This is a genomic window from Methylobacillus draconifructus (assembly GCF_045984385.1).
Lineage (GTDB): Bacteria > Pseudomonadota > Gammaproteobacteria > Burkholderiales > Methylophilaceae > Methylobacillus > Methylobacillus flagellatus_A.
This window is the reverse complement of record NZ_JBJQIJ010000001.1, coordinates 519045-576715: the sequence shown is the minus strand read 5'-3', so window position 1 is coordinate 576715 and position 57671 is coordinate 519045. Positions and strand designations below refer to the sequence as shown.

Sequence of the window (57671 nt, the reverse complement as noted above, 5' to 3'; positions counted from 1 at the left end):
CGGGAATGGCAGGCTGCTCGCTGCTCAACGCTGCGTCATTGGCATGCGACAACATGGAAAACAGGCCGGCCACCGCAGCCATGGCCGGCTTGTTCATTACATCAGGTTTCATCGATCCGTCATTTCTGGAAACATTGGCGGGTATTATAAGAAAATAATGCTCCCTTAACATTTCCGCCTCGCCCCGGATCACTTTCCTCACAATGATTTACAGCCATGAAAGGGCATAAAATCATATTATTATCCTCCCAGTTTCAGTTAAAATGGGCAGGTTTAATCATTATCAGGTCGTATAACCATGCTGCAAGGCAGTCTCGTTGCCATCGTCACCCCCATGCTCGACGATGGCAGCCTGGATATCCAGGCGTTACGCTCACTCATCGATTACCATATCGAGCAGAAATCCGATGGCATCGTGGTGGTGGGCACAACAGGCGAATCCCCCACTGTCGACTTTGATGAACACGCCCTGCTGATCAAGACCACGGTCGAGCATAGTGCTGGCCGTATCCCGGTCATTGCCGGTACAGGAGCGAACTCCACCAGCGAGGCCATCGCCCTCACCCGCAAGGCGAAAGAGCTAGGCGCAGATGCATGCCTGCTGGTCACCCCCTATTACAACAAGCCGACGCAGGAAGGCCTGTATCAGCACTTCCAGGCGATTGCCGCGGCAGTGGACATCCCGCAGATTTTGTATAACGTCCCCGGCCGCACAGGCTGCGACCTGCAAAACGACACCGTGCTTCGCCTTGCCGCGATCAATAATATTGTCGGCATCAAGGACGCCACGGGCAATATCGAGCGCGGCACCGACCTGATCCTGCGCGCACCGGCAGGATTTGCGATCTACAGCGGCGATGACGCCAGCAGCCTGGCGCTGTTGTTACTCGGCGGGCACGGCGTCATCTCGGTGACGGCGAATGCGGCCCCCAGGCTGATGCACGACATGTGCGCGGCGGCCCTGGCAGGCGACACCAAGGCCGCCCGCAGCGCCAACGCCAAGCTGTTCGCATTGCATCAGAAACTGTTCGTCGAGGCCAACCCGATCCCGGTGAAATGGGTGTTGCAGCAGATGGGCCTGATCCAGGGTGGCATTCGCCTGCCGCTCGTGCCACTATCATCCCAATTCCATGACACATTGCGCAGCGCCATGAAGCAAGCTGCCATTTGATGCCACCGTTATTCAGTCAAGAGAAACCATGAATCGATTCACAATCAAACCTGTTTTACTGGCTACATTGCTTACCGTCAGCGGTTGCTCCATTCCGTTCATTGATACCAGCTCGGACTATAAGGCGGCAGGCCGCTCACGCCCCCTGGAAGTTCCGCCCGACCTCACCAATATCTCGGCCAGCGACGCTTACGCCATTCCCGGCGCCGCGACCAATTACTCCGATTACAGCCAATCGTTGAATGAAAGCGGCCAGGTAGAAAACGAGCAGGATAAAGTGTTGCCGAATGCGGACGGCGTCCGCATGGAGCGTGCGGGAGCGCAGCGTTGGCTGGTGGTGAATGCCGCGCCGGAAAAAGTCTGGCCCGTCATCCGTGAATTCTGGACCGACCTTGGGTTTGCCGTCCAGGTGGAAAACCCGCAAACCGGCGTCATGGAAACGGAATGGGTCGACCCCAGTTCGCTGGATACTGGCGACAAGACCTACCTGGAGAAATTCCAGGGCTGGCTGGACAAGCTGAACAGCCTGCAAAACCGCCAGAAATTCCGCACCCGCATCGACCATGGCGCAGAGCAAGGCACGACTGAAATCTACATGAGCCATCGCGCCGTCAGCAACGTGCCCGACGACGGCAAGGTCAAGGTGCGCACCATCGCCGGCGAGGTGGAAATGGGCTACGCTCCCACCAAGACCAAGCGCACTGGCGCCGAAGAGTCCCGCGCCATCGCGGAAGACATCGATGCGGAACTGTTACGCAGGCTCATGGTACGCCTGGGCGTCGAGGAGAAGAAATCCCGCACCATCATCGCCAATGCCTCTCCTGAATTACGCGCCAACATCAACAAGGAAGGCGACGGCACGCTCAGCCTCAGCACCAATGACGCGTTCGACCGCGCATGGCGCCGCGTAGGGCTGGCGCTGGACCGCATTGGCTTCGTCGTCGAGGATCGCGACCGCTCCAGCGGCATTTTCTATGTCCGCTACACGGACAACGATATTGACGAACTGCCGAAGGAAAAGAAAGGCTTGCTCGAGACCCTGAAATTCTGGGGCAACGACAAGACCGACAAGGACGGCAACAAAAAGCGCAAGTCCGGCGACACCCAGTACCAAGTCAGGGTGGAAAGCTCGGGGGATAGCAACTCCCTGATCACCATCACGGACAAGGACGGCCAGCGCGAACGCACCAGCACGGCAAACCGCATCATCAACCTTCTGTTCGAGCAACTCAAATAACCCATTCAGGACGGTTGTCGAATTGTTTGCATTAAAACGGCAACCGCCCTTGACCAGCACTTGCTGATATGCGATTCGCTTCACTCGGCAGCGGCAGCGCAGGCAACGGCCTGATCATCGAGCAAGGCGCCACCCGCCTATTGCTGGATTGCGGCTTCGGCTTGCGCGATGCGATCCGACGCATCGCCAAGCTGGGCCTGCAACCCGATGAGATTGACGGCATTCTCGTCACCCATGAGCACGACGACCACACCAGCGGCGTGTTCAAGCTCGCCAACCGCTATCGCATCCCGGTGTGGCTCACCCACGGCACATACGTCACGAGCCAGAGACTTATGCCAAAGGAACGCGGGTTCGACCTGCATATCATAGACAGCCACCAGTCGTTCGGCATCGGCGATTTGCAGGTCCAGCCCTACCCGGTGCCGCACGATGCACGCGAGCCAGTGCAATACACTTTTGAAGACGGCAAACACAAGCTCGGCGTGCTCACCGATGCAGGCATATCGACCCCGCATATCGAAGTCACGCTCAACGCCTGCGACGCATTGGTGCTCGAATGCAATCATGACCTGGACATGCTGCATAATGGCCCTTACGTGCGCTCCCTGAAACAACGCGTGGGAGGACGCCTGGGGCACCTGGACAACGAAAGCGCAGCGAACCTGCTGGGCAAACTGGATAACAGCAAGCTGCAGCACATCGTGGCTGCACACCTGAGTGAAAAAAATAACCAGCCAGCCTTGGTCAATAATGCATTAAGCCGCACTCTCAACTGTGAAGAACACTGGATCGGGATTGCCAGCCAGCAAGAAGGGTTCGACTGGCGTCAAATCAAATGAAGCAAGTATCTTAGAAGAACTTAAGGAAAGCTGAGCAGTAAAAAAACAAAAAGCCGGCATTGCCGGCTTTTCGATCCAGATAATTGAAGCTGGCATGAAGCCAGCATGTCAATTACTTAGCTTCTTCAGCAGGTGCTTCTTCTGCAGGAGCTTCAGCTGGAGCTTCTTCAACAGCAGGAGCAGCTTCTTCTGCAGGAGCTTCGGCTGGCGCCTCTTCAACAGCAGGAGCAGCTTCTTCAACAGCAGGAGCTTCGGCAGGTGCTTCTTCCTTTTGACCACAAGCAGTCAAAGCAAGTGCGAGCAGAGCGGCAAGCAGAGCGGAACGTGTCATTTTTTATCCCTTAAAGATGTGTGTAGACAATAAATTTTAAAACCAGTTACGGTAAGCCTTTAAACCAACCGAGTGCCAAAAATTCTACCATTTCCGATAAAAAATACCACTGTTTTTTGGCTACCAGCCTTATTTAGCACAATATTCTGCCACTTTTCGAATAAAAAAACAGGCGGCAAATCCCTCAATCAACCTTGATTTGCAAGCGGCTGTTTTTTCCTTCTGCAAACTGGCTTTGCGAGAGAATGGCGCGGCTGACCTCATCCCGCCCCTGCATGACGCCGCCGATATCCAGCCACTGTCCCCGCGAGGCGCGGACAGTGGTCGACAACTGTTCGAAATCAATGAAACCCATCGCATTGAGGCGCGCGATACGCGGCGTGATTTCCACCTCGACCTCATTGCCGATATAACGGGGCCTGACAGCAAAACCAGTCGTGATGTCATGGAATTCTGTTGTCTGCTGTACATTGGCATATTGCGCGGTCAGCAATACCCACTGCTGAGTAAAGGGCACGGATTGCCCGACCCGGATGAAAGCGCGCTCGCCATCCAGCACCGTCAGGAACTGCTCCCCGCTGCGACGGCTTGCGGTCTGGCTGTCATCCATGTTGAAGCGCAAGCCATCGCGCCCGGAAGCATCATCATTGATGCCGATCTCGACATCCCCGTGCCGCAGGCTTCCGTCAACACCCATTGAGCGATTATCCTGGGCGGCATAATCGTCATGGCGGATCGTGATCCGCACATTGCGTTGCACGGTATCCAACCTTTCGACCAAGGCCTCGACCGCATCCATTTTGTCGGCTGTGGCGCGCACGACCAAGTGATGGTCTATCGCGGTGACCGAACCTTCGGGGCCGACTAGCTGTTGTACCGCAGGCAGGATATCCTGCGGAAAACGATGCTGCAGCGTAATCATCTTAAAATCCAACCCTGCCGCCTGGACAGGAAAGCAAACCAGACACATGGTCATCAACAAGGCACGCATGATTTCATCCCTGGCCAATGCATACTCCTAATTTACGGCTGGCAGTGACGCCACTTCCGGTAGAGAGATATCACTCCACCTTGCATATTGCTTTTGCGTAAGCTACGCGATCACTCCATGAAATGCAAATAACCCGCCAGATACCAGCCATATAGCTGCTGCATCAATGCAGCATCCTGCAGGATAGCGGAATCAAAGCAAGCAGCCTCAAGCCGGCGACCATCCGCCAATGCCGTCAGAACCGGCTGATGCTGCACCGCTGCCGCCAGCTGCTCGCCATTCATGAAGAACTGGTTTCCATGGAACAACATCTGACTCTTGCCAGACAATGCAATGCCGTGCTTTGGGAGTTGTTGCACAAACTGCTTCAATCCCAGCGCCTCATTTTCATCAAACACGATATGCGGCTTGGGCTCTGAAAGGTAACGTCCGAGAAAATCGGACACATCATTGGGCTGCCAGCGGATCTGCTCCAGCATCGCGCTGACCTTGTCCAGCATCCGCGTGCCAATCTCCGCCGGATGCGACTGCAGCTGCAATTCCGGGTCTGCATACATCCCAGGCACGTGCAATTTGTCCTGCAGGTAATTGAGGAATTCGCTGGCGAGCTCCTGCGCCGAAGGCGCCCGGAAGCCGATGGAGTACGTCATGGCATTGCCCGCTGCAATGCCCCAGTGCGCGACGTGGGGCGGCAAATACAGCATATCCCCTGGCTCTAACACCCATTCCTGCTCGGTATTGAAATTTTGCAGGATACGCAGCGGCGCGCCCTGCACCAAGGTCAAGTCCTGCTGCTCACTGATCCGCCACAAACGCCCGCCTTCTCCCTGCAACAGGAACACGTCGTACGAATCGAAGTGCGGCCCCACGCCCCCCTGGTCGGGCGCAAAGCTCACCATGAGGTCGTCCAGCCTGGCGTAAGGCACGAAAGCGAACTGCTGCAACAATTCCGCCGCTTCTGGCAAATGATGGTTGACGCCTTGCACCAGCAGGGTCCAGTCGCGCTCGGGCAGCTTGGCAAAGCGGTTTTCGTCGAACGGTCCACTCTCCACGCTCCAGCGCCCGCGCTTGAATGAAATCAGGCGAGACTGCACATCCTCCTCGCAAGCCAATCCTGCCAACTCATCCGGGCTCAGCAATCCATGGAAGCCAGGAATGGCCTGGCGGATCAACAGAGGTTTTTTCTGCCAGTATTCGGCGAGGAATTGTTCTGCGCTCAAACCGCCAAGCAAGGTCAGCGGGATCTCTTGTGAAATTTGTTCTTTTTTCATGTTCGCATGATAGCGTATTGCTTACGCTGCCAAGAAATTAGGTTAGAATCTTTCCCGTCATCCCCAACTGCAAAGCAAGCCATGCTGCAGCCCAATACGCCAGCCCCTGACTTTTCCCTGCTAGATGCAGATATCGAGACTATCAGCCTTTCCGCATTGCGCGGACACAATGTGGTGCTCTATTTCTATCCCAAGGACAACACCCCCAGTTGCACATTGCAAGCCATTGAATTCAGCGACCTGGAGGACGAATTCAAGCGCCATGACACTTTCGTGATCGGCATCAGCCGGGATGATTGCATGAGCCACGCCAACTTCCGCGACAAGCATGGCCTGGCAGTACAACTGCTGTCCGATGAGGATGGCGAGGTATGCAGCCAATATGGCGTATGGCAGGAAAAGGAGAAGGACGGCATCAAAAAAATGGGCATCGTCCGCTCCACATTTGTCATCGACCGGACTGGAGTGGTACGCTTGGCACAATATGGGGTGGTGGCCAAAGGCCATGCCGCAGAAATACTCAACTTTATCAAATCACTTTAAAAGAAGGATCTTTCATGCAGATCGCCATGAACACTGTTGTCACCATCACTTATGAACTACGCGATAGCGATGGGAATATTCTGGAGGCCAGCAAGGATCCCGTCAGCTACCTGCACGGCGGATATGACAATATTTTCCCGCGAGTAGAAGAAGAACTGCATGGCAAATCCGTTGGCGACTCCATCGAACTGACCTTGGAACCGGCCGACGCATTCGGCGACTATGACGAGGAGCTGGTGCAAATAGAGCCTGTTTCCGCTTTTCCTACGGAAGAATTGAAGGTCGGCATGCAATTTGAAGGCGAAGACGAAACCGGCGATGTGGTGCTGTATACCGTGACCAATATCGAAGACGGCAAGGTCATCGTCGACGGCAACCATCCCTGGGCTGGCGAACGCGTGTTGTTCAAGGCGTCCGTCACCGCCGTGCGCGAAGCGGGCAAGGAAGAAGTAGAGCACGGCCACGTGCATGGCGCAGGTGGGCACCATCACTAGGCTTAGTTGGCGTCAATGAGCTGAACCTGGGCTGTACGCCCAATAGAAAAGGCAGCCATCAGGCTGCCTTTTTCATATCCAGTGCGGCTTAAAGAAAAGCCGCTTGACTTGCATCATGCGCAAGACACGCTGCGTACCGCCTTCTTGGCACGCGCCTGCTTGCGTCTGGCCAAACGCGCATTGATACGCGACTGCCTCATGGACAATGACCAGCTGTAACTAGTCCAGCCAATCGACAGGGCAAGGGAAGCTCCACCGGCAACCATCGCACCCTGCTTTTCACCGGCAAACCAGCCGATCATGGCAACAAATGATGCAAACACCACCGGAATCACTATCTTGATGAAATACTCGACAACCATATTTTCCTTTTGGGATATCTAAATTGACAAAACCGCAGTCCCGGTAAGGACTACGGTTCACATTGTGGCAGGGAGTTGTTTCAAAACTATGTCGAATTATTGCTGATATTTATATTAATTTTTTCAATTTGTACAAAACATCCAGCGCCTGCCTTGGCGTCAAGCCATCGGGATCAATGCTTTCAAGCTCGGAAACCGCCGGGTGCATGGCGGGTTCCGGCGCACTATCCACCGCGACAAACATATCTCCTTGCCCGGAAGAGGATTGCTGCATCACCTGGCTTTGTTCAAGCTGCACCAGCTTCCGCTTCGCGGCATTCACCACCGAGCGCGGGATGCCCGCCAACTGCGCCACCTGCAGCCCGTAGCTCTGGCTTGCGGGCCCCTCTTCCACGTTATGCAGGAACACGATGCCGTTGCCGTGCTCGACCGCATCCAAGTGCACATTGGCCGCATGCTTGAATTCTTCGCTAATCCTGGTCAGCTCGAAATAGTGCGTGGCGAACAAGGTATAGCTGCGGTTCTTCTCCAGCAATTGCCTGGCCACCGCCCATGCCAGGGACAAGCCGTCAAAGGTCGAGGTGCCGCGCCCGATTTCATCCAGCAATACCAGGCTCTGTTCCGTCGCATTGTGCAGGATATTGGCGGTCTCGGTCATTTCCACCATGAAGGTGGAGCGTCCTCCCGCCAAATCGTCCGAAGCGCCGATGCGGGTAAAAATCCGGTCTATCGGGCCTATCTTCGCCGATTTCGCCGGAACGAAACAGCCACAGTGCGCGAGCAGCACGATCAGCGCGGTTTGGCGCATGTAAGTCGACTTACCGCCCATGTTGGGGCCAGTGATCAACAATAACTGGCGGTAAGGCGACAAGGAAACGCTATTGGCGATGAACGGCTGCGCCAACTGCTCCACTACCGGATGGCGGCCGTCTACGATATCCAGGCCGGCCTCATTGCTGAATTGGGGCGCGACATATTTCAACACATCCGCACGCTCGGCAAATGTTGCCAACACATCCAATTGCGCCACGGCTTCCGCGTTGCGCTGCAACGCGGTCAGCGCAGGCTGCAAGTTTTCAAGCAACGCATCGAACAGCACTTTTTCACGCGCCAGGGCGCGCTCATTGGCGGACAATACCTTGTCTTCGAACGTCTTCAGTTCGGGCGTAATATAGCGCTCGACGTTCTTCAGGGTCTGGCGGCGGCGGTATTCGGCGGGCACCTTCTCGGATTGCGCACGGCTGATCTCGATGTAAAAGCCATGTACGCTGTTGTATTCCACCTTGAGGTTGCCGATGCCGCTGCGTTCGCGCTCCTGCGCTTCGAACTTGAGCAGGAACTCGCCGCAATTGCTCTGGATGCCGCGCAACTCATCCAGCTCGGCATCAAAACCATCGGCAATCACGCCGCCTTCGCGCAATACGGCGGCAGGCTCGTCCTTGACGGCCGCCAGCAACATCGCCAACGCGACTTGCGGGACATCCAACTGTTGCTGCAAGGCTTGCAGCAACAACGAACTTTCAGGACGCAATACACGCTGCAACAACGGCAGTTGTTGCAAACTGTCGCGCAAGCCGGACAAATCGCGAGGACGCGCCGTTTTCAGGGCAACGCGCGCCGTCATGCGCTCGATATCCCCGACATTGCGCAATAATGGACGCAAGCCATCATATTGCGCCTGCAAGCCCGTCACCGCCTGCAGGCGCGCCTGGATTTCAGGCTGGTGCTGCAGGGGATGATGCAGCCAGCTGCGCAGCAAGCGCGCGCCCATGGCCGTCACGGTGGTATTCAGCAAGGAATACAATGTCGGCGACGGCTCCCCGCGCAAGGTCTGGTCGATTTCCAGGTTGCGGCGCGTCGCGGCATCCAGCTGGATGAACTGGCCTCCCTGCTCTACCGTCAGCCCCTGGATATGCGGTAGGCTGGTGCGCTGCGTATGCTTGACGTAATCCAGCAAGGCGCCAGCCGCCATGATGGCCGCCTGCATATCGGCGCAGCCGAAGCCATCCAGGTCGTAGGTGCTGAACTGCTTGGTCAGGGTCTGGACCGATGAATCCAGGTCGAACTGCCAAGGTGCCAACCTTTTCTTGGAGCATTTCACCTGCTCCAGCGCGACATGGGAAAAATCATCGGGATACAGAATTTCAGCCGGGCTGATGCGCTCCAGCTCCTGCGCCAACAGCCCCGGTGCTATCTCGCTCAGGACAAAACGGCCAGAGGCAAGGTTGATGCGGGCAATCCCCAATACGCCCTCGCCACGCGCAATGGCAAGCAGCAGATTGTCGCGCGTGTCGTCCAGCAAGGCCGCGTCGGTCAGCGTGCCCGGCGTCAGGATGCGCGTGACCTGCCGCTCCACCGGCCCCTTGCTCTTGGCAGGGTCGCCCACCTGTTCGCAAATGGCGACGGCCTCCCCCAGCTTGGCAAGTTTTGCCAGGTATTGCTCCGCCGCATGATAAGGCACGCCCGCCATGCGGATAGGCTCGCCATTGGAACTCCCGCGCTTGGTGAGCGTAATGCCGAGCAGGCGCGATGCCTTCTCCGCATCGTCATGGAATAATTCGTAGAAATCCCCCATGCGGTAGAACACCAGCATATCGGGGTATTGCGCCTTGATGCCGAGATACTGGCGCATCATCGGCGTATGCTGTTCCAAGGTATTGTCTAAGGTAGTCAACTTGATTGCCTATTCATGCATGCTCGCCAACGCCAGCACATCACTACAAACCTTGATTATAACGCCGCCGCCGTCATGCCTACCATGCAAAAAAAACGCCCCGATAACGGGGCGTCAGTACAACTACTCCAGCAAAAAAGCCGGAGGAAGGATGCGGTTAAGGATTAGAAATCGTAACGGACACCGCCGAATACCTGGCGGGAACGCCCTGCGACCATCCCATCGACACGGCTGATCAAGTACTCTTTATCGGCCAGGTTATGCCCGCTCACGAAGAATGTTGCCTTACTTCCCACAGGACGATAAGTGACGGAAGCGTTCAGCAACGTATAGGAAGGAATCAACCCCTCTTCCCCGCTCAAGCTCTGGACACGGGAGTTCTCCGCATCCACATATTGCTGGCTCACATAATCCACGCCGATACGCGCATCAATGCCGATGGGATGGGAATAGCCGAAATTCACTGTAGCGATATCCCTTGGAGCATATGGCAGACGATTGCCGCTCGTGGTCTGATCCGTATCTTTCTTGAACTTCGCCGTAAATACATTGGTATAGGAACCCATCACATAGAAGTTATGTGGAGTGTCATATACGGTTCCAAAATCGATGCGGCCAGCCAGCTCGATACCTGTATGCTGCGACTTGCCCCCATTGATGAAGCGACCTGCGCTTTCCTGGATGACGATTTCGTCGAAGTCGATATTGAACAATGTAGCCTCGAAGGTCGACCCTTTGAAGTAGGAGGACCGAATACCGATTTCAGTATTGGTGCTCTTCTCGGCCTTGGTACGGCTGATCGCAGCTTGGCCTGCCAAATCCTCGAAGTTGATATCTCGATCCGGACGTGGCGGCGCAAATCCCCGGTGAATACCTGCGAAGACAGTGGTATTCGCTATGCCATTCCATGACGTGCCAATGCCGGGCAGCCAAACGGTTTCACTGTTTCTATCCTTGAAACCCTGAGGACCCCCTTCAGAACGCACCACATTGATATTTTTCTCATAATCTTCCACTCTGAGGCCAGGAGTCAGTGTCCAGTTGCCTAGATAGAATGTATTTTGCGCGTAGTATGCAAGAGATTTGACATCAATCCGCAAATCTTCGTGATGAATACCATTCGCCATTGCATGGCCAAGATTCTGTCCTCGAGGATCATTGATGCGATATTGATCGCGTGCGCTATCCTCTCTGTGATAACGGAAGCCAATGACTGCATCACTCTCCACACCGAACAAGCTATGGCTTATATCAAGCCGCGGCTCGACTCCCCAGTACTCAAATTCCCTTGGGCGCCATCTGCCACCACATAGATCAGCATTAGCAAGATTGGCGCTAGCTACTCCACTTGGGCAATTACTCAAAGTAGAACGTCCAGTTGTATTACTTGTTGAATTAATTTGCCGGAAAGAAGCCCGATCATTATCTACATAGTAAAACTGCGTGCTTAACTTCGCGCGGTTGTTGATCTGGAAGATATGCTGCAACTGCAAAGACTTGCGCTCGTAGTGAAAAGAGTCGTTTTTTCCAGTAGGCGCCTGATATTTATCTTCCGCATATTCCACCGCCCCCAGGCCGGTTTCAGACACACTGGAATTTTCTTCATACCAGCCCACCTTGGCGATCAACGTATTACGATCGTCGAGATTCAACTGGCCTTTCAAGGTCAGCTCATTGATCTCGAAGTCATGATTCTTGCGGATACCGTCACCTTTCCGATTAACTGCATCCAACATGATGCCGCCCCAGTCGCCGCCCGTGCCGATATTGACGTGGCCGCCGCTGAAGTTATTGTTGCCGATGATGGCCATCACGCTGGCCTGGAACTCTTTCGGCACAGGCTTGGTCACGAAATTGATCATGCCGCCTACGGTCTGCGGGCCGTATAAGGTCTGGCCCGATCCTTTAACAACCTCGATACGGCTTACCCGGTCCAATGGCGTCGTGTAATGCGCCGCGGGATCAGCATAAGGCGATAAAAACAACGGCACCCCATCTTCCATCAGCAGGGTGCGGGATGTACGGCGTGGATCCAGGCCGCGCATACCAATATTGATTCCCAGACCAAATGCATTTTCGCCAACGATATGAACGCCGGGCACCGTATTCAGGGCTTCAGTCACTGAAAATGGCCGCCGCGACTCCAGTTCCTTTTCATCCACCACATTGAAAGAGCCAGGCACCGCCTCCAAGCGATCTGGCAGAATGCTGGTCACCTTGACCTTGTCTGCAACAACGTTCTCCTCATTCGCCTCAGAAGCAGCGATTTGTTGACTTGCCTGTTCTGCCGCGAACGCTGGCATGGTCAGGATCAAAGCCGCCATCCCCATCATTGGTTTTTTAATCACGTTTGAATTCCCTCTCAGTATTATTTGAACGCTGGAATAGCATTGTTTTTCCAGCACTTCTCCATAAATATCACCGGTTTTCTTTAATTGTAAAAATTTGTAACCAGTGACAGCTGAGAGTTTCCAAGGATTGGTTCAATTCAAGAAGGGGAATTAATCACAAATAATATTGGGAATAAATCCCAAATATGTTTTGAAAATATTTCAATGCAAATAAAAATTAATCACACATAAAAACGGGAGAAACTCACAAACCCGCGTCCAGCAAGCGATTTCAGGAAAAAATCACTTCCATGGAATGAATGATCTCTATCAGAATGTCGCGATAATGAGCACCACTCAAAACTCCATTCCTATGATCACATTCTGGACACGCATTTCTCAGTCTGCCCGTGATTTTGTCATCTCCCTGATTGTCATCATGAGCGTCTTCCTGCTCTCGGCAAAGCTGGACCTCTCGGAAAAATTCATTGCATGGGCGCTGGCTCATGAATCGCTGCAGCTGGACGAGTTTCCATTGGTGCTTTTCGCCGCAGCTTTTGTCGCCATCTGGTTTTCACGCCGCCGAATGCGCGAAATGATCTCTGAAGCCAACCGCAGGGCAGAAGCCGAACATGCATCGCAAGAAAGTCAGCGCATGTTCAAAACGCTGTTCGATCAAGGCTTGTGCGGCAATTTCATTGCTGACATGAAAGGCAATATCTTGCTGTGCAACCAGGCATTCAGCACCATGTCTGGCAACAGCGCCTCCACGCTCAACCTGAAGAAGGCAATTGGCAAGCATTGGGATGAGCTTTGCCAAAAGCTGCAAACGGCAGAAAAGGTCGATATTCCGGAACTCACGGTTGCGCGTCCCGATAATGCGCCATGGATCGTGACGGCCCGGCTGACACGCGCCCTGGACAATCCGCACACCTCCGAAAAAAATATCTACGGTTTTTTTGCCGATATCACGGAGCAACACTTGGCTGAGCGTGAACTGGCTGTCCTACTCAAGGAGAACCAGGCGCTTGCACGCCATGCCATGCAGGTTCAAGAGGAAGAGCGCCGCAATATTGCGCGTGAAGTCCATGACGAAATGGGACAGTACCTCACTGCAATCCGCCTGGAATTAGCCAGCCTGCCCAAGGACAAGCAACATCCGCTGGCAGAGTTTGCCGCGCGCATCAACTCGCATGTCGAGCATATCCAACAAGCGGTGCGGGGACTAATCCACCGCCTGCGGCCTACGGCATTGGACGCCCATGGGCTTGTGGAGGCGATTGAACAATTGGTCAGCGAGTGGAAAAAGCAGCATCCAGCGATCGAGTGTCAATTGGCGCTGGACAAGAGTTGCCTGAGCCTGCCGGAAAAAACCAGCATCGTAGCCTACCGCATCGTGCAGGAATCGCTCACCAACATCGCGCGCCATGCGCATGCAAGCCATATCTCGATCAAGCTCATCCGCACGCGCGGCATCCTTTCCGACACGTTGACGATAGAAGTTCATGATGACGGCGTTGGCTTCAACCCCCACCTGCCCAGAGCCGGTTTCGGCCTATCCGGCATGCGCGAGCGCGTTGAAGCGGAAGGCGGCGTGTTTAACGTACGCAGCAGGGAGAAAGGGGTCGTCATTTCGGCCACGCTACCCTTCAGTACAGCATCCAAGGCGATTCAGGAAAGTTAATTAACATGGCTCAGAAAATACTGTTGGCAGACGACCACGCAGTAGTGCGTAGCGGTTTACGCACCTTATTGGAAAACGCGGGCTACCAAGTGACCGCCGAGGCGGAAAACGGCGAGCGCGCTTGCACGCTTTGGCAGGAACACCACCCCGACCTGGGGATTCTCGATTTGGACATGCCCGGGATCGGTGGATTGGAAACCCTGCACCGCATCATTGCGCGCGATGGCAATGCCCGCCTCATCATCTTCAGCATGCACAACGACAATATCTATGCAGCGCGCGCCATGCAGGCTGGCGCCAAGGGTTATGTCGTCAAGACCGACGCGCCGGAAGTATTGCTGGAGGCCGTGAAGCAAGTGTTGCGCGGCGGACGCTACATCGGCCACGAACTGGCACAGCACCTCGCCATGGACCGCTTCACGCCTACCGAGAATCCATTGGAAAAACTCTCCCCGCGGGAGTTCGAAGTGTTCCGCCGGATTGCCGAAGGCGTTTCCTTGACCGGCATCGCGGAACAATTGCACATCGGCTACAAGACCGCCGCCAACATCCAGACACAGGTAAGGCAGAAGCTCAACGTGCAAACCACGGGGCAACTGGTGCATATGGCGATACGCTTCGGCATCACCCAGCAGCGGGATTGATTCAAGGCAAAAAAAAACCAGGTGTCAGCCTGGTTTTGATACATCCTTAGTGGTATGGAGTTGAACAACAGGCTTGATGGGGAAACGTCTTGCTGAAAAATCCAAGCTGTTAGGTAGCATCCTATGCCTAAGCGGTTGAATCAGCCATCGCATTAATTCCCCAAAAACACCAGGAATTATTCCCGACAATGACAAAATCTTGCGCTTTTCGGGAAGGTGTTTCGAAAAACCCAGGAATCATGCTTCAACCTTCAATTACGCCATGCTTGATAGCGAGTCGGACCAGCTCGATTGGGCTGGTGATGCCTAATTTCTGCTTCAGCAGCGTCTGGTAATTCGCTACGGTTTTCTGGCTGATCTTCAGGATAGTGGAAATCTCCTCTATCCCCTTGCCCGCGGCCAGCAAGCGGAATACTTCAAACTCGCGCGCGGACAATAAGCGCGTAGGATCGTCACTACCTGAAAGCGTTTGCAACGCAATCTGCTGGGCAATGCCCGGGCTCAAGTATCCCTTGCCCTGTGCCACTTCGCGCACCGCCTGGACCAGATCGTCCGCCGCGCCGGACTTGGCAACATAAGCCCTGGCGCCCGCCCCTAAAGCCTGTGATGCAAACGCCGCATTCTCATGCATGGAGAAAATAATCACACGGGCCTGGGGATAACGCGCAATGATGCGCCGCAAGGCCTCCAGCCCGCCCATACCCGGCATGGACATATCCATCACGACGACGTCGGGCACATGCTCGCCATAGAACTGGTACGCCTGCTCCCCGCTGTCCGCCTCGGCAATGACCTCCACGCCGTCATTTTGCTCAAGCAAGCGCCGCAGACCGGAGCGGACGACCTCATGGTCGTCCACCAACATGACGCGAATATTCACACTCATTGTTTATCCCCTACTGATTCTTGTAATGGCAATTCGACGTTGACGCGCGCGCCGGCAGCCAAAGCGCTTTCCAATGAGAAACGCCCTCCCAGGCCTTCCACGCGCTCCCGCATGCCCGCCAGCCCAAAACCGGATGGCAACTGGGCAGTATTGAATCCTCGCCCGTTATCCTCAACCGTAATCCTGAGCATAGCGCCCTCGATACTGATCCGTATATCCACCTGGCTGGCATGGGCATGCCGGGTCACATTGGTCAGGCACTCCTGCACGATGCGATAGACCGCGATAGCCGTCGTCTCATCCTGGACGTCGTCGAGACGCTCGGGAATGTCAAAACGCACTTCAACCTGCTGGTTACGCTGCTTCCAGGTATTCACCAGGTCTGTCACGGCAGTGCTGAGCCCGAACGCATCCAGGCCCGATGGACGCAACCTCTGCAACATGTCATGCACGATATCCATCATCTGCCGCGCCACTGCGCTGATGGCTTTGGCGCTTTCCTTGGCCCCTTCGATATTCTTGGCATTGAGGATGGCGGAAGCATCCACATGCACGGCCGTGAGGTATTGCCCGATTTCATCATGCAGGTCGCGCGCTAGGTTCTTGCGCTCGTCCTCCTGCAGGCGGATCATCTGCTGCGTGAGCTTATGATTGTTGTGAATGCTCGTTTCAAGCGTCTCGGCCATGGCATTGAACTTCCGGCTGATGCCAGCCAGCTCCGGCAGCTCAAACTCCGGCAGCCGAGCTTTGAGGTTGCCACGCTCCAGCTCATTCAACGCCGTCATCACGCTGTCGACAGGCCGCATCGCGCGTCCCACCGCCCAATACACCAACGCATTGACGGCTACAAAGAAGATCGCGACCAGCAGCAGCAGCCCCATGATATCGCCCAACACTTCCTGGATTTCATAACTAGGATCGGGGGTGACGACCAACTCGCCGATCATGCGGCCGCTGACAAAAATCTTGCGGCGGATTTCAGGCATGGCCGGGGAAATGAATCCCATGGTCCGTACCAGCCAGGAGGTTGGCTCCTGCTTGTCGCCTTCGATATTGCTGTCCCGCAGGCGCCCGTTCGCATCAAAAAACTCAATGCGCAGGTGCCGGACGTTTCCAAGGCTGTGCAACCGGAACATGGAATTGGAGTTTTGGCCATCAGTCTCGCGCAGCCAGGCGAAGTCGGAGGTGTAATGCAGTATTTCCGCATCCAGCAGGTGCATGGCCAGCGTAGCGGTGGATTGCACTTCCGCACGCACGTCATCCCGCGCGTTATGGACCATCATGATTGCAGCAAGCAACAACACCGATGCCAACAGCAGGGTAATGATCAGGTTGAGACGTAATTTTAGGTTCATCGACGAACTTGATTGAGCAGGAGGTTGCGGGTGATTGCGCAATTTAAATCAGTTCTCCGAAAACAGAAACGGGAAAAAGTCCCGACACCTATCCATTCAGCACGAAATTTGAATGAACATTTCCCCCTGCCCAAGTGACACATTCCTACAGCCACCGGCCTGCTCACTCTCTAGAATCACTCCCAGAAGTTAAGAGTTCACTCCATGTTCTTTGCAACTTCTCCATAGTGTAATGCCAGCGTGAAAACTCACGCTGGCTTTTTTCTTTTATGGATATGTAGATTTGAAATGGGCAACATCCGCTGCCCTGGACATTACTTTTTCTTGGTCTTCAACTCTTCGGTCAAATGCGGCGCCAGGACCTGCAGCATCTGGGCGAACACCTTGGGGTTGGCGGCCACGATATTGCCGCTTTCCAGGAAACCCTCGTTCCCCTCGAAATCCCCGACCAAGCCGCCTGCTTCGTGTACCAGCAAAGCGCCAGCCGCAATATCCCAGGTAGAGAGGCCGATTTCCCAGAAGCCGTCGAACCATCCGGCCGCGACATAAGCCAGGTCAAGTGCGGCAGAGCCAGGGCGGCGCAAGCCGGCGGTTTTCTTCACCATATCCTTGAACATGCCGAGGTAAGTCTCGAAATGGGTGAAGTCGCGGAACGGGAAACCCGTGCCGATCAGGGAATCCTGCAACTTGGGACGGTTGGTGACGCGGATACGCTTGTTGTTCAGGAAAGCGCCGCCGCCGCGAATGGCCGTGAACAGATCGTTCCGGCTGGGATCGTAGATGACCGCACGCGTGATCTGACCCTTTTGCCTCAAGGCGATCGAAACGGAATATTGCTGGAAACCATGCAGGAAATTGGTCGTACCGTCCAACGGATCAATGATCCAGACGTTTTCCGCATCCTCGTCCTGCTTGCCGCTTTCCTCGCCAAAAAAACCATGGTCAGGATAGGCGTTCTTCAGCACATCAATAATGGCCGCCTCGGCAGCATGGTCGATTTCACTGACGAAATCGTTGTAATCCTTGCTGCGCACCGTCAGGGCGCCCACATCCAAGGAGCCACGATTGATAATATCGCCTGCACGGCGGGCGGCCTTGACCGCATTGTTCAACAAATGCATAGATTCTTTCCGTTATCGATGTCCCGGCAGGCCGAGCTGGTTTTAAAGAACAAGTGGCAAATGTGCTTTTTCGAGCACAGGGCCTAAACTGTTAAAATGATATTTTAAGCTTTATTGCCATGACCTCCAAACCCAACCTGCTGCAACAAATCCGTATCGTGCTCTGCCAGACAAGCCACCCCGGCAACATAGGAGCCGCTGCGCGCGCCATGAAGACCATGGGGCTGTCACGGCTCGTGCTGGTCAACCCAAAATCGTTCCCCCATGCCGAGGCGACCGCCATGGCATCGGGCGCGACGGACGTCCTCGATAACGCCCAGGTATGCGCAACCTTGGCGGAGGCATTGCACGGCACGACGCTTGCCATCGGCATGAGCGCACGCAGACGCGAACTTTCACATGAGCTGGTCTCAGCACATGCTGGCGTGCAACGCGCGATTGACGCAGCCCACGGCGCCCCTGTCGCCATTGTGTTCGGTACGGAAATGAGCGGGCTCTCCAATGCGGAACTCGACCATTGCCAATTACTCGCCATGATTCCCGCCAACCCGGAATACTCCTCGCTCAACCTTGCGGCTGCCGTGCAGGTCATCAGCTATGAACTGCGCATGGCGGCCCTGGACAATCCGCAGCCAGCCAGCACCGAATCCGCCCCATTGGCCACCAGCGACGAGGTCGAGCGTTTCTACGCGCACCTGGAGCAGGTATTGGTCGAGATCGGCTTTCTGAACCCTGCACAACCCAAGCGCCTGATGCAGCGCCTGCGCCGCATGTATGGCCGCGCAGGTCTGGAAAAGGAGGAAGTCAACATCTTGCGGGGCATACTCAGCGCCACGCAAAAGCCCTATCCGCCACGAACGCCATCCCCTTGAGACATCACGCTTGCATCCAATTTCAGAGTAAAATAGTAGGATGTTCAGCAAAATCAAAGAAGACATCAGCGTCGTATTCGAGCGGGACCCTGCTGCCCGCACGCGCTGGGAAATCCTCACCACCTATCCGGGCGTACATGCCCTGCTCATACACCGGGTCTCGCACCGGCTCTGGCGGCTGCGCCTTTACTGGCTGGCCAGGTTCAGCTCGTATATCGCACGCTGGTTCACCGGCATTGAAATCCATCCCGGCGCCGTCATCGGCCGGCGCGTCTTCATCGACCACGGCATGGGGGTGGTCATCGGCGAGACTGCCGTGATCGGGGACGACTGTACCCTGTACCACGGCGTCACCCTGGGCGGCACCTCATGGAACAAAGGCAAGCGCCATCCCACGCTGCTGAACGGCGTCGTGATCGGCGCGGGCGCGAAAGTGCTCGGCCCAATCACGATCGGCGCCAAAGCCAAGATCGGCTCCAATGCCGTTGTCGTCAAGGACATTCCGGACAATGCCACCGCGGTCGGCATTCCCGCGCGCATCGTCGACCAGGAGCAGCCACGCCAGCAGGACAACATGGCGGAAAAGATCGGCTTTGCCGCCTATGCCGTCAGCGAAAACATGAACGACCCATTGAACAAGGCCATTCATGCCCTCATCGAACATATCGCCTACCAGGACAATCAACTGCAGGAGGTCAAGCAGCAGCTGGCAAAACTCGGTGCAGACATCGAAACGGATGCCGAAGTCGGGCACGCTTTCGATGTGAACTACATCAACAAAATAGTTGACTAAAGTGTTCAGGTATTCTAGAATTCCAGTCTAGAAATCCGTCGTGAAAAAGCCGCGCCAATCCAGTAATGGCGCGCCATCCGAACAATTTTAGGAACCGAACATGCGATTAACCACAAAAGGCCGTTTTGCAGTGACTGCGATGCTGGATCTGGCCCTCAACGAAGAGGAAAAGCCGGTCACTCTTGCTGGCATCAGCGAGCGCCAAGGCATTTCCCTTTCCTACCTAGAACAGCTTTTCAGCCGCCTCCGCCGCAATGGGCTGGTGAAGAGCGTGCGCGGCCCAGGCGGCGGTTACCGCTTGGCCAAAAACCACCATGACATTTCCGTATCGGACATCATCACTGCCGTGGATGAGCTGATCGACGCCACCCAGTGCGGCGGCAAGGAAAACTGCCACGAAGGCAAGCCGTGCATGACGCACGACCTTTGGTCCAGCTTGAACGCCAAGATACTGGAATACCTCTCTGGCGTTGCGCTTGCCGACTTGGTGGCTTCGCAGCGTGAAGGCAAGGAAATCCGCTTCACGGTGCGCCGCGAAACCTCGCGCTCGCAGGTACAGGTCGCGGCCTAGGCCAAGGATTGCAACATGCGCCCGGTCTATTTTGACAACAATGGCACCACAGCCCTCCACCCCTCGGTGTTGCAGGCCATGTTGCCATATTTGTCTGAACAGCAAGGCAATGCCACCAGCCGCCACATTTATGGCCGCTCGGCCCGCAATGCCATCGACCAGGCACGCGAGCGGGTGGCGGATGCAGTTGGCGCGCATCCTTCGCAAGTGATCTTCACCAGCGGCGGCACCGAGGCCGACAACCTCGCCATCACAGGCGTAGCCAATGCGCTGGGTCAAGGCAGGATCGCCGTCAGCAGCCTGGAGCACCCTGCGGTTTCCCGGCCGGCCGAAGCGCTCAGGTGGCAAGGCTGGGAGCTTGACCGGATTGCCAGCAACCAGCATGGGCAGGTTGAAAAAACCTCGCTGGAATCCATATTGCAAAATAAGCCCGACATGGTATCGGTCATGCTGGCGAATAACGAAACCGGCGTGGTACAGGATGTCGCCGGCCTGGGCGAGCTTGCCCGTGAGCACAAGGCTTACATGCATACCGATGCAGTGCAGGCGTTGGGCAAGATGGACGTGGACTTCGCCAGCCTCAATGTGCATGCCATGAGCCTGTCGTCCCACAAGATCAATGGCCCGCAAGGCGCCGGCGCATTGATCCTGGACAAGCGGATCGATATCCAGCCGCTACTCTATGGCGGCGGGCAGGAAAGAGGCATGAGGAGCGGCAGCGAGAATATCGCCGCGATCGTGGGTTTTGGCGCCGCTTGCGAGTTGGCATCCGCTGAAGCGCGGCAACGCCGCAGCGAATTAGCCTTCCTGCGCGAGCATTTGGAGCAAGGCATCCGCAAACTGGATGCGGTTATTTTCGGCGCAGGAGCCGAGCGTTTACCCAATACCAGCTTTTTTGCCTTTAGCGGCATCGAAGGCGAAACCCTGGTCATGGCCTTGGACAAGCAAGGATTTGCCGTTGCCAGCGGCTCGGCCTGCTCCAGCGACAATACCGAGCCCAGCCATGTTTTGCTGGCCATGGGCATCCAGCCGGATGTCGCCCGCGGTGCGATCAGGGTCAGCCTGGGCACGAATAACGACATAGATGAGGTCAACGCCTTCCTGCAAGCGCTGGAACGCGAACTCGCAAGATTGAGAAAGTTAACTGCTATCGCAGTTTAGGAAACCGGAAAATGACAGTACGCACGCCAATTTATCTGGATTATTCAGCCACCACCCCGATCGATCCACGGGTGGCGGAAAAGATGATCCCCTACCTTACCGAACACTTCGGCAATCCGGCATCGCGCAGCCATGCCTTCGGCTGGACAGCGGAAAAGGCCGTGGAGAACGCACGCGAGGAAGTAGCCAAGCTGGTGAATGCGGACCCGCGCGAAATTGTGTGGACTTCAGGCGCGACCGAGTCCAACAACCTGGCGATCAAGGGCGCAGCCAATTTCTACAGCCCCTCGAAGGGCAAACATATCATCACGGTGCAAACCGAGCACAAGGCGGTGATCGATACGGTGCGTGAGCTTGAGCGACTTGGCTATGAAGCGACTTATCTGATCCCAGAGCCCAACGGCCTCGTGGATCTGGAAAAATTCAAGGCGGCCTTGCGCCCGGACACCGTGCTGGCGTCGGTCATGCTGGTCAACAACGAAATCGGCGTGATCCAGGATGTCGAAGCGATCGGCAATATCTGCCGCGAGCAAGGCGTGATTTTCCACGTGGATGCCGCGCAGGCGACCGGGAAAGTGCATATCGACCTGCAAAAGCTGCCTGTGGACCTGATGAGCTTCTCTGCCCACAAGACTTACGGCCCCAAGGGTATCGGCGCCCTGTACGTGCGCCGCAAGCCGCGCGTGCGCATCGAGGCGCAGATGCATGGCGGCGGCCATGAGCGCGGCATGCGTTCAGGCACGCTGGCAACGCACCAGATCGTCGGCATGGGCGAGGCTTTCCGTATCGCCCGTGAGGAAATGGATAGCGAGAACGTACGCATTCGCCAGTTGCGCGACAGGTTGCTCAAGGGCTTGCAGGAAATTGACGAGGTTTATGTCAACGGCGATCTCGAACACCGCGTCGCCCACAACCTGAACATCAGCTTCAACTTTGTCGAGGGCGAATCGTTGATCATGGCAGTGAAAGATATTGCCGTTTCCAGCGGTTCCGCGTGTACCTCGGCCAGCCTGGAGCCCTCTTATGTCCTGCGGGCGCTAGGTCGCTCCGACGAGTTGGCGCATAGCTCCATCCGCTTCTCGATCGGGCGCTTCACGACGGAAGAGGATATCGATTACACCGTGCAACTGATGAAAGGCAAGATCGGCAAGCTCCGCGAATTGTCCCCGCTTTGGGAAATGCATCTGGAAGGTGTGGACCTGAACACAGTGGCGTGGGCAGCGCATTAGGGAATACCCAAGGCAACAAGCTGGTTGGCCACACAGGTGGCAAGATTGATAAATGCACCTGCCAATGTGCAGCGCTAGTGACTCAATAACAGCGGCATATTGGCAACATTGAGGAGTAGAAAAATGGCTTATTCAGACAAAGTACTCGACCACTACGAGAACCCACGTAACGTAGGTTCCCTGGACAAGAACGATCCCTCTGTCGGCACCGGCATGGTAGGCGCTCCCGCTTGCGGCGACGTGATGAAACTGCAAATCAAGGTCAATGACAACGGCATCATCGAGGACGCCAAGTTCAAGACTTATGGCTGCGGCTCCGCGATTGCATCCAGCTCGCTCGTGACCGAACTCATCAAGGGCAAGTCCCTCGACCAGGCGATGGAAATCAAGAATTCCGACATCGCACAAGAGCTGGCGCTGCCTCCAGTCAAGATCCATTGCTCCGTGCTGGCAGAAGACGCCATCCGTGCAGCAGTGGCGGACCTCAAGGCCAAGCGGGGCGTCAAGGACGAGCAGGCAGCCTAAAGGAGGTCATGCATGGCAATTTCGCTGACAGAAACTGCAGCCAAGCGGGTGCAGAAGTTCCTCGCCAACCGCGGCAAAGGCGTCGGCCTGCGCCTGGGCGTCAAGACGACGGGCTGTTCCGGTATGGCTTACACCTTGGAATTCGTTGACGACATCCATCCGGAAGACCTGGTGTTTGAAAGCCATGACGTTAAGGTGATCGTCGATCCGAAAAGCCTGGTCTACATCGATGGCACGGAACTGGATTTTGCCAAGGAAGGCCTCAATGAAGGTTTCAAGTTCAACAACCCGAACGTGAAGGACGAATGCGGCTGCGGTGAAAGCTTTACGGTATAGCCAGCTTTCCCCTGCCGCTGGCGGCCAGCAGTAGCCTGGCTGCCCTCTCCTGTTCAATCTCCACCCTTTATGTTCAATATACAGCAGAACCACTTTGAGTTATTTGGCTTGCCAGCCCGGTTTGCCGTGGATATGGCGTTGCTGGACCAGCACTACCGAAAACTGCAGGCAGAAGTGCATCCCGACCGTTTCGTGGCGGCCTCGCCCAACGAGCGCATGCAATCCATGCAGTGGGCAACCCAGGTCAACGAGGCCTACCGTACCCTCAAGCATCCAACGTCGCGCGCTCGGTACCTGCTGCAATTGCAAGGGGTGGACACTGAGGAGGAAAGCAACACGGCCATGCCCGCCGACTTCCTCATGCTGCAAATGGAGTGGCGTGAAGCAGTGGAAGAAGCGTTTGACGAGGGCGACGTCACGGCCCTGGACGCCCTGCTCAAGGACATGCGCGAACAGGCCAAGATTCTGGAACAGGCGCTGGCCGACACGCTGGACCGGCAACATGCATGGCATGAATCCGCTGACATTGTGCGCAAATTGAGTTTCGTCGACAAGATACGCAGCGATGTCGAACTTAAGATAAGCAAACTGGAAGACGAGTAACGGCAAGCTATGGCTTTACTACAGATATCAGAACCCGGCATGAGCACTGCGCCGCACCAGCATCGCCTGGCGGTGGGCATAGACCTGGGCACGACCAATTCCCTTGTCGCGACGGTGCGCAGCGGACTGAGCACGGTCTTGCTGGACGAAGCCGGGCATGCATTGCTCCCTTCCGTCGTGCACTACACCGCCGACGGCCAGATTGAGGTAGGCCACCCTGCCCAGCTACAGCAAAGTCAGGACCCGCAGAACACTATCGTATCGGTCAAGCGCTTCCTCGGGCGCGGCCTGGGTGATATCGGGGATACCAACCATCTGCCGTACCGCTTTGTTGAAATGCCGGGCATGGTGCAAATTGAAACCCGCGCCGGGATCAAGAGCCCGGTCGAGGTTTCCGCCGAAATCCTGAAAACGCTCAAAACGCGTGCCGAGCAGGTCCTTGGTGGAGAACTGACCGGCGCCGTCATTACAGTGCCGGCCTACTTCGACGATGCCCAGCGCCAAGCCACCAAGGATGCCGCCCGCCTTGCCGGGTTGAACGTGCTGCGCCTGTTGAACGAACCGACGGCGGCCGCCATCGCCTATGGCCTGGATAATTCCTCGGAAGGCATTTACGTCATCTACGACCTTGGCGGCGGCACTTTTGACGTTTCCATCCTGCGCCTGACCAAGGGCGTTTTCGAGGTACTGTCGACCAACGGCGACTCCGCGCTTGGCGGGGACGACTTCGACCGCCGCATATTCTGCTGGATATTGGAACAAGCGCGCCTGCAGCCCCTCAATCCTGCCGATACGCGCCTGCTGATGACCAAGGCCAAGGAAGCCAAGGAATGGCTCACCGAGCATGCAAGCGCCAACATCACCGCCGTGCTCAGCGATGGCGAAATAGTGAACCTGACCCTGGGCCAGGCGGAATTCCACAGCCTCACCCAGCAACTGCTCAACCGCACTTTGGCCCCGATACGCAAAGCATTGCGGGACGCCTCGCTGGCGGTGGAGGACGTGAAGGGCATTGTGCTTGTCGGCGGGGCGACCCGCATGCCGCAAGTACGCCAGGCCGTCACCGGCTTTTTCGGGCAGGAACCCCTGACCAACCTGGACCCGGACCAGGTCGTCGCACTCGGGGCCGCCATCCAGGCCAACATCCTCGCGGGCAACCGTCATGACGACGAACTGCTGCTGCTGGATGTCATCCCGCTCTCCCTGGGTTTGGAAACCATGGGCGGGCTGGTCGAGAAAGTCATCCCTCGCAACTCCACCTTGCCTATTGCGCGCGCGCAGGATTTCACTACTTTCAAGGACGGCCAGACGGCCATGAGCATCCACGTTCTGCAGGGGGAGCGCGAGCTGGTGACGGATTGCCGCTCGCTGGGCAGGTTCGAATTGCGCGGCATCCCACCGATGGCGGCAGGCGCGGCGCGCATTCGCGTAACGTTCCAGGTCGATGCCGACGGGCTGCTCTCGGTATCGGCGCAGGAACAGACCAGCGGCGCCCATGCCAATATCGTGGTCAAGCCGTCCTATGGCCTGAGCGAGGACCAGATCACCAGCATGCTGCAAGCCTCCTTCACCTCTGCGGAGGCGGACAAGCACGCCCGCGCGCTGCAGGAAGCGAGGGTAGATGCTGCCAGGCTGCTGGAAGCGATCGAAGCAGCCCTGCGCCAGGATGGCGCCGCGCTGCTGAACGACGAGGAAAGAACCGAGATCGCCGCGCAAATGGAAAACCTGCGCAACTGTGCGCGACAGGAGGACAGCGACGCGATCAACCAGGCCGTCGATGCCCTCAACCACGCGACGGAAACCTTTGCCGCGCGCCGCATGGATGCCTCGGTCAGGCAGGCGCTTGCCGGGCAATCACTGAATACTCTGGAACTCTAGGCCATGGCAAAAATTACTGTTCTTCCCCATCCGGAATACTGCCCTGAGGGCAAGACGTTCGAAGCGCAGCCGGACAGGTCAATCTGCCATAACCTGCACAAGCAGGACATTGAGATCGACAGCGCATGTGGCGGCGTATGCGCCTGCACCACTTGCCATGTCTATATCCAGAAGGGTTACGACTCGCTATCCGAGCCTGAGGAAATAGAGGAGGACATGCTGGACCAGGCTTGGGGGCTTAAACCCAATTCCCGCCTTTCCTGCCAGGCCATCGTCGGGGACGAGGATATCGTGGTGGAAATACCGATCTACTCCCTCAACCTGGCCAAGGAGCCGCCCCACTAGCCGGAACCATCCCCGGCTCAGGCCTCGGCCAGCCCGGGCTCCTCAAGCTGCAAACCACGGATATGGGTGCGCCCTGTGCGCCGCGCCGTGTCAAAGCGCAGCATGCCGAGGAAATCCTCCCCCGCGAGTGGACGGCTGAAGATATACCCCTGCAGCTGGTCGCATCCCTGCCCCCGCAGGAATTCGAGCTGCGCCTGGGTTTCCACTCCTTCGGCCACCACATTGATCTTGAGGCTGTGCGCCATGGCGATGATGGCCTGCGTAATCGCCATATCGTCGCTATCCTGCGGGATGTCGCGCACGAAGGATCGGTCGATCTTCAACGAATCGATGGGGAAATGCTTGAGATAGCCCAGCGATGAATAACCGGTGCCGAAGTCATCGATCAGCACATGGCTGCCCAGGTCGCGGAAATGCTGCAGCATCTGGCTGGCGCGTTCCGCATTCTGCATGATCATGCTCTCCGTGATTTCCAGTTCCAGGCAATCCGGCGTGAGGCCGCTTTTCTCCAATGCATTGCTGATCGCCTTGTGCAGGCTGTCCTCGCGGAACTGCCGCGCGGAAATATTCACGCCCACCCGGACCGGACGGCCTGCAATTGCCTGCCAGCGGCAGGCGTCGCGGCATGCCTGTTGCAGCACCCATTCGCCGATCTCGATAATCAGGCCGGTTTCCTCGGCAATTGGGATGAAGTCCTGGGGAGACACCAGGCCGAGCTCTGCGCTATGCCAGCGGATCAAGGCTTCCGCGCCGATGATGCCCTGCTCGGCCAGGTCCAGCTTGGCCTGGTACAGCAAGGTGAATTCGTTGCGTTCCAGTGCGCGACGCAGGCTGTTTTCCAGCGTCAGGCGGCTGACGCTGCTGGCGTTGCTTTCCGCGGAATAAAAATGGAAGGTGTTCTTGCCGTCGTCCTTGGCGCGGTACATGGCCATGTCCGCATTCTTGAGCAGGGAGAAGATATCGACGCCGTCCTCGGGATAGACGCTGATGCCGATGCTGGCGCTGATGTACAGCTCCTGCTGCATCAGGATGAACGGCTGCGCCAACGCATGCATGATCTTGCGCGCCACGCCAGCCAGGTATTGCTGCTCGGTGAAGTCCTCCACCAGCACCACAAACTCGTCCCCGCCCTGGCGGGCAATGGTATCCGTCTGCCGCAAGCACTCCCTCAACCGGCTCGCCGCCTCCTGCAGCAGCATGTCGCCGGCCTGGTGGCCCAGCGTGTCATTGATAATTTTGAACCGGTCGAGATCGATGAACAGCACCCCTATCCGCTGCTGATAGCGCTGCGCCCTCAACAAGGCCAGCTCGGTGCGCTCCTGCAACAATGCACGGTTTGGCAGCCCAGTCAGGCCGTCATGCGTGGCGAGGAACTGCAGCCGCTCCTCGGATTGCTTGCGTTGGCTGATATCCGTCAACACCACGACGTAGTTCTGCAAGATGCCGTTACTATCGTGCACGGTGCTGATGGACACCCATTCCGGGTAGTATTCGCCGCTCTTTTTGTGGGCGAGCAATTCGCCCATCCATTTCCCATCCTGCTGTACCAGGCTTCCGATCGTCTGCCCGCCGTCGCCGGGCTCATCCAGCAGGGACAAGCGCACACCGATGCAATCCCCGCGTTCACATCCGGTCATGTCCAGGTAGGCCTGGTTGACCTCCAGGATATTGAGGTCGCGATCCGCGATCAGGATGGCTTCGCTGGTATTGTCAAACACCTGCTTGGAGAGCTTGAGGCTGGCTTCCGCGGCCTTGCGGGCGGTGATGTCCAGCATCACGCCGAGCAATTCCTGCGGCTTGCCGAACCGGTCAGGGATGACGCGCACGATATCCTGCAGCCAGACCACTCTGCCATCCGCGGCCAGCATCCTGTATTCGAATACATGGTCCTTGAGCTGCTGGGTTTCCCAGGCGCAGAAGTCGACCACCCACTCCCGGTCGTCCGGATGCATGGTCTCCGCCCAGAAACCAGGATTGCCCGTCCATTCCTGTATCGGGTATCCCAGCAGGCTTTCTGCCTCCTGGCTGACGAAAGTGAAGGCCGCATCCGGCGTCGCCCGCCACACCACGGCCTTCACGGACTCCACCAGCTCGCGGTATTCCGCCCGGCTTTGCAGCAAGGCCTCCTCCGCCTGCTTGCGGCTGCTGATATCGATGATCAGCACCACGACGCGCTCGCTGCCGTCACGATAGTTGGCCGCCGCCACCTCGATCGGGATCGGCTTGCCCGACTTGCTGATCGCCATCGCTTCGTAACGGCTCGGCGTATATTCGCCGCGGATGCGTTGCGCATAATGCTGCGCCACGCGCTCGCGGTCGCTCGGATGGATCAGGCTGAGGAAGCTTGAGCCCATCGGGATGTCACGGGCATCGTATCCGCCGATTTTCCATAGGGCCTCGTTGGCGTAGATGATCTTGCCGTCCTCGATCACCACCACGCCTTCGCCGGCATCGGACTGGGCATTGCTCAACGCGTTGTAAAGCCCGAGCTGCCGCCTGAGCTGCTCATCCGCATGCAGGCGCCCGACATGCAGGCCCGACAAGCCCACGCCTATCGACACGGTCACCAACGCAAACATCCAATAATTGAACAAGGCCGCATTGCTGATTTCCATACTGAAATAGCCGTGGTAGCCTCCACCGCCCCACAAGGCCGTCATGACGATCAGCATGGAGGCTAAGGCCGCCCCGCGTTGATGAAAGCTCAATGCCGCCCAGATCACCAACGGAAAGACCAGGAACGCCTTGGCTTCCAGTTCCCCTGCCTGGGACAAAAGATCATTAAACGCAAGGAAGCACAAGCCCAGCAGCATGCCGGCCAGAGCGACGGCTTCCAATATCCTGGTCCTGGTCCAGCGGATAGGCTCGTAGTAGAAGCAAGCCAGGATGGCGGGCGTCAACAGGATGATGCCCAGGGCATCCCCCATCCACCATTGCAGCCAGGTGACATACAGGGCCGGCCCCTGCACGACGCCGAATAGTTTCAGCACCAGACTGCCCAGGCTTGCACTAAGCAATGGGCTGAAGACCGCACCGACCAGCACCATTCCCATGAGGTCGCGCAGACGCGTCATCGCAGGCTCGAACCTGAGGTAGCGCTTGAGGATGTAGTACCCTGCGACAGCGCCGGCGAGCGCGCCGGCACCGACCAATAGTGCGGCGGCGAAGGGCAGGCCGGCACTATATTGTGTCGCCACCACCCCGAGCAGCAGTCCAGGCAGCATACGCGCCCCGCCCAGTATCAACACCGCCAGCGCAAACCCGGCAGGCGGCCAGATGAAAGTGGAAAAGGTGGCGGGCGTCCCGAGCTGGATCGTGCTATGCCCGAGGAGGAAATATCCCAGGGCTATCGCCACTGAGATCAGCAAATATCGGATCGGCCTGGTTCGTTGAGCAGACTGGTGACTTGATATATACATAATCTACGCATTGTATTAGTAAATTCCTACAACTGCGGTTAAAAATCTTTCAACAAATAAAAAGCCCGCACATGGCGGGCTGAAGCAGAAGATTCGAACTCTTCTAGAAGTTATACTGCAACTGCAGACGCAGCAAATCACTGTCATATTTGGCGTAAGGCGAATCCTTGAGATTGCTGCGATCCAGCTTGGCATAATAAGCAGTGAACTCGAGTTCAGGCGATGGCTGCCACTCGAAACCGGCCTCCCAGTCATTTACCCTGTTCTGCGGGGCATTGGTCTCGAATTTCTGCGCGCCGTCATAATACTGCCACTTCACGAACGGCAACATCACGCCATAACCAAAGAAATCCTTGATGCGGTACATGGCCTGGATATAGCCGCCATTGAGCGACTTTTCCTCGATCATGGTGCCCGCGTCGTTCAGCGAAGGCCCCTTGCCCCAGTTCCATTCCGCCTGCAGGCCGAAAGGTTGCGGATACAATACAGCATGCACGCCTACGCGCTGATCCTTGAAACCATCTTCCTTGGAGTTGACTGCAATACCCGTATCTTTGCTCGGCTTGAAAGTACCGTAAATCCCCTGAATACCAGCCTCGAAAATCTGGCCGTTTTCGAACTTGACCGGATAAGTGAAACGCGAGACCAGATGCAGGTTGTCGTTGTTTTCGGAACGGTTGGCGCCGGTGCCGTTGTAGGCGCCGAAGGCGAACACGCCGTAGTTGCCCGAGCCCTTCAGGCCGCTGTCCACGAGATATTTGAACATCTCCTGCTTGTCCTTCGGCGTGTAGTAGTAGAACACGCCCAAGTCCCGCTCATCCTTACAGCAGCTGTTCAATGCGTCGTTACGGTCAAGCGCGATACGGTTCTGGCTCGATTGCAGGTTCTCGAAGCTGTAGGGAATCTTGGATTGGCCGACACGCAGGCGGTGCACTCTGTCCTTGGTCAAGTAGATGTCGCCATAGGCGTCGCGTAGCTGGGCAATATTGCCAGTGCCATCGCCTGTCCGGCTCGCAAAATCTGGTTGGATGTAGTAGGACAAACGTTCACTGATGTCGCCATAGAACACCAGGCGCATGCGGCGGATGAGGAAGTTGGTATTATCGCCAATCGAGCGGTCCGCCTGATGGGAAATATCCTTGTCGCCCCCGATGATGGGGTTGCTGCGGATCTGCATGTATCCGCGTACTTTCATGGTTTCCGACCAGTTTTTCTTGGCCGGCTTTGGCGCAGGCGCCATGGCGATCTTGTCGAGCTTTTCCTCCAACTCCCGTTGCCTGAGCTCCAACTCCTGCTTCATTTCAACCAGATCGATGCTGGCAGCGTTCTCGCTCTTGGCTTCTGCTGTGCTATCAACTGACTTGAAGGTCCCCATTTTCACCCGGTTAGGGCCGGGTTCGGAGAAAATCTGTTTGGTCGTGGAGTCCACATATAACTCCAACACTTGCGCATCCGCCATTGCAGTGGCAGATGTCGTTGCCAGTATTACTGCTGTCGCTAAGGCTTTGCGGGCCGTTTTCCCTGTTGTCATCGCAATCACTTTACAATCCATGCACTTATTTTATTTAGGTCTATGTATCAAGCTTGATACCTGCTCGTGGCGGCAAAGGCCGCCTATCGCTGATGGAGCCTGGCTTTCACAGCGATATGGCGTGCAGTATGTGGTTGCAATGTGACTGAATGATGTACTGAAAATGACAGTTTTATGACATCCAGGTAAATTCTGGCATCAAAAAAGAACTAGAAAACCGCTTTCCTTTCCATTATTTTCATCAAACCGTCATGGTTTAACTGCATGATGCGATGAAATTTTTGCCAAATCCTTTCACAAACTTACATTTCTTTACAATAAGTTTTTTATAGAAACAATAAAATTTACCTATAATAATCATATTTATACGGAACAAAATAATTCCTATTATGTCTTTCATAAGACCGATTACACATACATCATCCATTAATACGATAAATTTTTAACTCAGCAGGGGAAGTAAAAACATGTACAAACACCCACTACAAGACCGCGACAAAATGTCGCCGCAAGAAGCCCTGGCCATCCTGCTGGAAGGCAATGAACGCTTTACCCAGAATATTTCAGCCCACCGGGATTTGCTGAATGTGGTGAATATCACCAAGGACAAGCAGCACCCTTTTGCCGCCATCCTCAGTTGCAGCGACTCGCGCACATCAACGGAACTGATCTTCGATCAGGGCCTGGGCGATCTTTTCAGCGTGCGCCTGGCGGGGAATATTGCTTCGCGCAAGGCGATTGGCAGCCTGGAATACTCATGCAAATACCTGGGCAGCAAGCTGATCGTCGTGCTTGGCCATACCAATTGCGGCGCGGTGAAGGCGGCCTGCGACGGTTTCTCCGGCGGCCATATCGGCGAAATCACCAAGATGATCTTTCCTGCCGTCGAAGCTGAAAAGCAGACCAAGGAAAACCGCTCATCCTCGAACGATACCTTTGTCGGCCACGTGTGCGAACTCAACGTCAAGACCCAGATCGACACCATCTGGAACTCCAGCGATATCCTGCGAGACCTCTTGAACAAAGGCGAAATCGGCATTGTCGGCGGCGTCTACGACCTGGCCACAGCCAAGGTGAACTTCCCCGAGACTTACCAGATATTCAGCGCAGACCATCCCTTGGTGCAGAACTAGGCGAACCGCGACTCCTCTTTCTCAGGATTAAACTAGCATGACAACTCAAACCAATACGGCTGAAGTAAAAGCAGGCAGCCTCAGCAAAGACTTCTTTGCCTCCATTGTGGTATTTTTGGTGGCAGTGCCATTATGTCTTGGCATCGCGATTGCCTCAGGCCTCCCGCCGACAGCCGGCATTATCACAGGGATTATCGGCGGCCTTGTGGTCGGCTCGATTTCCGGCTCCCCGTTGACCGTTAGCGGCCCGGCCGCAGGCCTGGTCGTGATCGTGGCCGATATCGTCACCGAGTTCGGCCTTGCCATTTACGGCGTGATCGTATTGGCGGCAGGCTTCGTGCAGATACTCGCCGGAGTGTTCAAACTCGGGGTGTGGTTCCGCGCCATCTCGCCTGCGGTGATCCATGGCATGCTGGGCGGTATTGGCATACTGATCATCGGTTCGCAATTCCACATCATGCTTGACCGCGATCCTCTGTCTAACGGCATCAAGAACCTACTGGACATCCCCAACGGCCTGCTGGAAACATTCGAATCGCATGGCGGCAATATTTACGCCGCGATTACCGGCATCATCACCATTGCGTCCATCGTACTCTGGACGCGCTATGCCCCTACTCGGCTCAAGCTGATTCCGGGCGCATTGATTGGGGTGGTATTGGCAGTGATCGTCGCCAACCTGTTCAGCTTCGACATCAAGTACCTCACCGACCTGTTCGACGGCCCGACCAACCTGCAGAACATCCTAGGCACCATCATCACCCCGACGATGAGCACTGTTGAAGCCTCCATGACAGCCGGCGTGCTGCTCGCGGTCGTGTCGCTCGCTTTCATTGCCAGTGCGGAATCATTGCTGTCTTGCGCCGCGGTTGACCAGATGCACCAAGGCGTTCGTACCAAGTACGACCGCGAGCTGATGGCGCAAGGCGTGGGTAACGCCATTTGCGGCTTCCTCAGCGCATTGCCGATGACAGGCGTGATCGTGCGCTCCAGCGCCAACGTCGAGGCAGGCGCCACCAGCCGCGCATCCACCATCATGCACGGCTTGTGGCTGCTGCTGTTCATCAGTATTTTCCTGTTCACATTGGAATATATCCCGGTCGCGACCCTGGCCGGCGTCTTGGTGTACACCGGCTACAAGCTGGCCTACCCCAAGGTGGCCAAGGAACTGCTGGCTTACGGCAAGGCCGAGCTGGCAATCTACATCATCACCATCGTCACCATCGTCAGCTTCAACCTGCTGGCAGGCGTCGTCACCGGCCTGGCATTGTCGATTGCAAAGCTGCTGTACGTGTTCTCCCATGTCTCCATCAAGGCGGAGCACCAGCCCAACAGCAAGCAAACCACGCTGCACCTGAAGGGCTCCGCCACGCAGCTCGGCATCCCCAAGCTGGTTTCCGTGCTGGACCATCTGGAAGCCGGTCGCGATATCCATGTGCAGTTTGATGATCTCGAATACATCGATCATGCCTGCATCGAGTTGCTCAATGGCTGGCAAAAGCAGTATCAGATGACTGGCGGCAATGTCACTATCGAATGGGATAGCCTGATTGGTAAATACCATGCCAAGGAAGCTGCCGCTGCCAATGGCATTTGACCAGAGCTTGCCAGCATAATAAAAAAGCCCCGTCAGGGGCTTTTTTATTATCTCGGGATCATTGCCTCATGCAGACTGGATGCGCTTGACCTTGCTGCTGCCTTCATCCGCAGAGAGGGAAGCGATATCGCCGGACAGCTCTCCCCCTTCTTCAATCAGGATCTTGCCATAACGTATTTTCCCGCTCACACGGCCGGTGGAATGAATGATCAGCTGGCTGCGTGCCGTCAACTCGCCTTCGAAATTTCCATGGACCTCGGCCACATCAATGCCCACCTTGCCGGAGAAAGCGCCATGCTCCGCGATCTGGATCACACGGCTATCCATCGTAGCTTCGACACGCCCTTCCACCACGAGAATGTCGCAGTCCTGAATCTCGGCCCCCTTCAACTTGACGTCGGGCCCGACGATCAGGCGGCTGCCGGTCTGGGCATCGGCGTGTACGCCTGCTGCCGATGACGTCTCAGGCTTGGAGGCGGAAGCCGCGGTATTCGTGACTGGCGTGGCCTGGTAAGGCACCGAGGTGGTTTCCGGCTTGCTATTCAAGGGAGTAGAAACAGGATTGACGCTGGAGCTGCTTTGGGGAGTAGAAGTGCGGTTGAATAGACCTTGCTTGTTTAACATGGAAAAAACCTCTCTATTGATGACAGACAGGCCTATTTGATCAATAAGCCAAGACCATCGACAGTCAGCAAGGTATATGCCACGCAATATTAATTGTTCATAATCAACTTATTATGAAAATAAATTCATATTCAACAAGAGATTGCTGCTCAAAATGTCGCTGATGTACGACGTCGCGGGCCTCGCCATCTCAGCAATCCAGCATGGTGAGGATTAAGACCGTATGGGATACAGGCGTCAAACAACGCTATATCAGCCGTGCGGCCAAGGCAGCTAAAAAGCGTCATTGAGTCCTACACATAAAGCGCTTGTCGCTGACAGACAACAATTGCGGAACTATGCAAGCAATAAAAAAGGCCGGTATGACCGGCCTTGGCAAGGTTAGTGTTCCGGCCGCATATGCGGGAACAGGATCACGTCGCGGATGCTGGGGCTATCGGTCAACAGCATCACCAGGCGGTCGATGCCGATGCCGCACCCGCCTGTCGGCGGCATGCCGTATTCGAGCGCGCGGATGAAGTCCGCATCGTAATACATGGCCTCGTCATCCCCGGCCTCCTTGGCAGCCACCTGGGCATGGAAGCGCGCCGCCTGGTCTTCCGCATCGTTCAGTTCCGAGAAGCCATTGGCGATCTCGCGACCAGTGATGAACAGCTCATACCGTTCCGTAATTGCAGGATCGGTATCGGATGCACGCGCCAACGGCGAGACTTCGACCGGGTAATCGATGATATAGGTGGGGTCCCAGAGCTGGCTTTCTGCCGTCTCTTCAAACAAGGCCAGCTGCAAGGCGCCCAGGCCAAGGTGGGCAAACGCCTCCACGCCGAATTTCTTCAGCTCCTGGCGCAGGAAAGCCTGGTCGCTCAATTGTTCCAAGGTGTATTGCGGCGCGTATTTCTGGATCGCGCCGACAATGGTCAGCCGCTCGAACGGCTTGCCCAGGTCGAGCTCGCGTCCCTGGTACTCCACCACGGCAGAACCGCAGGCAGCGATCGCCGCAGCGCGGATACAGCTCTCGGTGAAGTCCATCAGCCATTTGTAGTCCGTGTAGGCCGCATAGAATTCCATCATGGTGAATTCCGGGTTGTGGCGCACGCTCAGGCCTTCGTTGCGGAAGTTGCGGTTGATCTCGAACACGCGCTCGAAGCCGCCGACTATCAGGCGCTTGAGGTAGAGCTCGGGCGCAATCCGCATGTACATCTGCATGTCCAGCGCATTGTGGTGCGTAATGAACGGCTTGGCAGCCGCGCCGCCGGGAATCGGATGCAGCATGGGCGTCTCCACTTCCAGGAACTCGTGGCTGAGCATGAAAGCGCGGATCGCCGCGACGATCTTGCTGCGCGCCACGAAGGTCTTGCGGGTTTCCTCGGACACGATCAGGTCGACATAGCGCTGGCGGTATTTGGTTTCCTGGTCTGCCAGGCCGTGGAATTTTTCCGGCAAGGGACGCAGGGACTTGGTCAGCAGGCGCAGTTCGCTCACCTTGACGGAAAGTTCGCCGGTCTTGGTCTTGAACAGGGTGCCGCGTGCCGCGATGATGTCGCCAAGGTCCCACTTCTTGAAGGCGTCGTAGGTTTCTTCGCCGACATTTTCCCTGGTGACGAACACCTGGATGCGGCCGCTCTTGTCCTGCACCGTGGCGAAACTGGCCTTGCCCATGACGCGCTTGAGCATCATGCGGCCGGCGATCGCCACGCCCAGCGCCTGGGATTCCAGCTCTTCGCCTTCGACCGGGTCGTAACTGTCATGCAGGCTTTGCGCGGCATGCTCGGGCTTGAAGTCGTTGGGAAAGGCCACGCCCTGCTCGCGGATCGCCTTGAGTTTCTCGCGGCGCTCGGCGATCACATGGTTTTCATCCTGCTGCGCGCTGGCTGCTTCATTCGCCGTCTTGGAATTTTGTGCGTCACTCACCCTTACACTCCCTGCTTCAAACTTTCAGAAATAAACGGATCCAGGTCGCCGTCCAGCACCCCCTGGGTATTGCCGACCTCGACATTGGTGCGCAAATCCTTGATGCGCGACTGGTCGAGCACGTAGGAACGGATCTGGTGCCCCCAACCGATATCGGTCTTGGCGTCTTCCATCGCCTGTTTCTCTTCGTTGCGCTTGCGCAGCTCCAGCGCGTACAGCTGCGCCTTCAGCATGTTCATCGCCTCGTCCTTGTTGCGGTGTTGCGAACGGTCGTTCTGGCACTGCACGACGGTATTGGTCGGCAAGTGGGTGATACGCACCGCGGAATCGGTCTTGTTGATGTGCTGGCCGCCCGCGCCGGAGGCGCGGTAGGTGTCGATACGCAGGTCGGCCGGGTTGATCTCCACTACAATGGAATCGTCCACCTCGGGGTAGACGAACACGCTGGCGAACGAGGTATGGCGGCGGTTGCCGGAATCGAACGGCGATTTGCGCACCAGCCGGTGCACGCCGCTCTCGGTGCGCAGAAAGCCGTAGGCGTAGTCGCCGGAGATTTTCAGCGAGGCGCTCTTGATGCCGGCCACATCGCCCTCGGACTCCTCCAATACCTCGACCTTGAAGCCCTTGTTCTCGCAATAGCGCAAATACATGCGCAACAGCATGGAGGCCCAGTCCTGCGCCTCGGTGCCGCCCGAACCGGCCTGGATGTCGAGGAAGCAATTGTTCGGGTCCATCGGGTGGGCGAACATGCGGCGGAACTCCATTTCCGCGACGATCTTTTCCAGCGACTGCGTATCGGCATCGATGCTGAGCAGGGTGTCGTCGTCGTTTTCCTCGCGCGCCATCTCGAACAGCTCTCGGCTGTCGCGCACGCCGTTATCGACTTCGGTCAGCGAGTTGACGACGAACTCCAGCTCGCGCCGCTCCTTGCCGAGCTTTTGCGAACGCTCGTTGTCGTTCCAGATGTTGGGGTCTTCTAGAAGTTGCGAAACCTCTTCCAGGCGCTGCTGCTTGGTTTCGAAGTCAAAGATACCCCCGTAGGGCCTGGTGACGCTCCGCAAGGTCATCCAGGCGGTTGGCGATGAGATTAAGTTGTTCCGCTTCCATGCAATGTCCGAACTGACTGAATTCAAAGCGCGTAATTATACATTAATGCCCAGGCGGCCGCTGTTTGCCGTGCAGAATACCCATGCCCGCAGTCATGTATTCTCAGGCACCGGTTTTATCTAGAATTCAACGCATCATATTAATTTAGGATGCACCATGCGCACACCCAATCCTGCATACCTCATGCTGATCGGCAGCCTGACCTTCACCCAGCCGGCGCTGGCGTTGGTTGGCAGCACGCCCACCACCGACTTTGGCCTGGTAGGGCAAATTGTGGGCGGCGCCGACGGCGTGCTGGTGGCGCCCAATTGGGTGTTGACTGCCGGGCATGCGGCCACGACCGGCAAGGTGTTTTCTTCGGGGTACGGCGACGCCGTGATCGATGATAAATTCGTGCTTCCCAATTACCAGTTCCCCGGCAACGACCTGGCGCTCCTGCACCTGGCCACGCCGATTGTCGCCGACAGCTATGCGGCGCTGAACCTGGCCTATATCAAGGATGTCGAGCCATATGGCACGGTGACGTTGGCCAATGCGGGCGGGAACGGCGATGGACGCTATGTGGAAACCACGCTGACCGACAATATTGCACGCGTCGGAAATTACAACGTGCACTGGATCATCACCGACAGCACGCCCAGCGGCAGCGCGATCGTGCAAGGCGGGGATAGCGGCAGCGGGTTATTCCTCGGCGCACACGATGAAGATGATCTGATCCTGGGCGGCATCGCCTCCGCCATCTGCCGGACCAACAAGTCTTGCTACGTCCAGCCATCGGCCTATCACGACTGGCTGGATATCACCATGCTGCTTTACACTCCTACCGATCCCGACGAGGCAATCCACCAGAAATTGAACTGGGTGGGTACGCCTTCCGGCTCCAGCACATTGCCGGCCCTCGCTGTGGCCCAGGTCAGCGCCGTTCCCGAACCTGCCTCCTATATACTGCTGATACTTGGCATTGCGCTGCTCGCCTGCCCGCTCGCGGAAGCCAGGCGCGCTCACCGCAAGGCAGGCCCGGCAGCATGACATTTTGCCTATTTGTCACAAATATGAAATATTTACGCTTTATATTTGCCGGGTTGTCATCGGGGCATAATTGATATTGAGGCTCCAGGCAACACTTGACCAATCTACGGAGCCTATATGCAATCCCAATTTGTTCCAAGCCAGTTACTGAAGGCAGCAGGTGTTGCTGCCCTCGTTGCCGCTGTATTCTCCATGCCCCATGCAGAAGCAGCGCCAGCAAAAAACGACATTATCCGCATCGACGGCTCCAGCACCGTTTACCCAATCACTGAAGCGGTGGCCGAAGAATTCCAGAAGGCCAAGCGCATCAAGGTGACCGTCGGCATTTCCGGCACAGGCGGCGGCTTCAAGAAATTCTGCCGCGGCGAAACCGACATCTCCGAGGCTTCACGTCCTATCCTGACCAAGGAAATCGAAGCCTGTAAGGCAGCCGGCATCGAATTCATCGAACTGCCGGTGGCTTATGACGCCCTGACCGTAGTGGTTAACCCGAAAAACGCATTCATTAAGAGCTTCACCGTCGAAGAACTGAAGAAACTCTGGGAGCCTGAAGCGCAAGGCAAGATCAAGACCTGGAAGCAAGTCAACCCAAGCTGGCCCGACACTCCAGTGAAGCTGTTCGGCGCCGGTTCCGATTCCGGTACGTTCGATTACTTCACCGAGGCGATTGTCGGCAAGGCCAAGTCCAGCCGCGGCGACTTCACCGCCTCCGAGGACGATAACGTCCTGGTGCAGGGCGTTGCCAGCGATGTCGCCGCCACCGGCTATTTCGGCTTCGCCTATTATGAAGAGAACAGCAAGCGCGTGAAGGCCGTGCCTATCGTGGCCAAGGCTGGCGCGCCTGCGGTGCTGCCATCCCGCGAAACCGTGATGAACGGTACGTACCAACCGTTGTCACGCCCGCTCTTTATCTACGTCAGCGCAACGGCCGCAAAAAACAATCCCAACGTCAAAGCGTTCATCGATTTCTACCTGGCGAACAGCAAGGAGCTAGTCGAGGAAGTGAAATATGTCGCCTTGCCTGCGCATGAATACGCTGCGGTCAACGAGCATTGGAAGGCACAGAAAGTCGGCACCGGCTTTGGCGGCGAGCCTGAAGTGGGCATCAAGATCACTGATCTGCTGAAGCGTATCAAGTAATACTTACGATGCCGGAAAGCCGGATATTTTCAGGCTTCCCGGCATCGCCCGCATAACTGCATTCCGTTACAATGCACGGATTATCAATGTGATCATGGTCTCTCAAGTGTTACAAAAACCCGCCGAACTCCCCATCAGTGCCCGCTTGGCCAAGAATGTGCGCCGTCACCTCCTGGAGCGGGTCATTGAATTCATCCTGATGCTGGCGGCGCTTTCCGCCGTCGCCACCACGATTTCGATCGTCGTGATTCTGCTGTATGAATCCTTCACTTTCTTTGAGCATGTATCATTGTGGGACTTCCTGACCGATACGGAATGGACGCCCCTGTTCGAGAACGCCCATTACGGCATCCTGCCCCTGGTGTCCGGCACCTTGACCACCTCGGCCATCGCATTGGCCGTGGCGATTCCCCTGGGTACCATAGGCGCGATCTACCTCTCGGAATTCGCTTCGCACCGTACCCGTGAAATCGTCAAGCCCATCCTAGAATTGCTGGTCGGCGTGCCGACCGTGGTGTTCGGCTATTTTGCCCTGCTGTTCGTCACGCCGCTGCTGCAAAAAATCTTCCCGGAACTGCCCGGCTTCAACATGCTCGGGCCAGGTATCGTCATGGGCATCATGATCATTCCCTATATCAGCTCCATGGCGGAAGACGCCATGCGCGCCGTGCCCATGAGCATGCGCGAGGGCTCCTACGCCATGGGAGCGACCCGCTTCCAGACCGCCATCCGCGTGGTGACGCCTGCCGCCATCTCCGGCATCATCGCAGCCTACATCCTGGGTATTTCCCGTGCCGTAGGTGAAACCATGGTGGTAGCGCTCGCCGCTGGCCAGCAACCCAACTTGACCTTCAACCCGATGGAAAGCGCGGCCACAATTACCGCCTACATCGTGCAAGTCGCCATGGGCGACCTGCCGCACGGCAGCATCGGTTACCAAAGTATTTTTGCTGCCGGCCTGGTGCTGATGCTGATGACGCTCACATTCAACATCATCGGCCACCTCACCCGCAAGAGATTCCGCGAGGTATATTAATCATGACGACACAAGCATCCGTACTGGAAAACCTCGCCGAAGTGCGGACCATGATCCGCAAGCACAAACGCAACGACTTCATTTTCTCCATCGTTGGCTTGCTGGCATTGATGATAGGCCTGCTTACCCTGCTCACCCTGTTCATCGACTTGGTGGCAGACGGCTATCCCCGCTTCAACCTTGACTTCCTGACCAACTATCCATCCCGCCGTGCAGCCAGTGCCGGCTTGCTATCGGCCTGGGTGGGCTCCCTGCTGGTCATGCTGGTGACATTCTTCTCTGCCGTTCCCATGGGAGTGGCTGCCGGTATTTACTTGGAAGAATACGCCCCCAAGAACTGGTTCTCCGATCTGATCGAGATCAACGTCACCAATCTGGCTGGCGTACCTTCGATCGTCTATGGCCTGCTGGCGCTTGGTCTGTTCGTCTATGGCCTGGGCTTCGGCGAAAGCATCCTGACCGCGGGCCTGACCCTTGGCTTGCTCATCCTGCCTATCGTCATCGTGACCACGCGCGAGTCTATCCGCGGCATCCCGGTTTCCATCCGCGAAGCGGCCTATGCCGTAGGAGCAACCAAATGGCAGGTGGTTTTCCACCATGTGCTGCATTACTCCTCCGGCGGCATCCTGACCGGCATCATCATCGGCATGGCGCGTGCGCTGGGCGAAACCGCGCCTATCATCACGATCGGCGCATTGACCTTTATCGCCTTCCTGCCGCCATCTCCAGTCAGCGATGTGGCGCCGTTCATCAATTTTGAATGGCTGCAATCCGGCTTCACCGTGTTGCCTATCCAGATGTTCAACTGGCTGTCGCGCCCCGACCATGCCTTCCACATCAACGCTGCGGCTACCGGCGCCTTGATCATCGTCGTGACCTTGCTCATGAACGGCACGGCGATCTGGCTGCGCTACCGCATCCGCAAGAACATCAAGTGGTAAGCCACATCAAACAGAACGATTTCAGAATCAGGATATTGACATCATGGTAACAACAACTAGCCCGGTCAAAGCCGAATCACGCAACCTGAACTTCTACTACAGCAGCGGCCACAAGGCGCTCAAGGGCATCACCATGCCGCTGTACGAAAAGCGCATCACGGCCCTGATCGGCCCATCCGGCTGCGGCAAGTCCACGTTCCTGCGCTGCTTCAACCGCATGCACGACCTCTACCCCGGCAACAAGTACGACGGCCAGATCGTCATGCACCCGGACAACACCAACATCCTCGACAACGGCGTCGACCCGATCGAAGTGCGCATGCGCATCAGCATGGTGTTCCAGAAGCCCAACCCGTTTCCCAAGTCCATCTACGAAAACGTCGCTTACGGCCTGCGCGTACGCGGCGAGCGCAGCAAGCGCGTGGTGGACGACAAGGTGGAAGAAGCGCTCAAGGGCGCTGCCCTCTGGGACGAAGTGAAAAACCGCCTGCACGACCTGGCTTTCAACCTTTCCGGCGGCCAGCAGCAGCGCCTCTGTATCGCCCGCGCATTGGCGACCGACCCCGAGATCATGCTGTTCGACGAACCGACCTCGGCGCTGGACCCGATCGCCACCGCCAACATCGAAGAGCTGATGTCCGAACTGCGCAACAAGCTCACCATCCTGGTCGTGACACACAACATGCAGCAGGCCGCGCGCGTTTCCGACTACACGGCCTACATGTACCTGGGCGAACTGATCGAGTATGACGACACCGACAAGATCTTCACCAACCCCAGCCGCAAGGAAACCGAAGACTACATTACCGGCAAGTTCGGCTAATCGAGTTTTCAGGCAATGTCAGAAAAGCCGGATTGCTCCGGCTTTTTTATTTTGCATATCGATCCAGCCCCAGGTCGTCATGCTGGATATCCGCTTCCTTACCCGAGATGATATCGGCAAGCAGTTTCCCTGATCCGCAAGCCATGGTCCAGCCCAGCGTGCCATGACCGGTATTCAAGTAGAGGTTTGGCAAGGGCGTGCCTCCGACAGTGGGGGTGCCGTCGGGGGTCATGGGGCGCAGGCCGGTCCAGAAATTAGTCTGGCTCAGGTCGGCGGCGCCGGGGAACAGGTCGTCGACGATCAGTTTCAACGTGCCTTCTCGTCTTGGACTGAGGCGGCGGTCGAACCCGACCAATTCGGCCATGCCGCCCACGCGGATACGATTGTCGAAGCGCGTCACGGCGGTCTTGTAGGTTTCATCCAACACTGTCGAAACAGGCGCTGAGGCCTCGTCAATAATGGGAACGGTGATGGAATAGCCCTTGACTGGGTAAACGGGAGTCGAGCACGCCCTTGAGAAAACTGGTCGAGTAGGCGGACAAGGCGACAATATAGGCATCCGCCTGCAATCGCTCGCCATTCACCACCACGCCCTGGACACTGCCAAATTCAATATCGAGACGGGAGATTTCCTGTCCGTAACGGAACTGTACGCCCCTGGCTGCGGCCATTTCCGCCAGGCGGGTCGTGAACAGGTGGCAATCCCCGGTTTCATCATGCGGCAGCCACAAGCCGCCCGTCAGCTTCTGATTAACACGTTCCAGGGCAGGCTCTGCCTTAGACAGCAATGATCTCGGCAGCAACTCGAAAGGTACATGGGCAAAGCGCAATACTTCGATGTCCCGCACCGCAGCATCCAGCTGCTCCTGGGTACGGAACAGTTGCAAGGTACCTTGCTGCCTGCCTTCATATTCAATGCCGGTATCGGCACGCAGCCGATCCAGGCAATCGCGGCTGTATTCGGCCAGGCGCACCATGCGCGCCTTGTTCTGCTCGTAACGCGCGGCCGTGCAATTCTGCAGCAGTTGCCACATCCACCGCAGCTGCTGCCAGGAACCGTCCGGCTTGATAAATAATGGCGCATGGCGGCGCAGCATCCATTTGAGCGCCTTGAGGGGAACGCCGGGCGCTGCCCAGGGGCTGGAATAGCCGGGAGAAACCTGCCCGGCATTGGCGTAGCTGGTTTCAAGCGCAGGACCGGGCTGCCGGTCCAGCACGATGACTTCATGTCCGGCTTCGGCAAGATACCAGGCAGTCGTCACGCCGATCACGCCGCTGCCCAGGACGATCACTCTCACATTGCCTCCTCACCATGCCAGATAAGGCTAGCTTAGCATCAAGCCGGCATCTTGGGCGAGGCAGAGCCTACCGCTTAGAGCCATGAACAAAATCCTTCTGGCGTTGTTGCTCAGCCTTGCCGTACTCCATGTACTGCGTTCCACAGAGCCCCTGGCCAGAATCGTTTCACTGAATTTTGTCAGCGGCTTTTAATTTTCTCAGCAACTCTCAGCCGCCCCGGGCTTTGAGGTTGTTGTCCATATTCATTGCATGGAATGCGCTGCGGCTTTGCACGCGCTGGTAAAACTGCAGCATGCGCTCGGCCTGCAAGCGTGCGGTCCAGCGCTTTACCGCATATTGCCGGGCTGCCTGGCCCAGCTTGGCGCGCTTGCCTGGGTTGGCAAACAGGCTGAACACCTTGGAGGCAAAAATACGTTCATCCTCAGGGGCGATCATCGCGCCCTCCCCTTCTATCAGGATGGACTTGGTGCCCAGCTCCGCCAGTGCCACGACGGGTACGCCTTGTGCCATCGCCTCCAGCAGCACCAGTCCTTGCGTCTCGGTCTTGGAGGCGAAAACGAAGACATCCGCCGCCTTGTAGCAGGCATTCAGTTCGGTGTTGCGGTCCAGGTAGCCGATGAACTTGATGTTGTCGCCCAGCGCCAGCTCGGCACTCAAATCCTCCAGGTGTTTTTGCGCCGGCCCTTCCCCGGCAACGACCAGCAACATGTCGGGCTGCTGGCGCCGCAGCTCATTGGCCATGCGCAGCAGGAAATCGATATTCTTTTCATGCGCGACGCGACCCACGAACAAAGCCACGGGCCGCTGGCGTGAAATGCCGTAACGGTCGCGGAAAGCCTCGCCGTCGGCCTCTTCAAAGCTTTTTTCCTGCAAGCCGGTCGGAATCACTTCCGCGCTGGCCTTGACGCCATAGCTGCGTAACGCATCCAGCATGGGCTGCGATGGCGCGATCACTGCGTTGACCGCATTGCACTGCCGCCGTGAGGTACTGATCGCGATCTTGCGGGCCATGGACTGGGGTATCCATGGCAGGTAGTGGTGCATATAGTCTTCAAAGAAGGTGTGGTAGGTTTCCAGGCAGGGAATATCCAGCAAGCGTGCGAGCTTGATGCCGAGATAATGCGCCACGAAGGGGGTATGGATATGCACGACATCGTAATTCTCGTCGCGCAATTCCGGCAACAGCTTGAGTACGGCAGCGTAGCGCATCAACCTGTCCTCCGGATCGAAATAGATGCTGCGAGCGGGAATGCGCTTGATCCAGGCTTCATCTTCCGTAGAGACGCCGTAATCCGGTGCGATCAGATGCACCTCATGGCCCAGCGCCTGCATCTGGCTCACAAAAGTACGGATCGAGGTGGAAACCCCGTTCACACGGGGAAAATACACATCCGAGATGAACAATATCTTCACGCGCCCTGCTCCAGTATCAACAAACACATATGGGTGAAGATACCTATGGATTGTGACGCTTCAATGAATTGCCATGCGCTCGTCACATTTTTTGACTAGACTTGCGCCATGAGGAATTTTTTCTGTTCATTCGTATTGTTCGCCCTATTGGCGCCCTCAGCTGCCATGGCAGCACGCCCGATGATTACCGACGATGCGCGTGTTGTAGATCCGCAAAGCTGCCAGCTCGAATCATGGGCAAAACGCAACCGTAACAGCACGGAATATTGGGCGTTGCCCGGATGCAGCCCGGCGGAGAACTTGGAGCTGACACTGGGTGGGGCTATTACCCGTGAGGACCGCGCCTCGCAGAACACCGACCTGATGATGCAGGCGAAAGCATTGTTCAAGCCGCTGGAAACCAATAGCTACGGCTATGGCCTGGTCGTAGGCTATGCGCAGCATCCCAGGCTGGACAACAATTCCAGCATGGTGGGCAACGCCTATGCCTATGTCCCGGTCAGCGCCTCGTTCTTCAGCGACAAATTGATCCTGCACGCCAACCTGGGCGCATTACACGACAAGGAAAAAAGCCGGACGGACATGACTTGGGGATTTGGCTCAGAAATCCCGCTCGCAGGCAAATTGGACCTGATTGCGGAAACCTATGGAGACCATCGCGCGCGTCCCTATTACCAGGCAGGCCTGCGCTATTGGCTGGTACAGGACCGGGTACAGATCGACACCACCTACGGCAACCGCATGCACAACAATAGCGACGAGCGTTGGCTCAGCATCGGCTTGCGCCTGCTCTCTGCCCCGCTTTGGTGAGGCACGGCTGCGGCGGGCGAAAATACTTTAGCCGAAGATCAACAGACACCAGACCACCACCAGGTTGATCAGGGAAATCAATACGGCGGCACTGCCGATATCCTTGGCGCGCTTGGCAAGCTGGTGGTTTTCCAACGAAATCCGGTCCACGGTCGCCTCAACCGCCGAGTTGAGTAACTCGACGATAATCACGAGCAGCACGCTGCCTATCATTAAGGCCTTGGCAATCGCATCGTTGCCAAGGTAAATGGCCAAGGGAATCATGATCATCGCCATGAGCACTTCCTGACGGAACGCGTCCTCATTGCGGTAAGCGGCCGCAAGCCCGTCGACAGAGTAGCCAAACGCATTGATCAGACGACGCAAACCGGTCTTGCCCTTGTACGGACTTTCCATGAATTCCTCGGAACAGAATGTGGGAGATTGAGCGCGGCAGTATAGCAAATTGCCAGCAGCCCCTGCCATTGTCACGATAACATCACGGAATTGCCACAATCCATTCATTGCCAGCCAGCACATTAACGGCATGAATACCGGCAAGATATTGACTTCATTGCTGTGGTTCACACCAATCGTGGGCTACAGTGCGGACGCCCAGGCCTGGGGCCTGGTGACCCACGTCTACTTCGCCCACTCGCTGCTCTGGGCCATGCCGTTGCTCGACCCGCGCCTGCAACGCGCCATCAGCCGCTTCCCGCAACTGGTAATGGCGGGAGCGTGCCTGCCGGACCTCGCCATCGTATCGCCGCGCTTCAGCCACAGCCATTACTGGGAAAACGCCCACCAAATGCTGGCCAATGCCAGCGGCGATGAGGAAACCGCGATTGCCATCGGCTACGCCAGCCACCTCTACATAGACGTCATCGCGCACAACCACTTCGTTCCCGCCCATGAAGCCATGTGGATGGAAGGCAGCATGATCACGCACATCGGCGCGGAATGGGCCATGGATGCCTACCTGGCCCCTTTGCTAGAGCATACCCCTGCCCAACTGTTGCTCAACCATCGGCACACCTTGGGACACTTTATCGCCCCCTACTTCAACTGCAGCCCGGCGGAAGCCATCCGCACAATATCAAGACTGGGAAAAGCCGACCGTCTGCTGCGCGTGTCCCGCCTGCCAGGCATGATCTACCATGGCATGCGTTTAATGGATAAGCGCCTGTTCCGCAATTTCGCCTTCTACATCGCCAGGACCCAGAGCGCACTCAGCCATATCGGCACGTTATTGCAAGGCGGCAGGCCGCACTGGGAGCCGGAACTCAACCACGTGCCCAGCGAACAGATGCAACGCTGGCGCAAGCGTTGCCTGGCTGACCTTAAGCGCAGGCTCAATAGCCCGATCGAGTATTTTTACTGATCCTACCTGCCCGCAAGGGCGAGCGCAGCGATGCCAAGCCGCCGTTGACTTACCTCCCGTCTGACTGCGCCGAGTAGCGCAGCCAGACGGGGAGCCCAAGGTCAAAACCGCACTTGGCTTCGCTGCGCTCGCCATTGCGATGATGTGAGGAAAATAGAAACAGCTAGACGAACAAGAAAGATACCGAGGCGATCAAAGCGCCAATTGCAGCTCCTGCCAGCACATCGCTCGGATAATGCAACCCCAGCACCACGCGCGACATCGCCACCAACACAGCAAACGGCAGTATCAGCATGCTAAGTTCCGGATAATAGGCCAAGGCGACCATGCTGAATGCGACTGCGTGCAGGGTATGGCCCGAGGGGAAGCTGAACTTGTCGAGCGGTTTTCCGGCTAGCCACACGTCCTGGTGGACAGCATAAGGTCGTGGACGCAAGGTTTTGCCCTTGAGCCATTTGTAGATCAACGTGCCGCTCAGGCCTACGACCATCATATGCAGGCTGGCCGCAATGCCAGCCTCTCCTTGTGTGAGGATCAGGCCCAGCATGATGGCATACCAGAACACGCCATCGCCCAGGCGGCTCACCAGGCGGAAACTCCAGCGTACCAGGCGGTAATGGCTGCTGCGATTGACCTTGATGCACAAGGCACTGTCCAGCGCACAGATACGTTCAAGATAATTTGTCAGCAGTCGGTTATGCATGGGCGCAGATTGGCACTCCCTCATGACAAAACCGTGTCACTACGCTGAATTTATGATGACAGCCGCTCTTAGTTTCCTGCCGCTTGCCGCACCACAGCGGCAATATTCTCGGCCAAGCTCTGCACAAGGTTCCGGTCCTGCCCTTCGACCATGACGCGAATCTTGGGCTCCGTGCCGGAAGCGCGCAGCAAGACGCGGCCGCTGCCGTTCAATGCATCCTCGGCAGCCTTCACCGCCGCCTGCAATTCTGGATTGCCGTCCAGGTCAATGCGTTGCGCGACCTTGACGTTGATGAGTACCTGAGGATAGAGTGGCAAGCGCCTGCCCCAATCGGCCAGGCTCAGGCCGGAGGCGCGCAAGGCATGCAGCACCTGCAATGCGGCGATGATGCCATCGCCGCTGCTATGCTTGTCCAGACAGAGGATGTGCCCTGAGTTTTCCCCGCCCAGCTGCCATTCATTGGCATTGAGCAATTCCAGTACATAGCGATCACCAACCTTGGCACGCTGGAATGGGATGCCTTCTTTGCCCAGCGCATGTTCGAGCGCTAGGTTGGTCATGAGGGTACCGGCTACACCGCCACCCAACCGGCCACGTTGATGGCGATGGCTGGCGATAATGTAGAGCAGCTGGTCGCCATCCAACAGCTGGCCTTGGCTATCGACCATGACCACGCGGTCGCCATCGCCGTCGAACGCGATGCCGAGGTCGGCCTGATGCTCGACCACGGCCTGCTGCAAGGACTCTGGATGGGTGGAGCCGACGTCCAGGTTGATGTTCAGGCCGTTCGGCTGGGTACCGATGCTGATGACTTCGGCGCCCAACTCGTGGAACACAGGCGGCGCCACATGGTAGGTCGCGCCGTTGGCGCAATCGAGCACGATCTTCAGCCCGCGCAAATCCAATGCATTCGGGAAGGTGCTCTTGCAGAACTCGATATACCGGCCTGCAGCGTCGTCAATCCGCTTTACCCGACCGATCTGTTCCGTCGGGACCAGCTCCATGGGCTGGTCCAATTCGGCCTCGATGGCGAGTTCTACCTCGTCCGGCAACTTGGTGCCTTGCGCCGAGAAAAACTTGATGCCGTTATCGTCAAACGGGTTATGGGATGCCGAAATCACGATGCCGGCCTGCGCACGCTGCGCACGGGTCACATGGGCGATGGCGGGCGTCGGCAACGGCCCGGTGATACGGACGTTGACGCCGCCTGCGCAAAGACCGGAGACCAGTGCCGTCTCGAACATATACCCCGAGATGCGGGTATCCTTGCCGATAATCACCAGCGGTTTGGTGCCGGGCGCCAGGTGATGGTCCATACGCGTCAACACACGACCGGCCGCATAGCCAAGGCGCATGACGAAATCAGGGGTGATGGGAAACGTCCCCACCTTGCCGCGCACACCATCCGTACCAAAATATTTTCTGCTCATTTTTATGACTCGTTAAATTTTTTACCAGCGCCGCTCATGCATTGATGACGGCATCGACTACCTTTAGCGCATCCACCGTGGCCTTCACGTCGTGCACCCGCACGATACGGCCGCCATTCATTGCCGAAATCACCGACGCCGCCAGGCTGGCATGCAGCCGTTGATCGACGTCACTACCGACGATCTGCCCAAGCACGGACTTGCGCGACAAGCCGACCAGCAAGGGGCGGCCCAGCTCTAGGATATCCGGCAGGCCGTTGAGCAGGGCAATATTATGCGCCGTGCGCTTGCCGAAGCCGAAGCCCGGGTCGAGCACGATGCGCTCAGCAGGAATGCCCGCCGCCTCACATGCCTGCAAGCGTTGCAGGAGGAATGCCTTTACTTCCTGCACCACGTCCTGATAAACCGGATCCTGCTGCATGGTCTGCGGCGTCCCCTGCATATGCATGACGCAAACCCCGGCATTGCCCTCCGCAGCCGCCTGCAATGCGCCGGGCTCCTGCAAGCCGCGAATATCGTTGATGATGGCGGCACCGGCTTTCACCGCTTCGCGCATCACTTGCGGCTTATAGGTGTCAATGGAAAGCGGTACATCGACTTCCCTTGCCAGGCGCTCTATTACGGGGATTACCCGGTTCAGCTCCTCCTCCAGTCCGACAGGGATTGCATTAGGCCGAGTAGACTCGCCGCCGATGTCGAGAACATCGGCCCCCTCGGCTACCAGTTGCAAGGCATGCGAGACGGCCAGCTCGGTCGAGGCATAGCGCCCGCCGTCTGAAAAGGAATCCGGAGTGACATTGACGATGCCCATGACATGGGGCCTCGTGAGGTCAAGCTGGTACTTGCCGCAAATGAATTGGTTAGAGATTGGCATATTTCATCAACAGACGGAAACAATAAAGGCCACAAGTCCCGAAGTGTTTGCTTTCGAGTCAATGTGGCCTAGAAGCGGGAACTGAATCAGGCTTTTGCAGCAGGCTGCGGCGCTGGCTCTGTGGTCGTGCCGCCGCCATTGTCGCTATCGGCGGCAGGCTTGCTGCTGGATGGCGCTGGCTTGGGCGGACGTGGCGGCTTGCCTTCCATGATGTCCTGGATTTGCTCGGCATCGATGGTTTCCCACTCCAGCAAAGCGGCCGTCATGACTTCCACCTTGTCGCGGTTTTCTTCCAGCAGCTTGCGCGCCACGGCATATTGCTCATCCAGGATACGGCGGATTTCCGCATCCACCTTTTGCTGGGTCGCCTCGGACACGGTCTTGGAAGACATGCTGCCAAAGAACGAATCTTGCTCGCTACCTGCATACACCATGGTGCCCAACACATCGGACATACCGTACTTAGTGACCATGTCGCGCGCGATCTTGGTAGCGCGCTCGAAGTCGTTGGAAGCGCCGGTGGACATCTGGTTCATGAAAATCTCTTCCGCGATGCGGCCGCCGAACAGGATGGAGATTTCCTCCAACATCTTGTCCTTGTAGTTGCTGATGCGGTCGTGCTCGGGCAATTGCCAGGTCAGGCCCAGCGCCCAGCCACGCGGCATGATGGTCACCTTGTGCACAGGATCGGCGTGCGGCAGCAGGGCTGCAACCACTGCATGGCCGGATTCATGGTAAGCCGTGTTACGGCGCTCTTCCTCGCGCATAATCATGGACTTGCGCTCCGGGCCCATGAATATCTTGTCCTTGGCATCCTCGAAGTCCTGCATGTCCACGGTACGCTTGTTGCGGCGCGCAGCGAACAGCGCCGCCTCATTGACCAAGTTGGCCAGGTCGGCGCCCGAGAAGCCGGGCGTGCCGCGCGCGAGGATATCGGCCTTGACGTCGGCGTCGATAGGCACCTTGCGCATGTGCACCTTGAGAATCTGCTCACGGCCACGGATATCGGGCAAGCCGACCATCACTTGGCGGTCAAAACGCCCGGGGCGCAGCAGCGCCTTGTCCAGCACATCGGCACGGTTGGTGGCAGCAATCACGATCACGCCGGAATTGGCCTCGAAACCGTCCATCTCAACCAACATCTGGTTAAGGGTCTGTTCGCGCTCGTCATTGCCGCCGCCGGTGCCTGCGCCACGGTGACGGCCCACGGCATCGATTTCATCGATAAAGATGATGCAAGGCGAATTCTTCTTGGCCTGCTCGAACATGTCGCGCACGCGCGCCGCGCCCACGCCGACGAACATTTCAACGAAGTCGGAACCGGAAATCGTGAAGAAAGGCACCTTGGCCTCGCCGGCGATGGCCTTGGCAAGCAGGGTCTTACCGGTCCCAGGAGGGCCCACCATCAGCACGCCGCGAGGGATGCGTCCGCCCAGCTTCTGGAACTTGGTCGGGTCGCGCAGGAATTCCACCAGTTCGGAAACTTCTTCCTTGGCTTCGTCGCAACCGGCCACATCCGCGAAAGTGGTGTGGTTGGAGTTTTCATCGAGCTGGCGCGCCTTGCTCTTGCCGAACGAGAACGCACCGCCCTTGCCGCCGCCCTGCATCTGGCGCATGAAGAAAATCCAGACGCCGATCAGGAGCAGCATGGGGAACCATGACACGAAAATGCTCATGAGGATGGATGGCTCTTCGTCGGGCTTGGCTTCCACCGTCACATTGTTCTTGAGCAGGTCGGACACCAGCCATGGGTCGGAAGGCGCATAGGTATTGAACTTGCGGCCTTCGTTGGTCACGCCGCGCAGCACGCGTCCATCAATGGTGACCTTGGCGATCCTGCCCTCTTTCACCTCATTGATGAACTGCGAATACACCACCTGGCTCTCAGAAGAACCCTTGGGGCCGAACTGGTTGAAAACCGTCATGAGCACCAGGGCCACAATCAGCCAGATGGCAACGTTCTTTACGATGTTATTCAAAGTCCTGATCCTTATTCAATGGACATTTACTGCTTTATTCTAAACCTATTTGCACCGTCATGCCCTACAATTCAGGCATTCTTGCGCTTCAGGCCTAGAAGATAAACTTCACTGCTGCGGTCCCGCGACGCCTTGGGTTTGCGCGTCACCACTTTCTCGAAACTTTCTCGCATTGCCAGCACAATCTCGTCGAAGCCGGAGCCGATGAACACTTTGACCAGGAAATTGCCCCCCGGTTTCAACCATTCCCGGCTAAACTCCAGTGCAAGCTCGGTGAGGTAGGCCGCCCTTGCCTGGTCCACGTCGCTGATGCCACTGATATTGGGGGCCATATCGGCAATTACAAGGTCTACCGGCTTTCCGTTCAGGGTTTTTTCAAGGGCCCGCAGGATTTCCTCCTCGCGAAAATCCCCCTGGATGAACTCGACGCCAGGCACCGGCGGCATTTCCAGAATGTCCAGCGCGATCACGCGCCCTTGGCCGGCAAGGCGCTGGACTGCCACTTGCGACCAGCTGCCAGGCGCAGAGCCCAGATCGACGATGGTCATGCCCGGCTTGATCAATTGGTCTTTTTCATCAATTTCGAGCAATTTGTAGGCGGCACGGGCACGGTAGCCGTCACGCTGGGCACGTTTGACGAACTCGTCATTCACATGTTCCTGCAACCAAGCTTTACTGGTAGGTCGGCGTTTCATCTGCTAAACTGCGAGCCTTTTCGAATCAACAAGATAAATCAATTGAATTCCAAACAAATCAGCTTTTTGCGTGGCCTGGGCCACGACCTGCATCCTGTAGTGATGATAGGTAATAACGGCCTGTCAGAACAGGTCTTGAAAGAGATTGAGGTCAGCCTGAAGTCGCACGAGCTGATCAAGATCAAGGTATTCGGCGACGACCGGGCGGCCCGCGTCGCCATGCTGCAGGAAATCTGCGAGAAGACCGGCGCCATTCCCGTGCACCATATCGGCAAGCAATTGATCATCTACCGCCAGGCCGAGCAGCCCAAGATCGCCATTCCGAAATAGAACGAGCCCTTACCTAAGACAAAAGCCGCAACTCATCATCATTGTGAATTGCGGCTTTTCTCCGTTACGGCCTTGCCTTGAATATCAGCACCAGGCCAAGCAGGCTCTGAACCAAGTAGCCCACGCTGGCGATGCCGTGTACCAGGCTGAACTGGTCCGCGAAGTCGCTATGCATTACATCGGCAGGCAATGCCTGCGCCTTCAGATCCGCCATCATGGGCTGTATGACGAACTGCCCGCCGATCGCGATCAGGAGCATGATGACCACAGCCCAGAAAAAGCCTTGCTTGAATGCGAAAAACCCTGAACGCAGTAGGCGGTGCAGCAGCAAGTAGACCGCGCTTGCAAAGCCGATGTAGGCCACTAGTTCGAATAAACGTCCCGCAAGATTTCCCGCCAATGGCTTGTCTGCAGCAAGTTGGCTGAACAGGCTGGGCGCCACGACATAGCCGACTATCCACAAGGCTCCTACCCAAAGGGTAATGACGATTAATGCCAACCTGTCAGACCATGCATTCATTCGCCTAGCCTCTCTAGATATACTGCACGTTGAGCACTTCGTAGGAGCGCAGGCCGCCAGGAGCCGCCACTTCAGCAACATCCCCCTCGACCTTGCCGATCAATGCACGGGCAATCGGCGAACCAATCGAAATCTTGCCGCTTTTGATGTCCGCTTCGTCGTCGCCTACGATCTGATAGGTCGCCACGTCCCCGCTATCCAGGTCTTCAACCTCAACCGTGGCGCCAAATACGCAGCGGCCCTCGGCATTCAGGGTTGCGGGATCAATGACCATCGCATTGGAAAGCTTGGCCTCGATTTCGGCAATCCGGCCTTCAATGAAGCTCTGGCGCTCCTTGGCCGCATCATATTCCGCATTTTCGGAAAGATCGCCTTGGGCGCGCGCTTCCGCAATGGCCTGGATCACGTCAGGCCGGTCCACGCTGCGCAGGCGCTGCAATTCGGCCTTGAGGAGTTCAGCGCCTTTGACGGTAATTGGGATTTGATTCATTTGTTATTCCTTGGCATCCACAACTTGCTTGAAAACAATGCATTGCCTGCCGAAACGAACCGCAACAGGCATGCCGGATAAAAATAAAACCACACCTGCTTGTACAGGCGTGGTCTGGTCAGTAACTATGTTATTACTTAGAAAGCTGTTTATGCAAGCTTTGCAAGGACTGCACTTCCAGTTCCTGCATATGCGCCATGCCGATGCAGGCGGCCTTGGCGCCAGCCAGCGTAGTGTAATACGTCACCTTCTGCTGCAGGGCGCTGCGGCGGATTTCATAGGAGTCCGCCACGGCACGCTTGTCTTCGGTCACGTTGACAATGAAGCTGATCTCGCCGTTCTTGATCATGTCCACGATGTGCGGACGCCCTTCCGCCACCTTGTTCACCGGCGTCACGCTCAATCCGGCCTCGGTCAGCGCGCCAGCGGTGCCGCGCGTAGCCACCAGCTGGAACCCGAGTCCAGCCAGGGCCTGTGCGATTTCGACCACGCGCTCGCGGTCCTCGCGCCGTACGCTGATGAACGCCTTGCCGCCCTTGGGCAGCTTGGTGCCGGAACCGAGCTGCGACTTGACGAAGGCTTCGGCAAAGGTCTTGCCTACCCCCATCACTTCGCCGGTAGACTTCATTTCCGGCCCAAGAATGGTATCCACGCCCGGGAACTTGATGAACGGGAATACCGCTTCCTTCACGGAATAGTAAGGCGGCACGACCTCGCGGGTCACGCCCTGGTCCTTGAGCTTGCGCCCGGTCATGCAGCGCGCCGCGATCTTGGCCAGCTGCAAGCCGCAGGCCTTGGACACGAACGGCACGGTGCGGGACGCGCGCGGATTGACTTCCAGCACGTAAACGGTATTGCCCTGAATAGCGAACTGCACGTTCATGAGCCCGACCACGCCCAGCGCCTTGGCCATCTTGACGGTCTGCTCGCGCAGCTCGTCCTGCATCGCAGCAGACAAGCTGTATGGCGGCAGCGAGCATGCGGAGTCGCCTGAGTGAACGCCGGCCTGCTCGACGTGCTCCATGATGCCGCCGATGATGACGTCTTCGCCGTCGGAAAGCGCATCCACATCAACTTCGAGCGCATCGTTGAGGAAGCGGTCGAGCAATACCGGGGACTCGTTGGAAACCTTGACGGCCTCACGCATGTAGCGCTCCAGCTGTGCCTGCTCGTGCACGATTTCCATCGCGCGGCCGCCCAGTACGTAGGAAGGACGCACCACCAATGGATAGCCGATTTCCTGCGCCAGGCGGATCGCCTCTTCAGGCGTACGCGCCGTGCGGTTGGGCGGCTGCTTCAGATCGAGTTCCTGCAGCATCTGCTGGAAGCGCTCGCGGTCTTCCGCACGGTCGATCGCGTCCGGGCTGGTGCCAATGATGGGCACGCCGGCCTTCTCCAGGTCGCGCGCGAGTTTGAGCGGAGTCTGTCCGCCATATTGCACGATCACGCCTTCCGGCTTTTCCAGCGCCACGATCTCCAGCACGTCCTCCAGCGTCAACGGCTCGAAATAGAGGCGATCGGAAGTGTCGTAATCGGTGGATACGGTTTCCGGGTTGCAGTTGACCATGATGGTCTCATAGCCGTCCTCGCGCATCGCGAAGGCGGCATGCACACAGCAATAGTCGAACTCGATGCCCTGGCCGATACGGTTAGGCCCGCCGCCCAGCACCATGATCTTTTTCTTGCTGGTCGGCTGCGCCTCGCACTCCTCTTCATAGGTGGAGTACATATAGGCGGTGTCTGTCGAGAATTCGGCAGCGCAGGTATCCACGCGCTTGTAGACCGGGCGCACGCTCAATGCCTGGCGGTAGGCGCGCACGGCATGCTGGTCGGTGCCCAGCAGCCTGGCGAGGCGCTTGTCGGAGAAGCCGCGGCGCTTGAGCTGGAACAGCGCGTCGCGATCCAGGTCGGCGAGGTGACGGCCCTTGAGCGCCTGCTCGCGCTTGATGATGTCCTCAATCTGCACCAGGAACCAGCGGTCGATCTTGGAAAGGTCGAATACCTGGTCCACCGTCAGGCCGGCACGGAACGCATCGCCAACGTACCAGATGCGCTCAGGGCCGGGCTCGCCAAGTTCCTTCTGGATTTCGTCCAGGTCAGTCGTCTTTTCGTCCAGGCCGTCCACGCCTACTTCCAGGCCGCGCAGGGCCTTCTGGAATGATTCCTGGAAAGTACGGCCAATGGCCATCACTTCACCCACCGACTTCATCTGCGTCGTCAAGCGGGAGTCAGCCTGCGGGAATTTCTCGAACGCGAAACGCGGGATCTTGGTGACGACGTAATCGATGGAAGGCTCGAAGGAAACCGGTGTCGCGCCACCCGTAATCTCGTTGCGCAGCTCGTCCAGGGTAAAGCCGACCGCGAGCTTTGCCGCCACCTTGGCAATCGGGAAACCGGTGGCCTTGGATGCCAAGGCGGATGAACGCGACACGCGCGGGTTCATCTCGATCACGATCATGCGGCCGTCGTCGGGGTTGATCGCGAACTGCACGTTGGAACCGCCGGTATCCACCCCGATCTCGCGCAACACGGCGAGAGAGGCGTTGCGCATGATCTGGTATTCCTTGTCGGTCAGGGTCTGCGCAGGAGCGACAGTGATCGAGTCGCCGGTATGCACACCCATCGGGTCAAGGTTCTCGATGGAACAGATGATGATGCAGTTGTCCTTGCTGTCGCGGACCACTTCCATCTCGTATTCTTTCCAGCCGAGCAGGGATTCTTCGATCAGCAGCTCGCTGGTCGGGGAGGCCTCCAGGCCGCGCTCGCAAATCGTGATGAACTCTTCACGGTTGTAGGCGATGCCGCCGCCGCTGCCGCCCATGGTGAACGAGGGGCGGATGATGGCGGGATAACCGATCGAAGCCTGCACCTGCAACGCCTCTTCCATGCTGTGCGCCACTGCGGAGCGGGCGGAGCCCAGGCCGATCTTGGTCATGGCCTGCTTGAACTTCTCGCGGTCCTCGGCCTTGTCGATGGCTTCCTTGGAAGCGCCGATCAGCTCGACATTGTATTTTTCCAGCACGCCGTGCTTGGCCAGGTCCAATGCGCAATTCAGCGCGGTCTGCCCGCCCATGGTCGGCAACAGCGCATCCGGGCGCTCGATGGCAATGATCTTCTCGACCATCTGCCAGGTGACAGGCTCGATGTAGGTTGCATCCGCCATGTCCGGATCGGTCATGATGGTCGCCGGGTTGGAGTTGACCAGGATGACGCGGTAGCCTTCTTCGC

General features: G+C 57.1%; 52 protein-coding genes and 1 pseudogene (2 of these 53 cut by a window edge). 27 read left to right on the top strand and 26 right to left on the bottom strand.

Annotated elements, in window-relative coordinates; translation table 11 throughout:
• Nucleotides 1-112: the 5' portion of a hypothetical protein gene (locus ACKF11_RS02820; RefSeq protein WP_407995875.1), read on the bottom strand. 626 nt of this gene lie to the left of the window's left edge; the window shows 112 of its 738 coding nt (coding positions 1-112); its start codon is at nucleotides 110-112; its stop codon lies beyond the left edge, outside the window.
• A 186-nt stretch (nucleotides 113-298) separates the two neighbouring features.
• Between ACKF11_RS02820 and dapA the strand changes: the two genes are divergently transcribed.
• The 3 genes from dapA (at nucleotide 299) to ACKF11_RS02805 (ending at nucleotide 3250) form a co-directional block, all read left to right on the top strand.
• Entirely contained in the window at nucleotides 299-1171 is an 873-nt protein-coding gene (dapA, locus tag ACKF11_RS02815; RefSeq protein ID WP_407994297.1) for a 4-hydroxy-tetrahydrodipicolinate synthase, read from the top strand.
• A gap of 28 nt (nucleotides 1172-1199) precedes the next feature.
• Nucleotides 1200-2408, top strand: a complete 1209-nt coding sequence (bamC, locus tag ACKF11_RS02810) for an NlpB/DapX family lipoprotein (protein ID WP_407994298.1) — start codon at nucleotides 1200-1202, stop codon at nucleotides 2406-2408.
• A 68-nt stretch (nucleotides 2409-2476) separates the two neighbouring features.
• Nucleotides 2477-3250, top strand: coding sequence for an MBL fold metallo-hydrolase (locus ACKF11_RS02805; protein WP_407995874.1), 774 nt, complete (start codon nucleotides 2477-2479; stop codon nucleotides 3248-3250).
• A gap of 112 nt (nucleotides 3251-3362) precedes the next feature.
• On the opposite strand, the gene ACKF11_RS02800 is transcribed toward ACKF11_RS02805, so the two are convergent.
• From ACKF11_RS02800 to ACKF11_RS02790, 3 genes are all read right to left on the bottom strand, one after another.
• Nucleotides 3363-3581 (bottom strand): hypothetical protein, encoded by a 219-nt coding sequence (locus ACKF11_RS02800; RefSeq protein ID WP_407994300.1) that lies wholly within the window; start codon nucleotides 3579-3581, stop codon nucleotides 3363-3365.
• A 184-nt stretch (nucleotides 3582-3765) separates the two neighbouring features.
• The gene (locus ACKF11_RS02795; protein WP_407994301.1) at nucleotides 3766-4572 is read right to left on the bottom strand and encodes a secretin GspD/PilQ domain-containing protein; all 807 of its coding nucleotides are present in this window, start codon (nucleotides 4570-4572) and stop codon (nucleotides 3766-3768) included.
• A gap of 110 nt (nucleotides 4573-4682) precedes the next feature.
• Nucleotides 4683-5843 carry a JmjC domain-containing protein gene (locus ACKF11_RS02790; protein WP_407995873.1) on the bottom strand — a complete coding sequence of 387 codons (1161 nt, stop codon included), beginning with the start codon at nucleotides 5841-5843 and terminating at the stop codon, nucleotides 4683-4685.
• A gap of 81 nt (nucleotides 5844-5924) precedes the next feature.
• Between ACKF11_RS02790 and ACKF11_RS02785 the strand changes: the two genes are divergently transcribed.
• Together ACKF11_RS02785 and ACKF11_RS02780 are read left to right on the top strand one after the other, a co-directional pair.
• A complete protein-coding gene (locus ACKF11_RS02785) occupies nucleotides 5925-6386 on the top strand; it encodes a peroxiredoxin (RefSeq protein WP_309564767.1) in 462 nt (153 codons plus the stop codon).
• Nucleotides 6387-6400: 14 nt separating this feature from the next.
• The gene (locus ACKF11_RS02780) at nucleotides 6401-6880 is read left to right on the top strand and encodes an FKBP-type peptidyl-prolyl cis-trans isomerase (RefSeq protein WP_309564766.1); all 480 of its coding nucleotides are present in this window, start codon (nucleotides 6401-6403) and stop codon (nucleotides 6878-6880) included.
• Between the two features lie 113 nt (nucleotides 6881-6993).
• Here ACKF11_RS02780 and ACKF11_RS02775 read toward each other — a convergent pair whose 3' ends face one another.
• The 3 genes from ACKF11_RS02775 to ACKF11_RS02765 all read right to left on the bottom strand — a co-directional run bounded on the left by ACKF11_RS02775 (nucleotide 6994) and on the right by ACKF11_RS02765 (nucleotide 12264).
• On the bottom strand, nucleotides 6994-7242 hold the full coding sequence (locus ACKF11_RS02775) for a hypothetical protein (protein ID WP_309564765.1): 249 nt from the start codon (nucleotides 7240-7242) through the stop codon (nucleotides 6994-6996).
• A gap of 109 nt (nucleotides 7243-7351) precedes the next feature.
• Nucleotides 7352-9877 carry a DNA mismatch repair protein MutS gene (mutS, locus tag ACKF11_RS02770; RefSeq protein ID WP_407996032.1) on the bottom strand — a complete coding sequence of 842 codons (2526 nt, stop codon included), beginning with the start codon at nucleotides 9875-9877 and terminating at the stop codon, nucleotides 7352-7354.
• A 203-nt stretch (nucleotides 9878-10080) separates the two neighbouring features.
• The gene (locus ACKF11_RS02765; protein WP_407995872.1) at nucleotides 10081-12264 is read right to left on the bottom strand and encodes a TonB-dependent receptor family protein; all 2184 of its coding nucleotides are present in this window, start codon (nucleotides 12262-12264) and stop codon (nucleotides 10081-10083) included.
• 328 nt (nucleotides 12265-12592) lie between these two features.
• Here ACKF11_RS02765 and ACKF11_RS02760 point away from each other — a divergent pair, with 328 nt between their 5' ends.
• On the top strand, nucleotides 12593-13930 hold the full coding sequence (locus ACKF11_RS02760; RefSeq protein ID WP_309564763.1) for a histidine kinase: 1338 nt from the start codon (nucleotides 12593-12595) through the stop codon (nucleotides 13928-13930).
• A gap of 5 nt (nucleotides 13931-13935) precedes the next feature.
• Nucleotides 13936-14574 carry a response regulator gene (locus ACKF11_RS02755; protein WP_309564762.1) on the top strand — a complete coding sequence of 213 codons (639 nt, stop codon included), beginning with the start codon at nucleotides 13936-13938 and terminating at the stop codon, nucleotides 14572-14574.
• 244 nt (nucleotides 14575-14818) lie between these two features.
• On the opposite strand, the gene ACKF11_RS02750 is transcribed toward ACKF11_RS02755, so the two are convergent.
• From ACKF11_RS02750 to ACKF11_RS02740, 3 genes are all read right to left on the bottom strand, one after another.
• Nucleotides 14819-15460, bottom strand: a complete 642-nt coding sequence (locus ACKF11_RS02750) for a response regulator (protein ID WP_309564761.1) — start codon at nucleotides 15458-15460, stop codon at nucleotides 14819-14821.
• On the bottom strand, nucleotides 15457-16815 hold the full coding sequence (locus ACKF11_RS02745) for an ATP-binding protein (RefSeq protein WP_309564760.1): 1359 nt from the start codon (nucleotides 16813-16815) through the stop codon (nucleotides 15457-15459). The genes ACKF11_RS02750 and ACKF11_RS02745 overlap by 4 nt, the downstream gene beginning before the upstream one ends.
• A gap of 314 nt (nucleotides 16816-17129) precedes the next feature.
• Nucleotides 17130-17936 carry an inositol monophosphatase family protein gene (locus ACKF11_RS02740; protein WP_309564759.1) on the bottom strand — a complete coding sequence of 269 codons (807 nt, stop codon included), beginning with the start codon at nucleotides 17934-17936 and terminating at the stop codon, nucleotides 17130-17132.
• Nucleotides 17937-18055: 119 nt separating this feature from the next.
• Between ACKF11_RS02740 and ACKF11_RS02735 the strand changes: the two genes are divergently transcribed.
• The 10 genes from ACKF11_RS02735 (at nucleotide 18056) to fdx (ending at nucleotide 26249) form a co-directional block, all read left to right on the top strand.
• Nucleotides 18056-18808, top strand: coding sequence for an RNA methyltransferase (locus tag ACKF11_RS02735; protein ID WP_407995871.1), 753 nt, complete (start codon nucleotides 18056-18058; stop codon nucleotides 18806-18808).
• Nucleotides 18809-18848: 40 nt separating this feature from the next.
• A complete protein-coding gene (gene cysE, locus ACKF11_RS02730; RefSeq protein WP_309564757.1) occupies nucleotides 18849-19601 on the top strand; it encodes a serine O-acetyltransferase in 753 nt (250 codons plus the stop codon).
• A 100-nt stretch (nucleotides 19602-19701) separates the two neighbouring features.
• Nucleotides 19702-20172, top strand: coding sequence for a Fe-S cluster assembly transcriptional regulator IscR (iscR, locus tag ACKF11_RS02725; RefSeq protein WP_309564756.1), 471 nt, complete (start codon nucleotides 19702-19704; stop codon nucleotides 20170-20172).
• A gap of 15 nt (nucleotides 20173-20187) precedes the next feature.
• Nucleotides 20188-21333 (top strand): cysteine desulfurase family protein, encoded by a 1146-nt coding sequence (locus tag ACKF11_RS02720; RefSeq protein ID WP_407995870.1) that lies wholly within the window; start codon nucleotides 20188-20190, stop codon nucleotides 21331-21333.
• A gap of 11 nt (nucleotides 21334-21344) precedes the next feature.
• Nucleotides 21345-22562, top strand: coding sequence for an IscS subfamily cysteine desulfurase (locus ACKF11_RS02715; RefSeq protein WP_407995869.1), 1218 nt, complete (start codon nucleotides 21345-21347; stop codon nucleotides 22560-22562).
• A gap of 123 nt (nucleotides 22563-22685) precedes the next feature.
• A complete protein-coding gene (iscU, locus tag ACKF11_RS02710) occupies nucleotides 22686-23087 on the top strand; it encodes a Fe-S cluster assembly scaffold IscU (protein ID WP_309564753.1) in 402 nt (133 codons plus the stop codon).
• A 12-nt stretch (nucleotides 23088-23099) separates the two neighbouring features.
• Nucleotides 23100-23423, top strand: coding sequence for an iron-sulfur cluster assembly protein IscA (gene iscA, locus ACKF11_RS02705; protein ID WP_309564752.1), 324 nt, complete (start codon nucleotides 23100-23102; stop codon nucleotides 23421-23423).
• Nucleotides 23424-23492: 69 nt separating this feature from the next.
• The gene (gene hscB, locus ACKF11_RS02700) at nucleotides 23493-24026 is read left to right on the top strand and encodes a Fe-S protein assembly co-chaperone HscB (RefSeq protein WP_407995868.1); all 534 of its coding nucleotides are present in this window, start codon (nucleotides 23493-23495) and stop codon (nucleotides 24024-24026) included.
• A 9-nt stretch (nucleotides 24027-24035) separates the two neighbouring features.
• The gene (gene hscA / locus ACKF11_RS02695; RefSeq protein WP_407995867.1) at nucleotides 24036-25904 is read left to right on the top strand and encodes a Fe-S protein assembly chaperone HscA; all 1869 of its coding nucleotides are present in this window, start codon (nucleotides 24036-24038) and stop codon (nucleotides 25902-25904) included.
• Between the two features lie 3 nt (nucleotides 25905-25907).
• Nucleotides 25908-26249, top strand: coding sequence for an ISC system 2Fe-2S type ferredoxin (fdx, locus tag ACKF11_RS02690; protein WP_309564749.1), 342 nt, complete (start codon nucleotides 25908-25910; stop codon nucleotides 26247-26249).
• 17 nt (nucleotides 26250-26266) lie between these two features.
• Here fdx and ACKF11_RS02685 read toward each other — a convergent pair whose 3' ends face one another.
• Together ACKF11_RS02685 and ACKF11_RS02680 are read right to left on the bottom strand one after the other, a co-directional pair.
• The gene (locus ACKF11_RS02685) at nucleotides 26267-29617 is read right to left on the bottom strand and encodes a bifunctional diguanylate cyclase/phosphodiesterase (protein ID WP_407995866.1); all 3351 of its coding nucleotides are present in this window, start codon (nucleotides 29615-29617) and stop codon (nucleotides 26267-26269) included.
• Between the two features lie 154 nt (nucleotides 29618-29771).
• Complete coding sequence (locus ACKF11_RS02680) at nucleotides 29772-31127, bottom strand: porin (RefSeq protein ID WP_407995865.1); 1356 nt, start codon at nucleotides 31125-31127, stop codon at nucleotides 29772-29774.
• 539 nt (nucleotides 31128-31666) lie between these two features.
• On the opposite strand from ACKF11_RS02680, the gene ACKF11_RS02675 reads away from it, so the two are divergent.
• Together ACKF11_RS02675 and ACKF11_RS02670 are read left to right on the top strand one after the other, a co-directional pair.
• Nucleotides 31667-32332 carry a carbonic anhydrase gene (locus ACKF11_RS02675; RefSeq protein ID WP_309564746.1) on the top strand — a complete coding sequence of 222 codons (666 nt, stop codon included), beginning with the start codon at nucleotides 31667-31669 and terminating at the stop codon, nucleotides 32330-32332.
• A gap of 37 nt (nucleotides 32333-32369) precedes the next feature.
• Nucleotides 32370-33929, top strand: a complete 1560-nt coding sequence (locus tag ACKF11_RS02670) for a SulP family inorganic anion transporter (protein WP_407995864.1) — start codon at nucleotides 32370-32372, stop codon at nucleotides 33927-33929.
• Nucleotides 33930-33995: 66 nt separating this feature from the next.
• Here ACKF11_RS02670 and ACKF11_RS02665 read toward each other — a convergent pair whose 3' ends face one another.
• The 3 genes from ACKF11_RS02665 to prfB form a co-directional block, all read right to left on the bottom strand.
• A complete protein-coding gene (locus tag ACKF11_RS02665) occupies nucleotides 33996-34553 on the bottom strand; it encodes a bactofilin family protein (RefSeq protein ID WP_407995863.1) in 558 nt (185 codons plus the stop codon).
• 381 nt (nucleotides 34554-34934) lie between these two features.
• Entirely contained in the window at nucleotides 34935-36464 is a 1530-nt protein-coding gene (gene lysS / locus ACKF11_RS02660) for a lysine--tRNA ligase (RefSeq protein ID WP_407995862.1), read from the bottom strand.
• A 2-nt stretch (nucleotides 36465-36466) separates the two neighbouring features.
• Nucleotides 36467-37571 (bottom strand): peptide chain release factor 2 gene (gene prfB, locus ACKF11_RS02655; protein ID WP_407995861.1). Its coding sequence is split into 2 segments (ribosomal slippage): nucleotides 36467-37489 and nucleotides 37491-37571, totalling 1104 coding nucleotides; the frame shifts between segments, so codons are not numbered across the junction.
• A gap of 156 nt (nucleotides 37572-37727) precedes the next feature.
• Here prfB and ACKF11_RS02650 point away from each other — a divergent pair.
• The 5 genes from ACKF11_RS02650 to pstB all read left to right on the top strand — a co-directional run bounded on the left by ACKF11_RS02650 (nucleotide 37728) and on the right by pstB (nucleotide 42540).
• Complete coding sequence (locus ACKF11_RS02650) at nucleotides 37728-38600, top strand: trypsin-like serine protease (RefSeq protein ID WP_407995860.1); 873 nt, start codon at nucleotides 37728-37730, stop codon at nucleotides 38598-38600.
• A gap of 117 nt (nucleotides 38601-38717) precedes the next feature.
• Nucleotides 38718-39740, top strand: a complete 1023-nt coding sequence (locus tag ACKF11_RS02645) for a PstS family phosphate ABC transporter substrate-binding protein (protein WP_407995859.1) — start codon at nucleotides 38718-38720, stop codon at nucleotides 39738-39740.
• A gap of 94 nt (nucleotides 39741-39834) precedes the next feature.
• Nucleotides 39835-40776, top strand: coding sequence for a phosphate ABC transporter permease subunit PstC (pstC, locus tag ACKF11_RS02640; protein ID WP_309564739.1), 942 nt, complete (start codon nucleotides 39835-39837; stop codon nucleotides 40774-40776).
• A gap of 2 nt (nucleotides 40777-40778) precedes the next feature.
• Entirely contained in the window at nucleotides 40779-41717 is a 939-nt protein-coding gene (pstA, locus tag ACKF11_RS02635) for a phosphate ABC transporter permease PstA (protein WP_309564738.1), read from the top strand.
• 43 nt (nucleotides 41718-41760) lie between these two features.
• Nucleotides 41761-42540 (top strand): phosphate ABC transporter ATP-binding protein PstB, encoded by a 780-nt coding sequence (gene pstB / locus ACKF11_RS02630; RefSeq protein ID WP_407995858.1) that lies wholly within the window; start codon nucleotides 41761-41763, stop codon nucleotides 42538-42540.
• A gap of 46 nt (nucleotides 42541-42586) precedes the next feature.
• On the opposite strand, the pseudogene ACKF11_RS02625 reads toward pstB, so the two are convergent.
• Together ACKF11_RS02625 and ACKF11_RS02620 are read right to left on the bottom strand one after the other, a co-directional pair.
• Nucleotides 42587-43802: pseudogene (locus ACKF11_RS02625) on the bottom strand (D-amino acid dehydrogenase).
• 244 nt (nucleotides 43803-44046) lie between these two features.
• Nucleotides 44047-45252: a glycosyltransferase gene (locus tag ACKF11_RS02620; protein WP_407995857.1), complete on the bottom strand. Its 1206-nt coding sequence runs from the start codon at nucleotides 45250-45252 to the stop codon at nucleotides 44047-44049.
• 108 nt (nucleotides 45253-45360) lie between these two features.
• Between ACKF11_RS02620 and ACKF11_RS02615 the strand changes: the two genes are divergently transcribed.
• A complete protein-coding gene (locus ACKF11_RS02615) occupies nucleotides 45361-46062 on the top strand; it encodes a PA4824 family protein (RefSeq protein ID WP_510338908.1) in 702 nt (233 codons plus the stop codon).
• Nucleotides 46063-46089: 27 nt separating this feature from the next.
• Here the strand turns inward: ACKF11_RS02615 and ACKF11_RS02610 are convergent, their stop codons facing one another.
• The gene (locus ACKF11_RS02610; RefSeq protein WP_407995855.1) at nucleotides 46090-46458 is read right to left on the bottom strand and encodes a diacylglycerol kinase; all 369 of its coding nucleotides are present in this window, start codon (nucleotides 46456-46458) and stop codon (nucleotides 46090-46092) included.
• A 130-nt stretch (nucleotides 46459-46588) separates the two neighbouring features.
• Between ACKF11_RS02610 and ACKF11_RS02605 the strand changes: the two genes are divergently transcribed.
• Nucleotides 46589-47422, top strand: coding sequence for a zinc dependent phospholipase C family protein (locus tag ACKF11_RS02605; RefSeq protein WP_407995854.1), 834 nt, complete (start codon nucleotides 46589-46591; stop codon nucleotides 47420-47422).
• Between the two features lie 163 nt (nucleotides 47423-47585).
• Here the strand turns inward: ACKF11_RS02605 and ACKF11_RS02600 are convergent, their stop codons facing one another.
• From ACKF11_RS02600 to rlmE, 5 genes are all read right to left on the bottom strand, one after another.
• Nucleotides 47586-48125, bottom strand: coding sequence for a phosphatase PAP2 family protein (locus ACKF11_RS02600; protein WP_407995853.1), 540 nt, complete (start codon nucleotides 48123-48125; stop codon nucleotides 47586-47588).
• Nucleotides 48126-48193: 68 nt separating this feature from the next.
• On the bottom strand, nucleotides 48194-49555 hold the full coding sequence (glmM, locus tag ACKF11_RS02595; RefSeq protein WP_407995852.1) for a phosphoglucosamine mutase: 1362 nt from the start codon (nucleotides 49553-49555) through the stop codon (nucleotides 48194-48196).
• Nucleotides 49556-49589: 34 nt separating this feature from the next.
• A complete protein-coding gene (gene folP / locus ACKF11_RS02590; protein WP_407995851.1) occupies nucleotides 49590-50429 on the bottom strand; it encodes a dihydropteroate synthase in 840 nt (279 codons plus the stop codon).
• A gap of 86 nt (nucleotides 50430-50515) precedes the next feature.
• Nucleotides 50516-52408, bottom strand: a complete 1893-nt coding sequence (ftsH, locus tag ACKF11_RS02585) for an ATP-dependent zinc metalloprotease FtsH (RefSeq protein ID WP_309564728.1) — start codon at nucleotides 52406-52408, stop codon at nucleotides 50516-50518.
• A gap of 71 nt (nucleotides 52409-52479) precedes the next feature.
• A complete protein-coding gene (gene rlmE, locus ACKF11_RS02580) occupies nucleotides 52480-53103 on the bottom strand; it encodes a 23S rRNA (uridine(2552)-2'-O)-methyltransferase RlmE (RefSeq protein ID WP_407994330.1) in 624 nt (207 codons plus the stop codon).
• A gap of 33 nt (nucleotides 53104-53136) precedes the next feature.
• Here rlmE and ACKF11_RS02575 point away from each other — a divergent pair, with 33 nt between their 5' ends.
• Entirely contained in the window at nucleotides 53137-53433 is a 297-nt protein-coding gene (locus tag ACKF11_RS02575; protein ID WP_407994387.1) for a YhbY family RNA-binding protein, read from the top strand.
• A gap of 64 nt (nucleotides 53434-53497) precedes the next feature.
• Here the strand turns inward: ACKF11_RS02575 and ACKF11_RS02570 are convergent, their stop codons facing one another.
• From ACKF11_RS02570 to carB, 3 genes are all read right to left on the bottom strand, one after another.
• A complete protein-coding gene (locus ACKF11_RS02570) occupies nucleotides 53498-53953 on the bottom strand; it encodes a DUF4149 domain-containing protein (RefSeq protein ID WP_407995850.1) in 456 nt (151 codons plus the stop codon).
• Nucleotides 53954-53966: 13 nt separating this feature from the next.
• Nucleotides 53967-54443: a transcription elongation factor GreA gene (greA, locus tag ACKF11_RS02565; protein ID WP_309564725.1), complete on the bottom strand. Its 477-nt coding sequence runs from the start codon at nucleotides 54441-54443 to the stop codon at nucleotides 53967-53969.
• A 133-nt stretch (nucleotides 54444-54576) separates the two neighbouring features.
• Nucleotides 54577-57671, bottom strand: the 3' portion of a protein-coding gene (gene carB, locus ACKF11_RS02560; RefSeq protein WP_407995849.1) for a carbamoyl-phosphate synthase large subunit. The gene runs 112 nt beyond the window's last position; the window shows 3095 of its 3207 coding nt (coding positions 113-3207); its start codon lies beyond the right edge, outside the window; it ends in the stop codon at nucleotides 54577-54579.

Excerpts from the sequence above, each read along its gene's own strand:
- dapA (WP_407994297.1), top strand. The coding sequence starts at position 299 with ATGCTGCAAGGCAGTCTCGTTGCCATCGTCACCCCCATGCTCGACGAT.
- bamC (WP_407994298.1), top strand. The coding sequence starts at position 1,200 with ATGAATCGATTCACAATCAAACCTGTTTTACTGGCTACATTGCTTACC.
- ACKF11_RS02805 (WP_407995874.1), top strand. The coding sequence starts at position 2,477 with ATGCGATTCGCTTCACTCGGCAGCGGCAGCGCAGGCAACGGCCTGATC.
- ACKF11_RS02800 (WP_407994300.1), bottom strand. The coding sequence starts at position 3,581 with ATGACACGTTCCGCTCTGCTTGCCGCTCTGCTCGCACTTGCTTTGACT.
- ACKF11_RS02795 (WP_407994301.1), bottom strand. The coding sequence starts at position 4,572 with ATGCGTGCCTTGTTGATGACCATGTGTCTGGTTTGCTTTCCTGTCCAG.
- ACKF11_RS02790 (WP_407995873.1), bottom strand. The coding sequence starts at position 5,843 with ATGAAAAAAGAACAAATTTCACAAGAGATCCCGCTGACCTTGCTTGGC.
- ACKF11_RS02785 (WP_309564767.1), top strand. The coding sequence starts at position 5,925 with ATGCTGCAGCCCAATACGCCAGCCCCTGACTTTTCCCTGCTAGATGCA.
- ACKF11_RS02780 (WP_309564766.1), top strand. The coding sequence starts at position 6,401 with ATGCAGATCGCCATGAACACTGTTGTCACCATCACTTATGAACTACGC.
- ACKF11_RS02775 (WP_309564765.1), bottom strand. The coding sequence starts at position 7,242 with ATGGTTGTCGAGTATTTCATCAAGATAGTGATTCCGGTGGTGTTTGCA.
- mutS (WP_407996032.1), bottom strand. The coding sequence starts at position 9,877 with ATGATGCGCCAGTATCTCGGCATCAAGGCGCAATACCCCGATATGCTG.
- ACKF11_RS02760 (WP_309564763.1), top strand. The coding sequence starts at position 12,593 with ATGAGCACCACTCAAAACTCCATTCCTATGATCACATTCTGGACACGC.
- ACKF11_RS02755 (WP_309564762.1), top strand. The coding sequence starts at position 13,936 with ATGGCTCAGAAAATACTGTTGGCAGACGACCACGCAGTAGTGCGTAGC.
- ACKF11_RS02750 (WP_309564761.1), bottom strand. The coding sequence starts at position 15,460 with ATGAGTGTGAATATTCGCGTCATGTTGGTGGACGACCATGAGGTCGTC.
- ACKF11_RS02745 (WP_309564760.1), bottom strand. The coding sequence starts at position 16,815 with ATGAACCTAAAATTACGTCTCAACCTGATCATTACCCTGCTGTTGGCA.
- ACKF11_RS02740 (WP_309564759.1), bottom strand. The coding sequence starts at position 17,936 with ATGCATTTGTTGAACAATGCGGTCAAGGCCGCCCGCCGTGCAGGCGAT.
- ACKF11_RS02735 (WP_407995871.1), top strand. The coding sequence starts at position 18,056 with ATGACCTCCAAACCCAACCTGCTGCAACAAATCCGTATCGTGCTCTGC.
- cysE (WP_309564757.1), top strand. The coding sequence starts at position 18,849 with ATGTTCAGCAAAATCAAAGAAGACATCAGCGTCGTATTCGAGCGGGAC.
- iscR (WP_309564756.1), top strand. The coding sequence starts at position 19,702 with ATGCGATTAACCACAAAAGGCCGTTTTGCAGTGACTGCGATGCTGGAT.
- ACKF11_RS02720 (WP_407995870.1), top strand. The coding sequence starts at position 20,188 with ATGCGCCCGGTCTATTTTGACAACAATGGCACCACAGCCCTCCACCCC.
- ACKF11_RS02715 (WP_407995869.1), top strand. The coding sequence starts at position 21,345 with ATGACAGTACGCACGCCAATTTATCTGGATTATTCAGCCACCACCCCG.
- iscU (WP_309564753.1), top strand. The coding sequence starts at position 22,686 with ATGGCTTATTCAGACAAAGTACTCGACCACTACGAGAACCCACGTAAC.
- iscA (WP_309564752.1), top strand. The coding sequence starts at position 23,100 with ATGGCAATTTCGCTGACAGAAACTGCAGCCAAGCGGGTGCAGAAGTTC.
- hscB (WP_407995868.1), top strand. The coding sequence starts at position 23,493 with ATGTTCAATATACAGCAGAACCACTTTGAGTTATTTGGCTTGCCAGCC.
- hscA (WP_407995867.1), top strand. The coding sequence starts at position 24,036 with ATGGCTTTACTACAGATATCAGAACCCGGCATGAGCACTGCGCCGCAC.
- fdx (WP_309564749.1), top strand. The coding sequence starts at position 25,908 with ATGGCAAAAATTACTGTTCTTCCCCATCCGGAATACTGCCCTGAGGGC.
- ACKF11_RS02680 (WP_407995865.1), bottom strand. The coding sequence starts at position 31,127 with ATGGCGGATGCGCAAGTGTTGGAGTTATATGTGGACTCCACGACCAAA.
- ACKF11_RS02675 (WP_309564746.1), top strand. The coding sequence starts at position 31,667 with ATGTACAAACACCCACTACAAGACCGCGACAAAATGTCGCCGCAAGAA.
- ACKF11_RS02670 (WP_407995864.1), top strand. The coding sequence starts at position 32,370 with ATGACAACTCAAACCAATACGGCTGAAGTAAAAGCAGGCAGCCTCAGC.
- ACKF11_RS02665 (WP_407995863.1), bottom strand. The coding sequence starts at position 34,553 with ATGTTAAACAAGCAAGGTCTATTCAACCGCACTTCTACTCCCCAAAGC.
- ACKF11_RS02650 (WP_407995860.1), top strand. The coding sequence starts at position 37,728 with ATGCGCACACCCAATCCTGCATACCTCATGCTGATCGGCAGCCTGACC.
- ACKF11_RS02645 (WP_407995859.1), top strand. The coding sequence starts at position 38,718 with ATGCAATCCCAATTTGTTCCAAGCCAGTTACTGAAGGCAGCAGGTGTT.
- pstC (WP_309564739.1), top strand. The coding sequence starts at position 39,835 with ATGGTCTCTCAAGTGTTACAAAAACCCGCCGAACTCCCCATCAGTGCC.
- pstA (WP_309564738.1), top strand. The coding sequence starts at position 40,779 with ATGACGACACAAGCATCCGTACTGGAAAACCTCGCCGAAGTGCGGACC.
- pstB (WP_407995858.1), top strand. The coding sequence starts at position 41,761 with ATGGTAACAACAACTAGCCCGGTCAAAGCCGAATCACGCAACCTGAAC.
- ACKF11_RS02615 (WP_510338908.1), top strand. The coding sequence starts at position 45,361 with ATGAGGAATTTTTTCTGTTCATTCGTATTGTTCGCCCTATTGGCGCCC.
- ACKF11_RS02610 (WP_407995855.1), bottom strand. The coding sequence starts at position 46,458 with ATGGAAAGTCCGTACAAGGGCAAGACCGGTTTGCGTCGTCTGATCAAT.
- ACKF11_RS02605 (WP_407995854.1), top strand. The coding sequence starts at position 46,589 with ATGAATACCGGCAAGATATTGACTTCATTGCTGTGGTTCACACCAATC.
- ACKF11_RS02600 (WP_407995853.1), bottom strand. The coding sequence starts at position 48,125 with ATGCATAACCGACTGCTGACAAATTATCTTGAACGTATCTGTGCGCTG.
- glmM (WP_407995852.1), bottom strand. The coding sequence starts at position 49,555 with ATGAGCAGAAAATATTTTGGTACGGATGGTGTGCGCGGCAAGGTGGGG.
- folP (WP_407995851.1), bottom strand. The coding sequence starts at position 50,429 with ATGCCAATCTCTAACCAATTCATTTGCGGCAAGTACCAGCTTGACCTC.
- rlmE (WP_407994330.1), bottom strand. The coding sequence starts at position 53,103 with ATGAAACGCCGACCTACCAGTAAAGCTTGGTTGCAGGAACATGTGAAT.
- ACKF11_RS02570 (WP_407995850.1), bottom strand. The coding sequence starts at position 53,953 with ATGAATGCATGGTCTGACAGGTTGGCATTAATCGTCATTACCCTTTGG.
- greA (WP_309564725.1), bottom strand. The coding sequence starts at position 54,443 with ATGAATCAAATCCCAATTACCGTCAAAGGCGCTGAACTCCTCAAGGCC.